Raw genomic sequence first — 57,671 nt, 5'->3', positions numbered from 1 at the left:
GGTGGTGATAAACCCCCCGGAAAGGAGCGACTGGAAGGATTGGCGGTCATAGGTACCGTTACCGGTGAGCGAGGCATGCATGAGCTGACCGGCCTTTTGCGCCAAGTTAAGGCGGCCCGCGAGGTCTTCGGCCCGCTTGGCCGGGCTGAGGCGCCAGTCCTCGTACGGAGTCAGGTCCCCACTGCCATCAAGGTCGCGAAACTCCAGGCCGTCCACTTGGATGATCTGGGCACTGCGCGCAGCCACTGGGGGAGATTGACCATCAGGTGATTTGTCATTTTCGGCACCCTGGGAGGACATCGCCGGCAGGGCCGAACCCACCACAAGCATCGAAGCTGCAAGCCCGGCCGTCATAACCCTGGCGGTCAACCGCTTTTCGGTCCGAGGAACCGTGCGGGGACGTTTGGTTCCGGGCTTTCTTGGTTCATCTGCCATATTGCTCCCCTTTGAGTATGTTCGAAACCGAATAAACAAGCACACTCTATGAGCGGTGTCACATGCGGTCAACTCGTAAGACGCGGCCTGTCAGCGACGTGACGGGAAGAGGCTGGCTCCTTCCCTCCGGGATAAAGTGCACTTATCGCGACCTCTCGACTGACAGTGAAAGTGCAGGCACCTTGAAGCAGCTCACGGATGACAAGTCCGCGGGGCGGGCGGAAATCCTGAGGACCCTCAGTACCCGGGGCCCGATGTCTCAGGCAGAATTGGCCCGCAACGCAGCCCTGGCACCCTCCACCGTTTCGGGAATAGTCGCCTCGCTCCGGGCTGAAGGAATCCTCGGCGAAGCCCCGCGGACCGCCGCCGCGGCATCGGGACCGAAAGGCGGACGCCCCGGGACCGTACTGGCTTTGCAGCCTTCCCTCGGCACTGTGGCCGGCATCGATTTCGGGAAAAAGCACGTTCGCGTCGCTATTGCTGACTTGGGACACAACATCCTGGTGGAAAAGGTCAGCCTTTTCGTACCCGATGCCCCTGCAGCCCAACACATTGAGTTGGCGGGCGCACTGCTGGACGAGGCGTTGCAGGAACTCAACCTGGACAAAACCTCGGTCATCAACGTAGGGGTTGGCATTCCGGGACCTGTCCACAAGGCCGCGGGGGATCCCGTTGACTCCGCCATCCTCCCCGGATGGCGCGGTGTGAACGTTTCCAAGGCACTGAACGTTGCCCTTGACCTTCCGATACGCATAGCCAACGACGCCAACTTGGGCGCCCTAAGCGAGTGGATGTGGGGAGCAGCACGGGGATGCAGCGACGTTGCCTACCTCAAAATCTCCACAGGCATCGGCGGAGGGCTCATCCTCGGCGGCAACCCCTACTGGGGGTCCGGGGGCACAGCCGGAGAGATCGGCCACACCATCATCGATCCCCTTGGACGGTTCTGCCGGTGCGGCAACCGCGGATGCCTTGAAACAATCGCAGGGGCAGAAACCATCCTCCGAACCGGGGAAAAAATAGCACCAGGGCTCACTGTCACCCAGCTCATCCAGCTGGCCCGCCAAGGTGAAACCACATGCATTAAGGCACTCAGCGATGCGGGGCACGCCATTGGCATCGCCCTGGCCATGCTCTGCAACCTCATCAACCCTGAGTGCGTCGTCGTGGGAGGCGAGATGGCATCAGCCGGAGAGTTGCTGCTGGACCCTATCAACGCATCCTTCCGCCAGGCAGCGCTGACTTCTGTCGCCGGGGATCTCACGGTGATAAGGGGAAGCCTGGGTGAGCAGGCGGAAGTGCTCGGCGCAGTCGCCATTGCCCTGCGCAATGCCGTTTCCCCGCGACCTCACCCGGGCAACTGACGCGCCCGAAGCCTACGGCGCTAAAATCCCAACTCCGGTCGATTCAACGGTTGCCGGCACAGCTACCCGTGCACGTGCCTATTCGATTTCGAACTATTCGCGCCTTCTGAACTACCCTGCGGGGGCGCGGCCTGCTCACAGCAGAGAAGACTTCAGTGGCGGGTCCGAGAATCGGCTACACGAGGGTCAGCAGTCTGGCCCGAACAACAAGCCCACCTTGACGGCGAGATAACTGATCGAACCATAAGCCACGCGGCATCGGCCAGCACATTGCCAGGCGACACCGCGCGAACTGCTCCGCTCTACCCGCGATGGCGACGGGGTTGTGGTTCACAGCATGAACCCGCTCGCCCGCAGCCTGGGCGATCTTTGGCTAATTGTCCAGACTCTGCCCAGTAAAGGTGTGTGCGTGGAATTCGTCTAAAAACAGCTCGTCCATCCCACCTTCGGGCACCCTCGTGGAGCTACTTGTAATACAAGTATGTAGCTTATATCCTAAGAGGGCGGGCGAAGGAGCCCTGCGCCGCCCAAAGGAGAACCATGAGTACCGTCGATCTGATCCGGCACGTCAAACTGTCCACCGCCCGTCTCCCCCTCGCCGTTCCCATCAGCGACGCCAAGGTCTTCACGGGCCGGCAGAAGCCCATGACTGAGGTGGTGTTCCTCTTTGCCGAGGTCACCACCGAACTCGGGCACACCGGCGTCGGCTTCAGCTACTCCAAGCGCGCGGGCGGCCCCGCCCAGTACGCGCATGCCAAGGAAGTGGCCGAGGGCATCATCGGCGAGGACCCTAACGACATCGCCAAGATCTACACCAAGCTGCTCTGGGCAGGCGCCTCGGTGGGCCGGTCGGGCGTCGCCACCCAAGCACTGGCCGCCATCGACATCGCCCTCTACGACCTCAAGGCCAAGCGCGCCGGCCTGCCGCTGGCCAAGTTCCTCGGCTCCTACCGCGACTCCGTCCAGACCTACAACACCTCCGGCGGCTTCCTCAACGCCAGCCTTGAGGAAGTTAAGGCACGCGCCACGCAGTCCGTCGAAGAAGGCATCGGCGGCATCAAGATCAAGGTGGGCCTCCCGGACAGCAAGGAAGACCTCCGCCGCGTCGCCGGCATCCGCGAGCACATCGGCTGGGACGTCCCGCTCATGGTGGACGCCAACCAGCAGTGGGACCGCGCCACCGCGCTCCGGATGGGCCGCCAGCTTGAGGAATTCAACCTCATCTGGATCGAGGAACCCCTGGACGCCTACGACCTCGAGGGCCACGCGCACCTGGCAAACGTCCTGGACACGCCCATTGCCACCGGCGAAATGCTCGCCTCCGTGGCCGAACACAAGGGCCTCATCAATGCCAACGGCTGCGACATCATCCAGCCCGACGCGCCCCGCGTCGGCGGCATCACCCAGTTCCTCCGCCTCGCCGCCCTCGCGGACGAGCGCGGGCTGGGCCTGGCCCCGCACTTCGCCATGGAGATCCACCTGCACCTGGCCGCGGCCTACCCGCGCGAGCCTTGGGTGGAACACTTCGACTGGCTCGATCCCCTGTTCAACGAGCTCCTCGAAACCAAGAACGGCCGGATGATCGTCCCGGACCGCCCCGGCCTCGGCGTCACCCTCAGCGACCAGGCACGCGCCTGGACCACCGAGTCCGTGGAGTTCGGCGCGTAACCTTGTTGCCATGAGCCGGAACCTCACCGCGGACCTCGCCGCCGACCTTCGCACCCGCATCGTCGACGGCGTCATACAACCGGGCGACAAGCTCCCCAGCGAGAACACCCTCATCAGCGACTTCGGCGTGAGCCGGACCGTTGTCCGCGCAGCGCTGACCCGGCTCCAGGCTGAGGGACTGGTTGAAACCGAACGGGGGCGCGGCAGCTTCGCCCTCACCCCGCCGTCGGACGGGCCCCAGGTAGCACCCGGGGCCCGTCCGGTAGCCAGCATGGAGGACCGCCTCCACCTGCTCGAGTTCCGGATGGGCGTGGAGACCGAGGCGGCCGCGCTGGCCGCCCGCAACCACACCGAGCGGCAGCTGCGGGCCGTCACCGCGGCACTCGAGGAGTTCACCGACAGCGCCGGCCACCCGGCGCATGCGATGAAGTCCGATTTCGAGTTCCACCGCGCCATTGCCGCCGCCTCCGGCAACCCCTATTACTCAGACTGTCTGGCCGCCCTCGGCCAGACGATGATCGCGATGCCGCGCACCCGGCTGATGACCGGCGTCGAACATTACGCCCGCGACCACTTCGACCAGGTGGTCCAGGAGCACCGCTCCATCTCGGACGCCATTGCTGACGGCGACGAGGCTGCCGCAGCGGCTGCCATGCGCAGCCACCTGGCCAATTCACGACGGCGGTTCAAGGCTTCCGCGCGCCCCTAACCTGGGCACGTCCCGGCCATGTGCGCCGCATCCTAAACTCAGCGGTTAAACAGAAGAGCCCCGGTCTACTGACCGGGGCTCTTCATTTGCGTGCGCGAGGGGGGATTTGAACCCCCACACCCTTTCGGATACTGGCACCTGAAGCCAGCGCGTCTGCCGTTCCGCCACTCGCGCGCAACTTCCTTCACCGAATTCCGGCCGGTTTCCCGGATCCGCAACCCTGTAAAAGCAGCGAGATCAAGCATAACGGACATTGGCGGGAAAACACCAATTGGGCCTTCGAGCCGTTCCTTGATGCCGGCAGGAACGGAGCAAGCGGGCTCGGCAAAACAGCAGACACCAGGGCCAACACCGCCCCCAAGACGGCAAGAAACTGAACTTTTGGCGGCGCCCGGGCGTTGTGGATTAAGGTCATTCACAGGCCTGCCCAGTAGTATCGGATGTAGGAGTGGCTGCTGCATGCGGGCACACTGTAAGCCTGGGAACAGCACTGCAAGTGAACTTACGGAACGAAAACTGCCCCGCAGCCGGGGGGAAAGGAGAAGAACCATGGGTCTGCTGGACAAGGTGGAGCGCGGCATCGAAAAGGCCGTCCGGGGCGTCTTCTCCACCGGCTCGCGCGCGCAGGTGGAACCTGTGGAGATCGCCAGCCGGCTCCGGCGGGAAGTGGACCACAAATCCCTCACGGTTGCCGCCGGACGTACCCTCGTGCCGAACGTTTTTGATGTCCAGCTCAGCGATGAGGACTTCAAGCGGGCCCAGGAGTGGGGCACCGCACTGGCAGAAGAATTGTGCGACGTCGTCATCAACCACGTCCGCAGCCAGGGCTACATCCTGCAGGGCCCGGTGCGCATTTCCTTCCGCCGCGAGTCCGAACTCCGGTCCGGCGACTTCGAGATTGCTTCCTCAACAGAGAAGTCCCAGGGCGCTGCCGGTACTGCTCCGGCCCGTCCCAACGTGCCGGCCGCTCCCAGCCGCCAGCCCGTCCGGCTGCAGCCCGTTCTGGATATTGATGGGCAACGGTACTCACTGAATGCTCCGTCCATCGTGCTGGGCAGGTCCTCGGAAGCCGATATCCACGTCGAGGACACCGGGGTTTCACGCCGCCACCTCGAAATCCGGACCGTCAACGGCATCACCAGCGCAGTGGACATGGGCTCCACCAACGGCAGCTACGTCAACGGACACAAGGTTTCCGGAAGCACCGAACTCACCGACGGCTCCACCATCACGATGGGACGGACAAAGATCATCTTCCGCCTGCTCCCGGCCGGCCCTGGTGGCTCCGCATGAGCGAACTGACCATCACCGCCCTGCGGTTCGGCTTCCTTCTGCTGCTGTGGGTGCTGATCTTCAGCATCGTCTCGGCCATGCGCCGCGACCTCATGGTGGGCCGTAAAGCAGCTGCCGGCGCCCCCACCGCCCGCCAGGTCCGCAAAAACCCGGAACTGGCCGAAGCGCCGGCGCAACCGGTCAGGCAGCAAGCCAGGCAGCTCGTGGTGGTTGAAGGCCCGCTCAAGGGTTCAACGCTTCCGCTGGCCGCAAGCCCCATCCTCCTGGGCCGTGCCCAGGAGGCCACCCTCGTCCTGGAGGACGACTATGCGTCCGGCCGGCACGCCAGGCTTTTCCCCCAGGGCAGCCGCTGGTTCATTGAGGACCTCGGCTCCACCAACGGCACCTATCTGGGCGACCAGCAGCTGACCCGTGCCCTGCCCGTTGAACCTGGCGTTCCCGTGAGAATCGGCAAGACGGTCATCGAATTGAGGCCATAGGCGTGGCCGAACCGCAAAGCCCCGCAACCGACCCCAAGCCGGTGGAGCGGCCGCTCATCATGCGCTTCGCCGCGCGGTCCGACGTCGGAAAAATCCGCTCTAAAAACGACGACTCCGCATATGCAGGACGTCATCTGGCTGTAGTCGCCGACGGCATGGGCGGCCACGCGGGCGGCGACGTCGCGTCTGCTGCCACCGTGCTGGACATGATCCACCTGGACCGCGGCGATTACGAGGGCGACGCCGGGACCACCCTGGCGGACGAGATCCAGACTGCGAACTCCCTGCTGTCAGAGCTGGTGCACATCAACCCCAAGCTGGCCGGTATGGGCACCACGGTCACCGCGCTCCTGCTCGCCGAAGGGAAGCTGCACTTCGCCCACATCGGCGATTCCCGCGCCTATCGCCTGCGGGACGGCAAGTTCGAGCAGGTCAGTATTGACCACACCTTTGTGCAGCGGCTCATCGACGAAGGACGGCTTCGTCCCGAGGAGGCCGAAACCCATCCGCACAAGAATGTCCTGATGCGCGTTTTGGGCGACGTGGATGCCAGCCCTGAACTGGACCTGGACACCCTCGAGGTTAAGCCCGGCGAACGCTGGCTCCTCTGCTCCGACGGGCTCAACTACGTGGCCGGGCATGCCGTTGAACGAACCGTGCGCGAGACCAAGGACCTCCGCGAATGCGTGGAAACCCTGGTGGACCTCACGCTCGACGCCGGCTCCCCGGACAACGTCACCGTGGTGATGGTGGACATCGTTGAGGAAACGCCCGACGACGTCAGTACCGCCGCGGTCCAAGTCATTCCTTCCCCGGGAGCCGCCAAAGCCTCTTCCGCAGCGGAGGGCGCACGTCCCCTTGCAGCCAAGGCGCCTGAGCCAGCGGACGCCGGCAAGGACCCAGCTGCGCCGGAAACCGGCAAAAACGGCGGGACGGCAGGCTCTGAAGCAGAGCCGCCCGAATCCGGTTCCGGGCAAACTTCCCCTGATAGCGGCTCCACGGACCCGCACCTCGGCGAACACCTGACCGCCGAAGTACTGCGGGAAGAACTCGCCTCCCGCCCGCACGAACTTGTGGGAGCGGCGGCAGCAGCCGCGGAGACCGGATCCATTCCCACCATTGCCGGCCGCACCGTAGCACGGCGCGCGGCTACCCTCCTCACGCACAAGGCGGAACCGCAGGCCGGCGACGCTGAAGACATCCTCCTGCCACTCAAGCCACGCCGGTGGGTCACCTGGTCCATCGCCGCCGCCGTGCTGGTGATCCTGACGGTGGGGCTGTGGCTCGGCTACGCGTGGACCCAGACCCGCTACTACATTGGCGAGTCCGACTCCCGGGTAGCCATCTTCAACGGCGTCTCCCAACGGCTCGGTCCCATCCAGCTTTCCACCCTCGAGACGGTCACCGAGATCCGGATGGACTCGCTTCCACCGTTCTCGCAGCAACGCGTCCGCCAGACAGTCCCCGCCAAGGACCTCTACGACGCCCAGCGCATCGTGAAGAACCTCGAACTCACCGGCACCACGTCGCCGGAAGAAGGTTGCGCCACGCCGTCGGCATCCCCTGCTGCCTCCACGCCCCCGGCCAGCCCCCCGGCCGCAGGTGAGCCCGCACCGGCACCTGACGCATCAGCCAGCCCCGCAGCCCCGTCGCCGGCAGCTGCGTCCCCCACACCCAGTCCCACGATCAGCTGTGAGGTGGGCCAATGAGCCAGCCCAGTACCGCGCCCAAGCCACGACGGAACGTGGAACTCGCGCTGCTCCTGCTTGCCCTGGCAGTAGGAATCGGCGCCAACATGCTGGTTGGGGTGGACCAGGAAAAGGCTTTCGATTCGGATTTCTGGTTCCAGTCGAGCCTCCTCGCCGTTGCTGCCCTGGTATTCCATGGGGTGCTCCGCCTCCGGGCGAAATATGCCGACCCGATAATACTTCCCCTGGTGGTGGCCCTCAACGGACTTGGCCTGGCCATGATCCACCGCCTGGATGCGCCCGGCGATGATACCGGCAACAACCAACTCCGGTGGACGCTCATCGCCATGGCCGTGGCCATCGCTGTGATCTGGTTCCTCAAGGACCACCGCATCCTGCGCAGGTTCACCTTCATCTCACTCGCTGCCAGCGCCGTGCTGCTGTTGCTGCCGCTGATCCCCGGAATCAGTGCCGGCGAGATTCTGGGCGCGCGGGTGTGGATCCGGCTGGGACCCATGACCTTCCAGCCCGGCGAAGTCGCAAAGATCACCCTCGCAATATTCTTTGCCGGGTATCTATCCTCAAACCGCGATCTCATCCTGCTGGCGGGACGGAAGATCGGGCCGCTGCAGTTCCCCCGCTTCAAGGACATGGGTCCCATGATCACCGCCTGGCTGGTCAGCATCGGCGTGCTCATCTTCCAGCGCGACCTGGGTTCCTCCGTCCTGTTCTTCGGCCTCTTCATCGTGATGATCTACGTCGCCACCAGCCGCATCAGCTGGGTGGTGATCGGACTGGCCCTCATCCTTGGAGGAGGGTTCGTGGCCGCGCAGGTGTTTTCCCACGTTCAGCAGCGGGTCTACGGATGGCTCAATGCCTTTTCCCCTGAGGTTTACGAGAATGGCAGCCGGCAGGTGATCCAAGGCCTGTTCGGCATGGCCAACGGCGGCCTGGTGGGAACCGGCCTGGGCCAGGGCCGCCCTGACCTGGTGCCCTTCGCCAACAGCGACATGATCATCGCCTCCCTGGGCGAGGAGCTGGGGCTGATCGGACTGTTTGCCCTCGTCCTGATGTACCTCCTGCTGTTTACCCGCGGTTTCCGCGCGGCCCTCGGAACGCGGGACGCCTTCGGAAAGCTGCTGGCCTGCGGCCTGTCCTTCGCCGTGGCGCTGCAGTGCTTCGTGGTGATCGGCGGCGTCACCCGGCTCATTCCGTTGACCGGCCTCACCACCCCGTTCCTGGCCGCCGGCGGATCCTCGCTGCTGGCCAACTGGATCATCGTGGGCCTGCTCCTGATGATTTCCCATACCGCCCGCGGACCGGTGGATACCACCCCGCTGCCAGCCGCAAAAGAAGCCGATTCCATGGGCATTGATACCCCTACCGAGGCGGTGAAGCACCCGTGAACCAGGCAATACGGCATTCATGGGTAGCGGCAGTCGCCATGTTCGCGTTGCTTTTCGGCGCCATCAGCTACGTCCAGGTAGTGGGTGCCGACGACCTCAAGGCAAACCCGCTGAACCAGCGCGCCATGCTGCAGAACTACTGCAATGACCGCGGCGCCATCATCGTGGGCGGCACCCCGGTCGCGGAATCGGTGGAGAGCGGTTCGGAAACGTGCAAGTTCCAGCGCACCTACCCGCAGCCTGAACTGTATGCCGGCATCACCGGTTACTTCTCCCAGAACTATGGCGCCACGGGCCTGGAACAGGCCATGAGCCAGCAGCTGGCAGGCAATTCGGACCAGCTCTTCCTGGACCGGGTGGGCCAGCTGTTCCTGGGAAACCAGCCCAAGGGGGCCTCGGTCGAACTCACCATCGACCCTGAAATCCAGAAGCTCGCCTACGACCTCATCCCGGACGGCCAGCGCGGCTCGATCATAGTGACCAACCCCAAGACCGGTGCCATCCTGGCCATGGTGTCCAAGCCGTCCTACAACCCGAACCTGGTGGCCACGCAGAACATGGACGAGGAATCGGCCAACATCAACGAACTCGTCAAGCTTCCCGGCATCAACCTGAATTCCAACGTCTCCGGACCCACCGGCGAGCTGCTGGCCCCGGGGTCGGTCTACAAACTGGTGGACACCGCCGCGGCCCTCGCCTCCGGCAAGTACAACAAGGACAGCGAGCTTCCCAATCCGGCTGAAATGCCGTTCGACGGCATCCAGTACAAGCTGCCCAACTACGCCGGCGGCAACTGCTACACACGCAACACCGCTGACTTCGCTTTCGCCCTGCAGCAGTCCTGCAACACCCCCTTCGCCAGCATCGCCCTCGATCTGGGACGCGACGCCATCGCCGAACAGGCGAAGAAGTTCGGCTTCGGCGAGGATATGGGCGACCAACTGAAGCTCGGCTACGCCCCGGGCAATGGTTTTCCCGACGACCTGGACGCCCCAGGGCTCGCGCAGTCCGCCATCGGGCAGCGGGACGTCCGCGCCACACCCCTGCAGGTGGCGATGATGACCGCAGCCATCGCCAATGACGGGGTGCAGATGAGGCCCACCCTGATCAAGGCCCTGCGCTCCCCGGACCTGCGGGTCATCGAGGAGCCGCAGCCGAAGCAGCTGCGGACCTCCACCACCCCCGAGATTGCCAACCAGATCACCGAATGGATGGTCAGCGCGGTCAGCCAGGGCATCGCCAACAGGGCGGCAGTCCCCGGAGTCCAGGTGGCCGGCAAGACAGGAACCGCGGAGTTGGGCAACGGGGTCAACAACTCGTGGTTCACCGGGTTCGCCCCGGCAAACAACCCGCAGGTGGGTGTCACCATCGTCATGGAAGGCGTGAACATCACCACCGGCGCACAGCTAACCAGTCCGAACGCGAAGAAGATTTTTGAGGCGGTGTTGAATAAGTGAGGCCTACAACCGGAATCACCCTCGGCGGCAGATTCCAGCTGACTACGCGCATAGCGATCGGCGGCATGGGCGAAGTCTGGAAAGCCAAAGACCTCGTCCTGGGCCGCATCGTCGCCATCAAGGTGCTGAAAGAGGAATACACGGGGGACCCCGGCTTCCTTCAGCGGTTCCGCGCTGAGGCCCGCCACACCGCCTTGCTCAACCACGTGGGCATCGCCAACGTCTTCGACTACGGCGAAGAGGAGGGCTCGGCCTACTTGGTGATGGAACTCGTTCCGGGCCAGCCGCTGAGCAGCATCATCGAGCATGAGCAGGTGCTGTCCCCGGACCGCACCCTTTCCATCATTGCCCAGACGGCCCGCGCGCTTGCCATTGCCCACGCCCAGGGCCTGGTGCACCGCGATGTTAAGCCCGGCAACCTCCTGATCACCCCGGACGGACGGGTGAAGGTCACCGACTTCGGCATCGCCCGCCTTGCCGACCAGGTCCCGCTCACGCAGACCGGCCAGGTGATGGGCACCGCGCAGTACCTGGCACCTGAGCAGGCTACCGGACAGACTGCCACGGGATCCTCGGACATCTACTCGCTGGGCGTCATCGGTTACGAATGCCTGTCCGGGCACCGGCCGTTCTCTGGGGAGTCCCAGATCGCCATCGCCCTGGCCCAGGTCAACGACGCTCCGCCGCCCCTTCCCGAATCGCTTCCCGCCCCGGTCCGTGCCCTCCTGATGTCCATGCTGGCGAAGGATCCGAAAAACCGTCCGGCGAATGCCATCAAGCTTGCCGAAGCAGCGGAGGCCATCCGGAACGGGGATATCAGTGCAGCCCGCGCCGCAGTCCCGGGCATGCTCCTCTTTGATGCCGACACAGGTCCCATCACCGCCCCCGTGGATACCGCCACCGCACCCACCGGCGTGATCAGCGCCCCTCGGGATTCGTCATCCGCAGCCACCTCCGCGTTGCCGGTGCTGGGTGCCGGCGCCGCGGGAGCGGCGGCCGGGATGGCCGCAGGTGCTGCTGGCTCCTCCACAGCGGATAGTGAACCGCAGGGAACGCTGGCCCGCGCAAATGCCCTGGCCGCCGAGCGGAATTGGACCCCCGAAGAAACAACGTACGACGACGAGCCCGCCGACGAGCCCCGGCGTAAGGGCCGCAGCCCCTGGACCTGGCCATTGATTGCCCTGATCCTGCTGCTCCTGTTTGCCCTGGCGGGGTTCCTCGTCAGCCAGCTCGGACTCTTCTCGCCGTCCGGCAATCCCTCATCCAGCCCTGCCTCCACCAGTTCGCCGGCCACATCAGCCACCCCCACCCGCACCACGACGTCGGCCACGCCCACCCAGACGCGTGACACGCCCACACCGACTCCCACTTCCACTCCCACCACGGAGACCGTGAACGTCATCCCTGAGGCCTACCTTGGGAAGGACTACCGGACCGTTCAGTCGCAGCTCTCGGCACTGAACCTGGAGGTCAGCGTCCAGCCGCAGGTTGACGCGAATTCGGCGCCCAACACGGTGATTGCTTTGTCGCCCTCAGGCAGGATGGAAGTGGGTTCAGCCGTAACGGTGACGTACGCGGTGGCGCCCTCGCCCGCGCCCACCACGAATGCTCCCACCTCTGCCCCCTCCACCCCCTCCGCAGCAGGACCGACGGTCCAGCCGTCCCTTCCGGCTTGTGGAAACAACCAATTGCCCGGCCTGCCTCCTACCTGCCAGCCGTAACCGCCAGGACAGCCAGTGAACGAGTCACCGCGCACACCGTTGCACCGGGAGGAGAACCTCCCGGTGGATAGCCAGCGTGTCCTGAACGGACGCTACGAGCTGGGCGGCCTCATCGGCCGCGGTGGGATGGCCGACGTCTACCGCGGCATGGATACGCGTCTCGGCCGCACCGTTGCCATCAAGCTGCTCCGGGCAGACATGGCCCGGGACCCCCAGTTCCAGGCGCGCTTCAAGCGGGAGGCGCAGGCGGTGGCCGCGCTGAACCATCCATCAATCGTGGCGATTTACGATACGGGCGAGCACATGGTCCATGACGGCTCGGATGACGACGTCCGGGTGCCCTACATCGTGATGGAATACGTCGAAGGCAGGACCATCCGGGACCTGATCCGGGCCCACGAGGTCAGCATCACCCATGCCATCGACTACTGCCTGGGCGTACTCGGCGCGCTGGAGTACAGCCACAAAGCCGGAATCGTGCACCGGGACATCAAGCCGGCCAACGTGATGTACTGCGAAGGCACGGACTCGGTGAAGGTCATGGACTTCGGCATCGCCCGGGCCATCGCCGATTCCTCCGCCACCATGACCCAGACGCAGGCCGTGGTGGGGACCGCCCAGTACCTCTCGCCCGAGCAGGCCCGCGGCGAAACGGTCGACGCGCGGAGCGACCTCTACTCCGCCGCCTGCCTCCTCTACGAAATGCTGACCTCCCGTCCGCCGTTCGTCGGCGACAGCCCCGTGTCTGTGGCCTACCAGCACGTTCGCGAGATTCCCGCACCGGCGAGCAGCCTGAACCCTGAAGTCTCGCAAGCACTGGACAGCGTGCTGGCCAAGGCGCTGCAGAAAAACCGCAACGACAGGTTCCAGGACGCCGCCGCCTTCCAGCGTGCCCTGCGCGCCGCGAGGGCAGGGGTACCGGTGCCCGCAGCTCCGGCCTCTGAGGCTTCCACCGACCCCACTGACCACGTCCCGGCCCCTTTTACTGCGCCCGCTACCGAAGCATCCGCGGCAACCGGCGCGGGCTTCCTTGATGACGCCCCCACGGGCCGCCTGACTGCCATGGGCTTGGCGGACGACGACGGCCGCCCCGTTCCCGCCGCCTACGAACCTTCCGCCCGCGATGACTTACCCCTCGGCTTCCCTCCCGAGCGCGAGCGGACCGGCCGGCAGAAGTCCCGCCGTCGTGCCTGGATAGCCACCCTGGTAATCTTCACACTCCTGGTCCTCGCCGGCGGCGGGCTGTGGGTGTACAACACCGTGAACCGTCCGGCGCCTCCGCCGCCCAAGGTGCAGATCCCGGCGGTGGCAACGATGACCGAATCGGCGGCGCTGCAGGAGCTCTATGGAGCGGAGCTCAAACCAAAAATCGTGCGCCTGCAGCACGACACGGTGCCCAAGGGCACGGCCATCGGAACGGATCCGGCGTCCGGCACCTCCATCGAGCCCGGATCCGATGTGGTCCTGAACATTTCCGAGGGGCCCAGCGCCGTGAAGATTCCGGACAGCCTGCCAGGCAAGACGGAGGCCGCGGCCAGGGATATCCTGCGTCAAAGCGGACTCGTTGGAGCGCCCTCCACCACCACAGCCAACAGCGCCACCGTCCCGGCCGGCGTTGTCATCACCACCGGCCCTGCCCCCGGGCAGATGGTGGGCGTCGGCACAACGGTTGAGCTGGTGGTGTCCACGGGCAAAGTGGCGGTCCCCGAACTGCGGGGGCGGACCCGGGAAGAAGCTGAGGCGGCGCTGAAGGAGCTCAGCCTGGTACCGGCGGTCACCGAGGCGGAGAACGCACAAGTGGAGGCAGGCAGGGTGACGGACCAGAGCGATCCGGTGAACTCCCTGGTGGAGCAGGGGAAGACGGTCGCCATCGTGGTGGCCAAGGCGCCGCCCCCGCCGCCGTCCCCGTCCGCTACCCCGACGCCCACTCCCTCGCCGACCTCCACCAGGAAGGGCTAGCTTCCAGGCAGCGCCAGTGCGGCCGGAATTTAGTGCTGGATGAGCGGGCTCAGCTTCGAGGCGCGGGCAGCCGCACCCTTCATGCCCAGGGACTCAAGCCAGTTCCCCAGCATCTGGTAACCGCCCTCCGTGAGTACGGATTCGGGGTGGAACTGCACCCCGCACAGTGGCGCGGTGCGGTGCTGAAGCCCCATCACCACGCCTGACGCGGTTTCGGCGGTGACTTCCAGAACGTCCGGAAGGGTTTCCCGGACGGCGGCCAGCGAATGGTATCGGGTGGCCGTGACGGGGGAGGGGAGCCCGGAAAAGACGCTGGTGCCGATGTGCTCCACGAGGGAGGTTTTGCCATGCATCAGTTCCGGTGCGTGGGTCACCTTGCCGCCGAACGCCTCCGCCAGCGCCTGGTGCCCCAGGCACACCCCGAACATGGGCACGCTGTTTTCGCCGCACCATCTGATCAGTTCTATGCACACGCCCGCCTCGGCAGGGTTGCCGGGGCCGGGGGAGATGAGGACGCCGTCGCGGGTGCTGGCCAGTTCGATGGCCTCGGCGAGCGTGACGTCGTCATTGCGGACCACAGTGGTCTCGGCACCGAGTTCCTGGAGGTAGCCCACCAGGGTGTAGACGAAGCTGTCGTAGTTATCCACCACGAGGATCTTGGTTGTGGTCATGGCTGGCTTGCGGAACCAATCGTTGAGTCGGTGAATTGGGTGTACTCGGACATCCACGGGAAAAGGAACTGAACCATCAATACCAGTGCGATGGCGATCAGCACCAGCGAGGTGACGATCCGCAGCCAGAGCGGCCCGGGGAGACGGCGGAAGATCCAGGCGTACATGCTCACCCTCTTCCAGTCGCTGCGGCTACCTGGCCTGCAATGTCCGCGGGCGGACCGGCTGATGCGGGACGCCAGCTCTCCAGCAGCGCGTAGGCGATGATGCGTTCTTCAGCCCCGAAGCGGGGATTGCAGCTGGTCATAGTGAGGAAGCTTTCCGTGGGGGCGGCGCCCGGCTGGGTGGGCACCGGCTCCAGGACGTCAGTGCGCGACGGCATCACGACCTGGTTGTTGCGGAAGACGTAGACGTAATAGCCGTCCTTCGTCTGCACGTAGATCTTGTCCCCGGGCACCAGGGTGTGGATATTGTCCAGGACCGCGCCGTGCGTCTGGCGGTGCCCGGCAACAGCGAAGTTCCCCACCGCTCCGGGCATGGCCGTGTTGCTGTAGTGCCCCAGGCCCAGCGTGTCCAGCACATCCTGGCTGGTCCCCTGGACAATGGGCCGGGTGTAGTTCTCGCCGAACCGGGGAATGTACATAATGCCGATGGTGCCGGCGTGGCCCGGCGCGGTCCCCACCACGGGCGGCCCGAATTCTTCGGGCACCGGGACTGTGGGGGCCTCCGGCGCGCCTGGTGCTGCAGTCCCGAAATCCTGCGCGAACTCCTTGATCACTTCGCTCTGCTTGGCATCCGATTCGACGTTGGTCCACCACAGCTGCCAGGCGACAAAGAGCAGCAGGATGATCCCGGCAGTGATCAGCAGCTCACCCAGTATCTGGATGGTTCCGCGCAGAAATACGACGCCGGCACGCGGCGCAGCGGCGGGCCTCGCCTTCTCCTGCAGTACCACGCGTTCTCCTCCGGGCGGTTGCGGCGGGCACTGGTGCCCCATGAACTACGACTAGAATTGGCTGCTAGTAAGAATCCAGATTTGACCAAGATCGCGCAGACCGCTGGCAACTTCCTTCTTGCAGGATATCAAGCCGGGAACGCCGAGCTTGCCTCAGCCCGCCAAGGAGAGCCAGTGCCCGAGTCAAAGCCACGCAAGAAGACCGCCAGCACCACCCAGCAGGCTTCGTCGCAGACCTACAAGCCCAACCCTGTCTGGTTCAAGCCAGTGATGTTCGGCCTCATGATCATCGGCCTCCTCTGGATCATCACCTTCTACATCAGCGAAGGCAGCCTCCCGGTCCAGGCCTGGGAATCCTGGAACATCGTGGCCGGTTTCGGCATCGCGATCGTCGGCTTCCTCATGACCACACGGTGGCGTTCATAGGCACTGGCATTCATGGCTCCTGACGGCAGCGTGGTCGTGGGCGGGGACGGACTGGCCCGGCCCCTGTGGGCCTCCGTCGATCCGCTCCTGCGCGAGTACTACGACACTGAGTGGGGCCTGCCGGTCACCGATGAACAGGGGCTCTACGAGCGCATCTGCCTGGAGGGCTTCCAGTCGGGACTCTCCTGGGCCACCATCCTCCGCAAGCGCCCCGCCTTCCGGAATGCCTTCGCCGGCTTTGACCCCGACGCTGTGGCGTTATTTACGGAAGCCGATGTGGACCGCCTGATGCAGGACCCCGGCATCGTGCGGAACCGACTGAAGATCCGCGCCGCCATCACCAATGCCCGGGCCACCCTCACACTGCGGCAGGAAGGCGGCCTGGTGGAGTTCGTGTGGCAGTTCAGGCCCGCTGTGACGCCCCGCCCCGCGATCCACTCCGATATCCCCACGCAGTCCCCTGAGTCGGCCGCCCTGTCCAAGGCCCTGCGGAAGAAGGGGTTCTCCTTCGTCGGGCCCACCACCATGTTTGCCCTGATGGAAGCCATCGGCATGGTGGATACCCATCTGTTGGACAGCCACCGGCGCGGATCTTCGGGGGTCTGGCCGGCTTCCCGCACCTAGCATCACGGTTTTCCCCAACTGTTGGGAAAGTTATCCACACTGTTGAAAACTTCGCTGCAGCACTCGGACGCGAGCGGCATCCCGCGCCCTGCCGTGCCGAAGCGCTAATCCAGCCGCCCGGCTGCGGTTATTAACACTGTGGAAGACCTGTGGATAAACCGGCCGCATATGTGCAACGGGAGTTTTTACCGGTCCCCGGTGACCGGATGGTGGCTGGTGATTGAGACGCGGTTGAACGCGTTCATGGCGATGGCCAGCCAGCTTACTGCCGAGAATTCCTCCTCCGAGAGGTGCTCCCTGGCGTAGGCCTCCTCGTGCCCCTGCACGCTGTGGCCGGGCAGCTCGGTGATGCTCTCGGCCAGTGCGAGTGCCGCCCGCTCCTTTTCCGTAAAAAGAGCTGTCTCGCGCCATGCCGGCAGTACGGCCAGGCGTTGCACGCTTTCGCCCGCCTCCATGGCTTCCCTCACGTGCAGGTCAAGGCAGTAAGCACATCCATTGAGTTGCGAAACGCGCACCCGGAGGAGCTCCACGATGGTTTCATCCAGGCCGGCCGCCCCGGCAGCCTCACGCACCTTGAGTCCCAGTCCGTTAAGGGCCCTCCACAGGGCAGGATGCTGCTTATCAAGGTAGATGTGCTGGGTAGTGGCGCTCAAAGGATTCTCCTGGTCGGAACACAACGGGGGCGGAACAAGTGGCAGGCGGATTTTCCCTGCGTAGGCGGCTGCCCGTTGTCACCCAGCTTTGCACACCAGGTGCTGTTGGTCTTTTCCACTTACCAACACTCGGATACCCACAAGTTATCCACAGTTGTGGAAAGTCTGGGGGAAATTCCGGCGCTCTTAGCCCCCTGCCGCCGTACTCCGGGCAATTTTCCACAGGGAACTACAGTGCTGTCAGTTATTAACACTGTGCAAAAGCCTGTTGAAAGGGGTTGGGGAAACCACCTCCCCGCGTCCAGCCCGCCCGCTTTCCACGCCTTTTTCCACAGATACCGCATTTCGGGCCAAGTTTGTCCACTTAAGCACAGCACTATCCCCAAGAGTTATCCACAGTTGTGGAAGAAGTGAAGGGTTTTGACGCACGCTTCCTGCCAGTTGGCGGGAAAGGCGCGCACCGCGTGTGAACTACACGCGTGTAAGTTACCAACATTGTGGATAACCCCTGTGGATAAAAAAGACCCCGACGTCCGGGCGGAGGTCGGGGCGTTTTTCGGGACGAGTGGCAAGTGGGCGGCAGCCCGGGGATCTACAGCGAGATTCGAATCCAACTGGCGGCAACCAGCAGGGCAAAGACCGCTGCCAGGCCGGCTGCCTGGACCAGGCCTTGCCTGGGTCCGCGGGGGGTATAGGCCAGGACCGCTGCACAGAGCCCACCGGTGACCAGGCCGCCGAGGTGCGCCTGCCAGGCGATTTGGGGGATCAGGAAGCCGATCACACCGTTGATGGCGATCAGCACCCAGAGCTGGCGGGTGTCTCCGCCGCGATGCCGCTGCACCAGCAGCATGGCGCCGAAGAGCCCGAAGATGGCACCTGAAGCGCCCACTACTCCCACCAGGCCTTGCCCGGGCACCAGCAACGGGTTCAGGAGCAGGTATCCAACCGAGCCGCCAACAGCGGAGATCAAATACAGGGCCAGGAAGCGGATGCGGCCAAGGAGCGGCTCGAGGGCCTGGCCGAAGATCCACAGCGTGTACATGTTAATGACAATGTGCAGGACGGAATCCGGCGAGTGCAGGAATGCTGCCGTGAGCATCCGCCACGGCTCGAAGGCCCCGTATTGAGGGGTGGCGAACAAGTTGTTGTAGGCGAGCTGTTCATAAACGGCCTGGCCGGGGATGATCCACTGCAGCACGTACATCACCACACACGCTGCGATGATGCCGTACGTCACCAAAGGTTTGCCGGCGGTTACGGCGCCGCCGTAGACCGTCCGTACTTCCGGCGTCGTACGCCTTGTTTCGTTGACGCAGTCAACGCATTGGAATCCGACGGCGGCCGCCCGCTGGCAGTCCGGGCACGCGGGGCGCCCGCACCGCTGGCAGCGCACATAGGATGGCCGGTCCGGGTGCCGGGGGCAGACCGGAACCTGCGCGGACGGCTCAGCCGTCGGAATTCCGTAACTCATGGAAGGGGATTACAGCTGTTCGATGTCGATGCTGTTAATGGTGACGTCCTCTACGGGACGGTCGCCCATGCCGGTGCGGACGCCCTCGATGGCGTCAACGACCTTCTTGGATTGGTCATCCGCCACTTCACCGAAGATGCTGTGCTTGCCCTGCAGCCAGTCGGTGGGGATGGTGGTGATGAAGAACTGTGACCCGTTGGTGCCCTTGCCCATGCGGATGCCGGCATTGGCCATAGCCAGCTTGTAGGGCTGGTTGAAGCTGAGTTCGGGGTGGATTTCGTCGTCGAACTGGTAGCCCGGTCCGCCCACGCCGCGGCCCAGGGGATCGCCGGCCTGGATCATGAAATCCTTGATGATCCGGTGGAAGATGGTGCCGTTGTACAGGGGCGTACCGGTCTTGTCCTCGCCCGTCTCCGGGTGGGTCCATGCCTGCTCGCCGGTGGCGAGGCCGACGAAGTTTTTGACCGTCTTGGGCGCGTGGTTGCCGAAGAGGTTGACGACGATGTCGCCGAGGCTTGTGTGGATGGTTGCTTTTGCAGTTGCGATGGCAGTCATACGGCCCATTCTTTCACGGGGTTCCGGGGTGGAGAGAGCTGCGGGGACAGTTCCGCGCTCGGTGAAATCCACCAAAAATCCGGGGAGAGAATAGCCGGTGAACACCAAGCCACGTAGGCTAACCACAGACCGTCACATTAATCGGGAGGTAGTTGTGAAGAAATCGGATCGTATTGCCCGTGACCTTGAGCTGTCAGTCGCCAGCGCCGTAGAGAATGCTCGGGATTGGGCAGCCCCCCGCGTGGAAGCAGCCGTTGACTGGGCCGTTCCCCGTCTCCAGCACAGCCTGGATACGGCATCTCCCAAGATCCAGGAAGGCCTGAAGTCTGCAGCGCACAACCTCGCTGACGGCGTGGCTGTAGTGACGCCGCGAATCCAGGACGGCCTGGCACAGCTGGCACCGCGCATCAATGACGCCGTGGAGGGCGCTTCCCCGCGGCTGCATGAGGCCCTGGACAAGGCCACGCCCGTCATCCTTAACGCCCGTGACCGCGTAGTGGTGGAATATCTTCCCCGCCTGTCCGACCAGATCGGCGTGGCATCAGGGGCGGTGCACCGGACACTCGAGAACACCCCGGCGCACGTCGACGCCGTGGCCCAGAAGCTGGGCGATGTGGGAATCATCCACGCCATCCAGCAGCAGGCCCAGGCCACCGGTACCCAGCTGAAGGCGGCCGCGACAGGGGCCGGCCGGACAGTGGGCATCCAGCTGGCCGAGCCGGAGAAGCCCAAGAAGCGCGGCTGGCTGGTGTTTGGCGTTATCGCCGCCGCCGTTGCCGCCGGTGTGGCCGCCTGGAAGGCCTCAAAGCCGGTCGAGGATCCGTGGAAGACGCCCTCGCCGGTCACGGCCACGCCGGAACCGGTCCCGGCAACTACGGTGAACGAGGTTACCGAGGCCACCAGCAGCACCGGGGCTGCTAAGGCTTCCGGCGCGGCAGAGGGTGCCAGCGATGCGGACGCCGACTCCGCGGACAAGGCCAAGCACGTGGCTGAGGACGTTGCCGGCGAAACAACCCCGGTTGCCACTGACGCCAAGACCGCCACCAGGAACATCGCGTCCAGCACCGGCAACGCCGACACGTCCACTGCTGCCAGGGACACCACGCAGTCCTAGCATTCCTGCCTTTTGAATAAGGGCTCCGCTGCCGTGACAAGTTCACTGCGGCGGGGCCCTTTATTCATCTCCGCCGGCTGCGGGCTCCCGGGACGGCAGCGGATCGATGCTAAATTTGAACTGATGTCAGCCGACCAATCCTCTGGGGATGCCTTGAACGACGCAGCACACCACGCCCGCGTGTCCATTGTCATCCCGGCATACAACGAGGAGAGCGTCATCCGGCAGTGCCTCATAGCTGCCATCTACCAGTCGGTGCCCGCCCACGAAATCATCGTGGTGGACAACCTCTCCAAGGACCGGACCGCCGACATCGTCCGCCACATGCAACTTGAGTATCCGGAAAGCCCCATCATCCTGCTGAGCCAGGACAAGGAACAGGGGCTCATTCCCACCCGCAACTTCGGCCTGGACAACGCCACCGGGGACATCCTGGGCCGCATCGACGCGGACTCCGTGGTGGAGCCGGACTGGGTGGAACAGGTGCAGCGCGCCTTCGTTGACCCGTCAGTCCAGGCCGCCACGGGCCCCGTGGTCTACTACGACATGCCCATGCGCCGCTTCGGCCTCAAAGCGGACGACAAGATGCGCCAGCTCATGCTGAAGCTGGCCAAGCACCAGTACCATTTCCTGTTTGGCTCCAACATGGCCCTGCGCTCTTCGGCCTGGGAGACCATCCGCCCGGAGACGTGCCGTGACGAGAAGGACGAGATGCATGAAGACATCGATCTTTCCCTGCACCTGGCCGACCACGACCTGAAGATCAGCTACTGCCCCCAGATGGTGTCCGGTATGTCCGCCCGCCGGCTGGAGGATTCACCCCGGGACTACCGCTACTATGTGACGCGGTTTGACCGCACCTACAAAGCTCACAACGTGAAGAAGATGGCCCTCAAGGCACCCATGGTGGTGTTCTTCTCGGTGTACTTCCCGGCCAAGCTCCTGCGGGCCATCCACACCGTTAATACTGCACAGCCGGCCCGCCGCGGCGGGCAGTAGGCCTTTCCCCCGCCCTTGGTAACCAGGGGTCAGTCAGTCCCGAGGTCCGCCAGCGGACGGTCCGGAGGTCCGTCCTGTTCCCTGGACCCTGCTGCGCGTCCCCGCCGCCCAGCCCTTCCGGGCTTTTGGCCGAGTAGGACGACGGCGAGCCCCACGAGGATCAGGGCCAGTCCGGCGTAGGTTCCTGCGGGAAGTGTCTCTTGCAGGAACAGGGCGGCCAGGAGCGCCGCGCCGGGGATTTCCAGCAGGATGATCATGGACACCAGCAGCGGACTCATCGTGGCGAGCAGGTGGTTGAACGCGGTATGGCCCACGAGTTGGGCGCACACGGTGATTGCCGCAATGCCCAGCCAGCCGGCGGCCTCAAAGCCTACCAGCGGTTGTCCGCCCAGCAGTGCGAGAACGGCCACCAGGGCTGCGCACATCCCGTAGCAGAGCGTGGTGTAGGTCCCGGTGGTCATGCTCTGCCGGGCCTTGCCGCCTGCCAGTGTGTACAGTCCTGCCAAGGCTCCGCCGGCCACTGCCAGCAGGTCACCGAGGAGGGCGTCCGGGGAAGATCCCATGTCGAAGCCGGTGATTGCCACAACTCCGCCAAAGGCGATGCCCAGCCCGGCCAGCACCTGCCAGCGGTGCCTGGTTCCCCTGAAGAGCTGGAAAACGGCGATCCATGCCGATTGGAGGCACACCAGGGCCGTGGCTGCAGCAACGCTCGTCAGCTGCAGTGACGTGATGAAGCAGGCAAAGTGCAGGGCAAGGGCGACGGCGGCGAGCAGCGACCAGCGGAACTCCCACCGTGTCACCCTGCCGAACTGGGCCGGCTCGCGGATGAGCGTGGGGGTCGCCATGACGACGGCGCCGATGGCGTTGCGCCAGAAGGCTATGGCCAGTGCACTGGCACTGGTGGCCCCAAGGGTGGCTGCTATCAGGGGGCCGGAGGAGGCAACGCCCAGCACGCCGAGGGCTGCAATAAAGAAGGCCATCATCCACCCCTACATGTCTTGGGCAAAACAAAAGTCCCGGCCAGCGTTTCCGCTGAACCGGGACTTCCTTATGGTGGAGGCACGGGGACTCGAACCCCGAACCCCCTGCTTGCAAAGCAGGTGCGCTACCAATTGCGCCATGCCCCCATAAGAAGCAACCCGTCCATCATACCCTAGAACCTTGGGGCTGCTGACCAGCTCCGGGACCGGGCGTCCGGCCTATTCAACCGAATCGGTTGACTTGCTCCAGACAGTTTTCCGGGCTTCGGATTCCTGTGCTTTCCGGTAGACCAGGACGCCTGCGATCGCAGCTGCCAATACCAGCAACTTCTTCACATGCTCCCCGTTCCGGTCCGGCCGCTGTGATGCGAACCAAACCTCCACTTGAACCTGCACAGGTTCCGTGGGCGTACCAGGACTTGAACCTGGGACCTCTTCGTTATCAGCGAAGCGCTCTAACCGCCTGAGCTATACGCCCCGATACCTCATCGGGCCGAGACATGACTTTACAGCACATCCCGGCCCGATCTCAAATCGGGCGCTTTCACGGCACTTCTGCCGGTGAAAGCAGGGACCTAATCGTCGGTGAGGGTAACCCCGATGCCGCCCACCAGGGTGGCTGCAATGTTGTACAGGACGGCAGAGAGCATGGAGAGCGCGGTCAGCAGGACCACGTTCACCACGGCGATGATGGTGGCGAATGAGGCCACCTGGCCGAGGGAGGCAACCTTCTTCAGCTCAAAGCCGCCGCCTTCGGAGCCGGCAAGGGTACCGAGGAGGCTGTCCACCTGGTCAAAGATCCCCGTGAGGTCCAGGACGGTCCACAGGACGATGGCAGCCACTACCGTGACGATTCCCAGCGCCACGGACAGCAGGAAGGCCATCTTCAGGACCGACCACGGGTCCACCTTGCTGACCAGCAGCCGCGCACGCCGAACCTTGGCCTTGGGCGCCGGTTTCACCAGCCCCGGTCCGCCTTGGGCCGGGCGCTGGCCCGGCTGGCCCTGTGCCCCGGACGGACGCTGGCCGGGAACGGACGGTCCTGCAGCCGTGCGCGGCCCGGCCTGTCCCGACGTCGGCCGTTCGCCCTGGAGGGGACGCTGGCCGGGAGCTGCCGGGCGCTGTCCGGGAGCTGCCGCGGGAGCAGCAGGCCGCTGCTGCGGACGAACAGGAGCGTTCACGCGGGGTGCAGCCGAGGGCCGGCTTCCCTCGGGACCTGAAGTGTTCGGCCTGGGAAATGAGTCCGGATTACTCACTCGTTACCTCCGTGTTGTCTTCGTTCGGCTCAGCGTCGCCCGAGGCGTCCTCTGACTCAACGGCCGGTGATTCATCTGCCACTGCTGACTCTGCGGCATCCTCAGGGGATCCGCCATCTTCAGCCAACGTTACGTCATCCTCCAGCAATTCCTCGCCCTCGAGGCCGCGTTCGCTGTTGCGTGCCACCTCGATGATCCGGTCATTTTTGTCCGGCTTGGCGAAGATGACGCCCATGGTGTCGCGGCCCTTGGCGGGGACGCCGGCAACGGAGGAACGGACAACCTTGCCGCCCTCCATCACCACCAGCACCTCATCCTCTTCCTGGACAATAAGCGCGCCCACCAGGTCACCGCGTTCTTCCGCGAGCTTGGCAACCTTGATGCCCAGCCCGCCGCGGCCCTGGAGACGGTACTCCTCGACGGCGGTGCGCTTGGCGTAGCCGCCCTCGGTCACGATGAACACGAAGGAGCCGTCGGTCACCACGTTGGCGGCGAGCAGCTCGTCCTCCTCGCGGAACTTCATGCCGGTAACGCCGGAGGTGGCCCGGCCCATCGGGCGGAGGGCGTCCTCGGTGGCGGTGAAGCGGATGGACTGGCCCTTCCGGGACACGAGGAGCAGGTCGTCGGTTTCGGAGACCAGCTGTGCGGAGACCAGTTCGTCGCCGTCGCGGAGGTTGATGGCGATCACTCCGGCGGAGCGGTTGGTGTCGTAATCCTCCAGCCGCGTCTTCTTGACGAGCCCGCGCTTGGTGGCGAGCACCAGGTAGGGCGCCTGCTGGTAGTCCCTCAGGTCCAGTACCTGGGCGATGTGCTCATCCGGCTGGAACGCCATCAGGTTGGCCACATGCTGGCCCTTGGCGTCACGGCCGGCTTCCATCAGCTCGTAGGCCTTCGCGCGGTAGACCCGGCCAAGGTTGGTGAAGAACAGCAGCCAGTGGTGGGTGGTGGTGACAAAGAAGTGCTCCACCACGTCGTCGCCGCGCAGCTGGGCACCCTTGATGCCCTTGCCGCCGCGCTGCTGCGAACGGTAGTTGTCGCTCCGGGTCCGCTTGACGTAGCCGCCGCGGGTGATCGTGACCACCATCTCCTCTTCGGGGATGAGGTCCTCCATGGACATGTCGCCGTCGAAGCCCATCAGGATCTTCGTGCGGCGGTCATCGCCATGCTTGTCCACGATTTCACCGAGCTCGGTGCTGATGATTTCGCGCTGGCGCTGCTCGGAGCCGAGGATCTGGTTGTACTCGGCAATGAGCGCCTCGAGCTCTGAATGCCGGTCCTGGATCTTCTGGCGCTCCAGGGCTGCAAGGCGGCGCAGCTGCATGTCCAGGATGGCCCGGGCCTGCAGTTCGTCGATGTCCAGCAGTTCCATCAGGCCGTCGCGGGCTGCCTCGGTGGTGTTGGACGCACGGATAAGGGCGATGACCTCGTCCAGCATGTCCAGCGCCTTGAGGAGTGCCCGCAGGATGTGGGCTTCTTCTTCGGCCTTGCGCAGCCGATACCGGGTACGGCGGGCAATAACGTCCATCTGGTGCGTCACCCAGTGCCGGATGAAGGCATCCAGGCTCAGGGTGCGGGGCACGCCGTCAACGATTGCCAGCATGTTGGCAGAGAAGTTGCTTTGCAGTTCGGTGTGCTTGTAGAGGTTGTTCAGCACCACCTTGGCCACAGCATCGCGCTTCAGCACGATGACGAGCCGCTGGCCGGTGCGGCCCGAGGTTTCATCGCGCAGGTCGGCGATGCCCTGGATCTTGCCGTCCTTGACCAGTTCAGCAATCTTGATGGCAAGGTTGTCCGGGTTGGCCTGGTACGGCAGTTCCGTGACCACCAGGCACGTGCGGCCCTGCAGTTCCTCCACGTTCACCACGGCGCGCATGGTGACGGAACCGCGGCCGGTGCGGTAGGCGTCCTCGATGCCCTTGTGCCCAAGGATGGTGGCGCCGGTGGGGAAATCGGGTCCCTTGACACGCCGCAGCAATTCTTCGAGCAGTTCCTCGCGGGTGGCCTGCGGGTTGGCCAGGTACCACTGCACGCCGTCGGCCACTTCACGAAGGTTGTGCGGCGGGATGTTGGTGGCCATACCCACGGCGATGCCCGAGGATCCGTTGACCAGCAGGTTGGGGAACCGGGCCGGCAGGATGGTGGGTTCCTGGTTTTTGCCGTCGTAGTTGTCCTGGAAGTCGACGGTTTCCTCGTCGATGTCGCGGACCATCTCCATGGCCAGCGGGGCCATCTTCGTTTCGGTGTAACGGGGGGCAGCCGCGCCATCGTTGCCCGGCGAACCGAAGTTGCCTTGGCCCAGGGCCAGCGGGTAGCGCATGGTCCAGTCCTGGATCAGGCGCACCAGCGCATCGTAGATCGCGGTGTCGCCGTGGGGGTGGTACTGGCCCATGACCTCGCCCACCACGCGGGCGCACTTGTTGAAGGAACGCTCCGGGCGGTAGCCGCCGTCGAACATGGCGTACAGCACCCGGCGGTGCACGGGCTTGAGGCCGTCGCGGACGTCCGGGAGGGCGCGGCCCACGATGACCGCCATGGCGTAGTCCAGGTAGGACCGCTGCATTTCCGTCTGCAGGTCCACCTGCTCCACGCGGTCTACCAGCACGTCGCCTTCAAGAACGGTGTCCGGGTTCCCGGCTTCAGGGGCCGGGTTCTCGGGTGTTTCGTCGCTCATTTTCTATTTCCGTTTCAGGTATATGTCAGCTCTGGAATATGGAGGGGAAAACTACCTCTAGATATCCAGGAACCTGACGTCCTTGGCGTTCTGCTGAATGAAGTTGCGGCGTGATTCCACGTCCTCGCCCATCAGGACGGAGAAGATCTGGTCTGCAGCGAGGGCGTCGTCCATGGTGACCTGCAGCAGCGTGCGGTTGTCCGGATCCATGGTGGTGTCCCACAGTTCGGTGTAGTCCATCTCGCCGAGGCCCTTGTAGCGCTGGATGCCGTTGTCCTTGGGGATGCGGCGCCCGGCTGCCTGCCCGGCGAGGAGCTTGGCATCGCGTTCCTTGTCGCTGTACACGTAATCGTGGGCAGCATTGGACCACTTGATGCGGTACAGCGGCGGCTGGGCCAGGTAGACGTAGCCGTTTTCGATCAATGGCCGCATGTAGCGGAACAGCAGCGTCATCAGCAGGGTGGTGATGTGCTGGCCGTCCACATCGGCGTCGGCCATCAGGACGATCTTGTGGTACCGAAGCTTGGAGAGATCGAAGTCTTCACCGATGCCGGTTCCGAAGGCCGTGATCATTGACTGGACTTCCGTGTTGCCCAGGGCCTTGTCCAGCCGGGCACGCTCCACGTTCAGGATCTTGCCGCGGAGGGGCAGGATGGCCTGGGTCTCCGGGTTGCGGCCGCGCTTGGCGGAGCCGCCTGCGGAGTCACCCTCCACGATGTAGACCTCGCACTTCTCCGGGTTCTTGGAGGAGCAGTCGGACAGCTTGCCCGGCATCCCGAAGGATTCCAGCGGGCTCTTGCGCCGGGCGTTGTCCCGGGCTTTGCGTGCAGCCATGCGGGCCTGCGCTGCAGAGATGGCCTTGCGGATGACGTCGCGGGCGGGGCCGGGGTTGCGTTCGAGCCAGTCGCCAAGCCCGTCGGTCACCACGCGCTGGACGAAGCCCTTGACCTCGGAGTTGCCCAGCTTGGTCTTGGTCTGGCCCTCGAACTGCGGCTCTGCGAGCTTGACGGAAATGACGGCGGTGAGGCCCTCACGGATGTCATCGCCAGTGAGGTTGTCGTCCTTTTCCTTGATGATGCCCTTTTCGCGCGCATAGCGGTTGATCAGGGACGTCATGGCAGCGCGGAAACCCTCTTCGTGGGTGCCGCCCTCATGGGTGTTGATGGTGTTGGCGTAGGTGTGGACGCTCTCTGAGTAGGCATTGGTCCACTGCATCGCCATTTCCAGGGCAATCTTGCGTTCCGTGTCCTCGGTTTCGAAGGCGATGACGTCCTCGTGGACTACTTCCACCTTCTTGCCTGAATTCAGGTGCTTGACGTAGTCCAGCAGGCCCTCGTTGTACTGGTAGACCACGGTCCGGTGCTCCGCGCTGACTTCGCCTTCTGTGACAACGCCGTCCAGGTCCAGGTCGGCATCGGCTTCGTTGTCGCTGGCGGAGGTGCGTTCGTCGGTCAGCGTGATGCGCAGGCCCTTGTTGAGGAAGGCCATCTGCTGGAAGCGGGCACGGAGGGTCTCGAAATCGAACTCGGTGGTCTCAAAGATCGCCGGGTCCGGATAGAACGTCTGGGTGGTCCCGGTGAGGTCCGTTTCTTCACCCTGCACCAGGCTGCCCTGGGGCTTGCCGCCGTCGGCGAAGGACATCCGCCAGACGTGGCCCTGGCGGCGGACCTCGGTGTCCACCCTGCTGGAGAGTGCGTTGACAACGGAGATGCCCACACCGTGCAGGCCGCCGGACACGGCGTAGCCGCCGCCGCCGAACTTGCCGCCCGCGTGCAGGATGGTCATCACCACTTCAACCGTGGGTTTGTGCTCGGTGGGGTGCATGTCCACAGGGATACCGCGGCCGTCGTCAACAACCTTCACGCCGCCGTCGGCCTGCAGCACAACCTCGATATGCGTGCAGTAGCCGGCCAGGGCCTCATCGACGGAGTTGTCCACCACTTCGTAGACCAGGTGGTGGAGTCCGCGGGGTCCGGTGGAGCCGATGTACATACCCGGGCGCTTCCGGACAGCTTCCAGGCCCTCAAGGACAGTAATGTCGCTGGCGCCGTACTCGCGCGGTGTGGCTGCTTCCGCCGGGGTGTCAGGCGTGCGGGCATCCTCGACTGCGGGTTCAACTGCCAGAATATCTGTATTGTCGTTAGCCACAGGCGCTGTCGACTCCTCTGTTCTCGATGATGGCCGGCTGGAAAGCTCCTCCACGCACGGAAAAGCCATCCGCCAACAGGCGCAAACTTATGGCGTCGGCTCTTAGCTGATGGTGGGATCCGTAATCCGCATGCTGGTAGCGTGCGGAGAACGGACTCAGTCAACGTTTCACCGGCGCCCAGTTATCTACAACGATTCTACCGCGAAACACCCCGGATCCCCGCATTCCGGGGCCGTGGATGCCGGTCAGTATGCCTGTTGCAGGCCGTAGACCACGCCTAGGGCGCTCCAAAACTCCGGTCTGCGGGTGCCTATACGCCCTCGGGCCCTTCCAGGGCGCTACACGGCGATCAGAGGATTTTCAAGAGTCCGGCGGCGGGCTATCCGTAAGTGTCCCGGGGTCCCCGGCCGTTAACTGTCCGGCCGCCCTTGCGCCAGCTCGGTGCGGAGGGGCCCAGGACCTGGATGCTCGTGACCACCCCGTCGCCCAGCTCCACCCGGAATTTCTCGAGCAGGCTCATGCTGAGGAGCCGGAGCTGCGTGGCCCAGGCCGTTGAATCACACCTGACGTGCAGCGTGGTGTCCGTGAAGCTTTCGGGCGTGCAGTGTGCCGAGATTTCAGGACCCACCAGCGTGGCCCACTCAGCCATAACCGAACCAACGGCAACCGGCGACGTCCAGCCGCGTTCTGCCACCAGGCGGCCCACTACTTTGCCCAGTCCGAGGGGATCGCGGCCGGTGGCGTGGAACTGGCTGAAACCGTGGGTGTCCCGGATACCGCGTTTGGCTTTTTGGGATCCGGGGCGCGACGCGGCCCTGCGGATCTCGCCACGGGCGGCGGCGGCCTCGCGCATTCTGTTCAGGGCGGCCTGCGGCGCATCAATGTTGTCGGGGTCGCGGCCGGGCTGCCGGGCGGCGTCTTTTTCGTCCCTACCCATCGATTCCTCCCGCGATGACCTTCACCCGCCGTCCGGACAGCTCTTCCGGGATATCGGCGTCGACGGCGGCGGTCACCAGGACCTGTTCCGCACCCGAGACTATTGCCGCCAGTTTACGCCTGCGCTGCACGTCCAGCTCGGCAAAAACGTCATCGAGGATCAGGATGGGAGCGGAACCGCCGGTCCGGGCATCGTCCAGCATCACGTAGTACGAAGCGAGCCGCAGTGCAAGGCACATGGACCACGTTTCACCGTGGGAGGCATACCCCTTGGCGGGAGCCTGGCCAAGGATCAGTTCCAGTTCGTCGCGGTGGGGACCCACCAGCGAGATGCCGCGCTCCCGTTCCTTCCGTCGCGCGTCGGCGAAGGCTCGCACATAGCGCTCCGTCAGTTCCTCCACGGTGAGCCGGCGCAGGTCCTCGACGTCCGCCGAACTACCTCCGGCTCCGTTGCCGGCAGCTCGCAACTCCGGGGCGCCGTCGTCGTCCATCTGGTTCTGGAGCGTGGACCGGTAGACGGCGTCAGCGGGCTTGGAGGCGTCGGTGAGCTCGGCATAGGCCCGGGCCAGGTGCGGGCGGAGGCGCTCCACGAGCTCAAGCCTGGCGTGCAGCAGTTCAGCGCCGGCTTTGGCCATGTGCTGATCCCACACATCCAGTGTTGCTTCATGGGCTGACGTGAATTTGCCCGCCCGGGCAGACTTCAGCAGCGCGTTGCGCTGTTTCAGTACCCGGTCGTAATCACTGCGGGTGGCGGCGTGGTGAGGGATCAGGCTGGCGAGGAGTTCATCCAGGAACCGGCGGCGGTTCGACGGATCGCCTTTGACCAGGGCCAGGTCCTCCGGTGCAAAGAGCACCGTCTGGCAGATGCCCAGCAGGTCGCGGGCCCGGACCGGGTTGCTGCGGTTGATCCGGCCGCGGTTGGCCCGCCCCGCATTGATTTCCAATTCGAGGACCGTGACCTGCCCGCCGCGGACCAGCCGGGCCCGGACCAGTGCACGGTCGGCGCCGAACCGCAGCAGCGGCCCGTCAGAGCTGACCCGGTGGGAACTGAGGGTGGCCAGATAGCCGATGGCCTCCATCAGGTTGGTTTTGCCGATGCCGTTGTATCCCACCAGGACGGTGACGCCCGGGCCCAGGGCAAGGTCAACCTGGGCGTAGCTGCGGAAATCAGTCAGCGAGAGGTGTTCTATGTACACGCGGTTTTCGGCAATTCTGGGGACCTCGCGGGTCCCCGCTGGCTGCTACTTGGCAGGACGGGTTGCGTGCCCGCCGAACTGGTGGCGCAGGGCGGACACCATCTTCATGGCCGGGGAGCTGTCCTCGCGGGACTCGAAGCGGGCAAACAGGGCGGCGGTGATGGCCGGCGCGGGAATGGCGTTGGCGATGGCTTCTTCCACAGTCCACCTGCCTTCGCCCGAGTCCTCGACGTAGTCGTCAATGTTCTGCAGTCCCGGGTCCTCGTCCAGCGCTTTGACCAGGAGGTCCAGCAGCCAGGACCTGACCACGGTGCCCTTTTGCCAGGCGCGGAACGTTCCGTGCAGGTCGTTGATGATGTCCTTGGACGCGAGAAGTTGGTATCCCTCGGCGTACGCCTGCATCAGGCCGTACTCGATGCCGTTGTGGACCATCTTCGCGTAGTGGCCTGCGCCGATCCCGCCCACATGGACAAAACTGTCAGCCCGTTCACCCTCAGGGCGCAGGGCGTCAAAGACCGGAAGCGCACGTTCAATGTCTGCGGCGTCTCCGCCTGCCATCAGGCCGTAACCGTTCTGCAGTCCCCACACGCCGCCGGACACACCGCAGTCCGCGAAGTGGATGCCCTTGGTGGCAAGGACTTCGCCGTGTTTCTGGTCCTCGGTGAAGCGGGAGTTGCCGCCGTCGATCACCAGGTCGCCCTCGTCCAGTTTTTCGCTGAGTTCCTTGACGACGGCGTCGGTGATGTCGCCGGCCGGCACCATCACCCAGATGAGCCGCGGGGTGGGGACGGTTGCGATGAGCTCATCAAGGGAGTCGGTGTCCGTGACATCCGGGTTCCGGTCGTAGCCGGTGACCTCAATGCCGCCCCTGCGCAGGCGTTCGCGCATGTTGAATCCCATTTTGCCAAGGCCGATCAGTCCAATGTGCACGGTGGAACCTCTTTCTGCATTGGGTGTCGGTTGTCGTTTTGGGGCCCAGAACGACAACAACTGTTTGGGCCCACGCCGCCAGGGTTCCCTGGCCGTGGGGCCCCATCGGCGAGGGGCCCTGCCTGAGCTTGCGAAGGCTGGGAGCCGATGGGGACTTGCGAGGCGAGGGTGGCGGTGGGGACTAGTTGGGGAGGCGTACCGGCATCACGAGGTAACGGTAGTCATCCTGGTCTTCGCCGTCCGCGTCTGCCTGGGCCGTGATCATGGCCGGCTTCGGTGCCGTGGTGAACGAGAACCGGACAAACTTGGTTTCAATCACGCTCAGTCCCTCCACCAGGTAGTGGGGGTTGAAGGCTACCGTGATGTCGTCACCTGAAAGCTGGGCTTCCAGTTCCTCGGAGGCTTGGGCGTCCTCCCCGGTGCCGGCGTCCAGGTTGAGCAGGCCCTGGGTGAAGGCAAGGCGGACCGGGGTGTTGCGTTCCGCCACGAGCGAGACGCGACGTACGGCTTCCACGAGTTCCTGGGTCTGGACGGTGGCGTGGATTGGCGTGGAATCCGGAAAAAGCGACCGGATCTTGGGATAGTCGCCGTCCACGAGCAGGGATGTGGTGGTGCGGCCGCCGCTTTCGAAACCGATAAGCCGGCTGTCATCGTCCGAGAGCGCAAGCTGGATGTCTCCGCTGTTGCCCAAGGTCTTGGCCACTTCGTTCAGGGTTTTTGCCTTGACCAGGGCGCTGGTGGAGATGCCCGGATTGACTGGCTTCCACGGCACCTCACGCATGGCGAGGCGGTAACGGTCAGTGGCGAGCAGGGTGATCAGGTCATCCTCAATCTCCATCCGCACGCCAGTGAGGATGGGGAGGGTGTCGTCCTTGCTGGCAGCAATGATTACCTGGGAAACGGCCTGGGCAAAAGAGTCGCCCGGGACCGTTCCGCTGACGGTCGGCAGGGCCGGAAGCGGAGGGTATTCCGCCTCGGGCATGGTGGCCAGGTGGAAGCTGCTTCGGCGGCAGGTGAGGGTGACCTTGTTGCCGTCCGTTTCGACGTCGACCGGTGCCGAAGGCAGGCTGCGGCAGATGTCTGCGAGAAGGCGGCCGGAAACCAGGATGGTTCCTTCGTCCCGGATGTCAGCGGCGATCTCCAGGCGTGCGGAGGTTTCGTAGTCGAAGCTCGAGAGGCTGACCGTGCCTGCTTCCGCCTTCAACAGGAGGCCGGAAAGGACGGGGACGGGCGGCCGCGGAGACAACGAGCGGGCTGTCCAGGTGACGGCTTCTGCCAGGACGTCCCGATCGACTCTGAACTTCACGGAAGGGTGCCGCCTTTCATAGCTGCTGCTGCGTTGGTGTTCTTTGAAACTTCCCGCAGGAAGCTTCTCAAGGAGTTGCCCGCCCCCTGAACCTGCATGGTCCGTGCTGCCTGAACCACACAGAAACCCAAGGATGGGAGCGCTGCTGACAGCTTAGCCGGAAGATCCGGGATTAACCCATCCCCCCGTTGCGCCGCTGGCCCCCTGGGGCCGGCGGCCCCTCCGTGCGGCGCGGACGAATCGATCTTGTTGTTTGAGGGACTTCAAATTTTTGGGATTAGTAGTGTTAATAACTGCTGTGGAAACTGTGGATAACTGTCTCTCACCGCGGGATCCGGCGGTTAAGCCCTGTTCATGGGTTGTGGGCGGAGCAGGTTTTAAACAGGGTGTGGATGGGGATAAGAATTTTGGCCTTTTTCGCGATCCACAGGCGGCTTAAGGGTTTTAAGCCCATTAACCGCGGTTGTCCCCTTAACTATCCACAGGCTTATCCACATGCACCTGTTAATAAGGTATGGATGCTTCGTCAGGAATCGCGCTGCTGCTGCTTGATCCGGTTGGTCAGCTCGGTTACCTGGTTGTAGATCACACGACGCTCGGCCATCAGTTCACGGATCTTGCGGTCGGCGTGGATCACGGTGGTGTGGTCGCGGCCGCCGAGCTCCTGGCCGATCTTGGGAAGTGACATGTCCGTCAGTTCCCGGCACAGGTACATGGCGATCTGGCGTGCGGTGACCAGCGTCCTGGTGCGGGACTTGCTGCAGAGCTCTTCCATGCTGAGCTTGAAGTACTCGGCCGTCTGCTGCAGGATCTGGCCGGACGTGATCTCCTGTGCGCCGTCGTCGGTGATGAGATCCTTGAGCACCATCTCCGCCAGGGCAACGTCCACGGGCTGTCGGTTGAGGCTGGCGAATGCTGTGACCCTGATGAGGGCGCCTTCAAGTTCACGGATGTTGCTGGAAATCTTGGAGGCGATGTACTCAAGGGCGTCGTCCGGAGCGGAGAGGCCTTCGCTCAGGGCCTTCTTGCGGAGAATGGCGATGCGGGTTTCCAGTTCCGGCGGCTGGATGTCCGTCAGCAGGCCCCACTCGAAGCGGGACTTCATGCGGTCCTCGAACCCGGCGAGCAGCTTGGGCGGCTGGTCTGAGGTGATGACCACCTGCTTGTTGTTGTTATGCAGCGAGTTGAACGTGTGGAAGAACTCCTCCAGCGTCCGGTCCTTGCCGGCCAGGAACTGGATGTCATCGATCAGCAGGACGTCCACGTTGCGGTAGGTGGTTTTGAAGCTGGCGCCTTCATCGTCACGGATGGAGTTGATGAAGTCGTTGGTGAATTCTTCCGAGTTGACGTAGCGGACGCGGATGCCGCTGTAGAGCCGCCGGGCATAGTGCCCGATCGCATGCAGCAGGTGCGTCTTTCCCAGGCCGGAGTCGCCATAGATGAACAGCGGGTTGTAGGCCTTGGCCGGCGCTTCGGCCACCGCCACGGCGGCGGCGTGCGCAAAGCGGTTGGACGAGCCGATCACGAAGGTATCGAAGACGTATTTGGGGTTCAGCCGGCCGAACTCGTGGGAGGTGCTCGGCAGCATTGGCTGCGGCTTCTGCTCGATCAACTGGTCCGGCGAGAAGGAGGGCTCGACGACGGGTTCGGGCTCTTCGTGGATGGGCACCAGGTCTGTGTCCACGTCAATGGCACAGCGGATGTCCTCGGAGAAGACGCTGTGCAGTGCATCATCCAGCGCGTCCTTGACCTGGGTCTGCAGCACTTCGCGGGTGAGCTCGTTGGGTACTGCCACCAGCAGGGTGGAACCGATCAGGCCCTGGGCCTGGGCGAGGATGACAAAGCCACGCTGCCGCGGTGAAACGCGGTGGTCCTGCTCCAGCAGGCTGACAACGCGCCGCCAGGAACTTCCGACAGTATTGGCGTGGTTGGCTTCGTCTACTGTCATCAATTGGTTCCCTCAAAACTTGCTTTGCCTGCATTGCCTGCAGCCGCCAGCACGGAACCAGGATGAGGTTCAGCTTCATCCACAGGGTTATACACAGCACGTGGATAATCGGCTACTGGGCAACTCTAGGGGATGAAAAGCCTAGAAGATAGCTGGCAAGTAGCTTGTGGATAATTACACCGTTGTGGTTCTAAAACACGGCCTGTGAGCCACTTCATCCACAGGCTCGAAGGGCACGTTTGCCACAGCTGGGGATAGCGCCTTCGGCCTCCCCCGGTTTGACTAGGGCCCCTGAATTGCCCTAACGTTGTGAAGTCCTTTGTGTCCGCTTTTTGGCCCCATCTGAATCTCTCAGACGCAGTGCGTGTGAGCAGCCGGGGGAAGCGTGCATATACAAAACTTAGCGTCGGCCAGTTCTTCCCCATACTGATCGGGTGGGCGCACCTTTGATCCACTGGAGTAACTAACGTGAGCAAGCGGACTTTTCAGCCGAATAACCGCCGTCGAGCCAAGAAGCACGGCTTCCGCCTTCGTATGCGTACCCGTGCCGGCCGCGCCATCCTGGCAGCCCGTCGTGGCAAGGGCCGTACCGAGCTGTCGGCGTAAATAACTGACTTGTCGGTAGACGTTTCTTTGCGAGTTTAAGGTGCTGGCCACCCGCAACCGTTTGAGGACTGCAACCGATTTTTCAACAACTGTACGTTCCGGTGTCCGCAATGGACGCCGGAACGTAGTGTTATATGCGGCAGCTATTGCTGCTGACGAACCCAGCCGGATCGGGTTCATTGTTTCCAAGGGTGTAGGGAACGCTGTGGTCAGGAACCTCGTTAAGAGGAGACTGAGGGAAGCCGGTGCTGCCTCGCTGCGCGAGTACGGTACCGGGTTCGCCATAGTGGTTAGGGCGCTGCCTGCGTCCGCGTCGGCAAGCTGGGATCAGTTGCTGGCGGATTACAACGCTGCACTGGAGTCGACAATGGCCCGCCTGGCCGGCCGCCCACGGGCTGCCGCCAACGGTTCGGCCGGTACAACACAGGAGGGGACACCGCGTGCGTAACGCCACCGCCGTCGTCGTCACCCATCTCCATCCTGTTGTGGCCGCTGTGGCGCTGTTCCTTTGGAACCTGCCCCGCAACATCCTCATTCTTCTGCTGAAGGCCTACCGCAAGCTGGTTTCTCCCTTGTACGGCCAGGTCTGCCGATTCTTTCCTTCATGCTCGGCCTATGCCCTTGAAGCGATTACCGTCCATGGTGCCGTCAAGGGGAGCTGGCTCGCTGTGCGCCGCCTTGTCCGCTGCCACCCATGGAATGCCGGCGGCGTGGACCACGTCCCCGCCGGCCACCGGGAATGGCCTGCCAGCCAGACCCCCACAATTGTTGTGCTGAACAACCCGGACAAGTACCTGGCTGCTCGGACTGATGGAGAAGGCCGCACGGCGGCCTGACGAATAGGGATAAGTATGGACTTCTTTGAAACAATCATGTTTCCGTTCAAGTGGCTTGTGTCCGTCATCATGGTGGGCTTCCATGAGGGCCTGAGCGCCATCGGCCTGCCGGAAGCATCGGGCTGGACGTGGACGTTGTCCATCATCGGCCTGGTGCTGGTGATCCGTGCCGCCCTGATTCCCGTGTTCGTCAAGCAGATCAAGGCGCAGCGCGGCATGCAGCTGCTCCAGCCTGACCTGAAGAAGCTTCAGGATAAGTACAAGGGCAAAACCGACCAGCTGTCCCGCCAGGCCATGGCGCAGGAACAGATGGCCATGTACAAGAAGCACGGGACCAACCCGTTTTCGGCCTGCCTGCCGATGCTGATCCAGATGCCCTTCTTCTTCGCGTTGTTCCAGGTGCTCTCGGGCATCAGCACGGCCCGCGACAAGGGCCAGGGCATCGGTGCCATGAGCCACGACCAGGTGGCGCAGTTTGACGAGTCCACCATCTTTGGCGCCCCGCTCTCCGCAACGCTGCTTCACAACCCCGAAGGCAACGCGGTGGCTGTCTGGATCCTCTCGATTGTCATGATTCTGGCCATGACGGCCTCGCAGTTCATCACGCAGAAGCAGATCATGGCCAAGAACATGTCTGAAGAAGCCATGGCGAGCCCTTTCATGCGCCAGCAGAAGATGATGCTCTACATCCTGCCCATCGTCTTCGGTGTGGGCGGTATCAACTTCCCCATTGGTGTCCTTATCTACTGGACCACCACCAACCTCTGGACCATGGGCCAGCAGTTCTTTGTCATCCGCCGCATGCCGACGCCGGGATCCCCCGCAGCGAAGGCCCTCGCCGAGCGCCGTGCCGCCAAGGGCCTTCCGGCCCTTTCGATCCTGACCGGTAAGAAGGACGACGATGCCGACGCCGCTGCTGCCGCCGCTGCCGTGGCGCAGGCCAAGGGACAGCGCATTCAGCCACAACGCAAGAACAGGAAGAAGAAGTAATGTCAGCCGAGAGTACTGAACAGGCCCTTTCTGAAGAGATTATCGACGAGCAGGACGAGTCCGTGGACAACGACGTTTCCTCCCCCAAGGCTTCTTCAGCGAGCCGCCTGGAGGAAGAAGGGGACGTCGCAGCCGATTACCTCGAGGAGTTGCTGGACATTGCGGACATCGATGGTGACATCGACATCGAGGTCCGGAACGGCCGCACCTACATCTCCATCGTCACGGAGGAGGAGTCGGACAGCCTGGACAGCCTGGTGGGTGAGGACGGCGAAGTCCTTGAGGCCCTGCAGGAGCTGACCCGCCTTGCGGTGCTCTCCGCCACGGAAAACCGCTCACGCCTGGTACTGGACATCAACGGCTACCGGCAGGAGCGCACCGGCCACCTGCAGAAGATCGCCGAAGATGCGGCAGCCGCTGTAAAGAAAACCGGCGAGGCTGTGGTGTTGGAACCGATGAGCGCCTACGAACGCAAGATCGTCCACGACGCCGTTGCGGACCTGGGCCTGGTGAGCGAGTCCGAGGGCGAAGGCGCCGGGCGCCACATTGTTGTTTCCGCGGACTAGAGAATTGCTGATTCGCTAATCATGGTTGACATCACGCCAGCTGAGCTTCTGGCAGCTGAGAAGATTTTCGGTGACCGCCTGGACCTCGCTAAGCGTTATGTGGAGCACCTCGCCACGTCGGGAACTGAACGTGGGCTGATTGGCCCCCGCGAGATCCCGAGGCTCTGGAGCCGGCATGTGCTGAACTGTGCCGTCATCGAAAGTGAGATAGCGCAGGGAAGCAAGGTTGCCGACGTCGGAAGCGGGGCTGGACTTCCGGGCCTGTGCCTCGCCATCGCCCGCCCGGACCTGGAACTGACCCTGATCGAGCCGCTGGAACGGCGGGTGATCTGGCTCCAGGAAGTGGTGGACGATCTGGGCCTGGACAATGTCACAGTGATGCGCACCCGCGCCGAGCTGGCGGTGGGGCATGTGGATGCCGATGTTGTGACCGCACGTGCTGTCTCCGCGCTGAGCAACCTTGCCGGCCTCACCATCCCCCTGCTCGCAGGCAAGGGTGAAGTGGTTGCCATCAAGGGTCGCAGCGCAGCCGAGGAAATCGAGAAGGCGGCCAAGGTCATCCGGAAGCTGGGCGGTGTTGAGACATCCGTCGTAACGGTTGGCGACAACCTGCTGGAAGAGCCCACCACCGTAGTACGCATCGTTGTAAACAAGTCCCAAAAGAAGTCCTAGTGTTGGCCCGGCAGCCGCAGTCTGCCGGGGTAAGCAGTTAGGCTAGTCAACGGCAGCAAAAATAGCTGAACGAGAGTGAGTGTGCCCCAGTGACCAGTAGCGAAGCCTCCACACAACGGATACCCCCGTTTGTGTCTCTGGGGTCAGCACGTTCTTTCGCTGGGACTGTCTCGGGCGCCTCCGGTGTCCTTGCAAGTCAACCGGGATTGGTAGCGAATTCCTCTCCGTTGTTCGTTTCACGTGAAACAACCTCCACGGGTAGGGGGAACATTATTGACGCCATTGATGACTCCAGCCCCATTGCCCGCGAGCTGGCGCATGAAACCCGCCGGCGTGAGCGGCTCGTGGGCCGTCAGCTGCCGCGTCCGGAGAAGACGCGCATCTTCACCGTTTCCAACCAAAAGGGCGGGGTTGGCAAGACCACCACCACCGTTAATATCGCTGCCGCCTTGGCTGCGGCCGGACTCAACGTCCTGGTCATCGATATTGATCCCCAAGGCAACGCGTCCACCGCGTTGGGTATCGAACACCATGCCGATGTAGACAGCATCTATGACGTCCTGATCAACGACGTTCCCCTGGCCGACGTTGTGGCCCAGTGCCCGGATATCGAAAATCTGATCTGTGCACCGGCCACCATCCATCTGGCCGGTGCGGAGATTGAACTGGTGTCCCTGGTGGCACGCGAGCAGCGGCTTCGCCGGGCCATAGACGTCTATGCGAAAGTCCGTGAGAAAAACGGCGAACAGCGCCTGGACTACATCTTCATCGACTGCCCGCCGAGCCTTGGCCTGCTGACGGTCAACGCGTTCTGTGCAGCCAACGAAGTCCTCATTCCAATCCAGTGCGAGTACTACGCTCTGGAAGGACTGAGCCAGCTCCTCAAGAACATCGAGATGATCCAGAAGCATCTCAACGCGGACCTGGTGGTTTCCACCATCCTGCTCACTATGTACGACGGCCGCACCAACCTTGCCGCGCAGGTTGCCGCCGAGGTCCGCCAGCACTTCCCTGAACAAGTCCTCTCTGCAGTGGTCCCCCGTTCGGTGCGGATCTCCGAGGCTCCGAGCTACCAGCAGACGGTGATGACTTACGACCCCTCATCCAGTGGAGCCCTGTCCTACCTGGAAGCCGCTGCTGAAATAGCAGAACGCTAAAATCTTCAAGAACTGCAACAACTGGAGCCCGGCTGGTCCTGGCTCTTCCACTGGAGGGATTTACCCATGAGCGAGAAGCGACGGGGCTTAGGCCGCGGTCTTGGCGCACTGATTCCGAGTTCCGCCGGTGCTAATGGGGCGGGAACCGGCACAGCGGTAGCGCGCCCTGTCGATCTCTTCTTCCCCGAGGGACGCAGGAAGACCGATTCCTCCGAAACCGTACTGGGTTCATCCACTGCCGAAGACTCCGCCGCCGGCACACCAGCGGACTCCTCGGCAGCTGACCCGGCGGATGCAATTACGGCGGAATCTTCCGTGTCGGCAAGCAACGGCTCCGGCGATCCCTCTGCCGCAAAGTCCGCCGCGGCAAAGCGTGCTCCCGCTTCCGGGACATCCAACTCCAACGGGTCAGGTACGAAGACCAACGCCAGCGCCAATGGTGGGGGCAAGCCGAAGACCGAAGCCAAGAAAGTTGCCACGTCAGCTGAGGTCCGCAGTGCTGAGCCCGCACCGGTCCCGGCTGCCCTGCCCGCTGAATCTGGCGGAGCCTCCGCAGCGGACAATGGCGTGGACCTGGTAGAGGTTCCGGGCGTCCGGTTTGCCGAGATCTCCGTGATGGATATCCATCCGAACCGCAAACAGCCCCGTTCTGTCTTCGATGAAGATGACATGGCCGAGCTTGTTCACTCTGTTCGTGAAATAGGCGTCCTCCAGCCAATTGTGGTCCGGAACTCAACCGAGCCGGGTGGAGAACCCTACGAGCTGGTGATGGGCGAACGCCGCTGGCGTGCAGTACAGGCTGCGGGGCTGGAAACTATTCCCGCGATCGTCAGGGACACCACCGATGACGATCTCCTGCGCGACGCACTGCTCGAAAACCTGCACCGAAGCCAGCTCAACCCCCTGGAAGAAGCCGCAGCGTATCAGCAGCTTCTTGAGGATTTCGGTACTACGCACGAGCAGCTGGCGGACCGCATCGGCAGGTCACGCCCGCAGGTTTCGAATACCCTGCGCCTGTTGAAGCTGCCTCCGCTGGTTCAGCGCAGGGTGGCTGCCAGCGTGCTCTCCGCAGGCCACGCCCGCGCCCTCCTGGGCCTGCCTGACGCCGCTGCAATGGAACGCCTGGCCCAGCGCATCGTGGCTGAGGGAATGTCCGTACGTGCCACTGAAGAAGCCGTTACGCTGTACCAGGATCCCGCGAAGCCTGCCAAGAACAACATCCCCCGTCCTGGTGCGCGTCACGAGCGGCTCGATTATTTGGCTTCTTCGCTCTCCGACCGTTTGGATACCAACGTCAAGATCTCACTTGGGGTTCGGAAGGGGCGGGTCAGCATCGAATTCGCCAGCGTCGAGGACCTCAACCGGATCATGGACGTTATTGCACCGGGCGCAGATAACTAACAACGCCCAGGACTGCGGCTGGTCTGCCTATCACCCGGTCTTCGACCACCGCTAGGAGATGTTGCTGACGCTGGCGTTTAGCCAGACGAGTAATGCAGCCAGCTGGACGGCGTCCGAATAGTTGTGCGGTCTAATCGGATCTCACGGCGAGGCCGCCAGTTTTTGCCGGTTGATTCCCGCTCGACGACGATGCTCCCTTTGTAGGGCTCGTTGTCATACGCTGGCGGGCGACCGCTAGGGAATCCCTATCTCTTCCAGTCGGCGGCCTGGTCTGACTTCTCGGGGATGGCCAGCTTGATGCCCTGGTCCCCCAGTCATATGCGGTTGGCTTTGGAGGTGTTAGTCCTCGTCCCCGGGACGCGGTCCGGAGGACGGGGGCGGCGCTTTCCTTCGGCGTTTGGGGAACCGTCATCTGTTCCAATAAGGCGGCCATCAGGGGCGTGTAGTTGATGATGCCGGCTGTACGGACCCCTGAGAGCATCCGCCTTGCCGTATGGACGTTCTCGAGTACCTTCGTCCACCTGCGGTCTTTGGCGCAGCGCTGAAAGTTCCTAAACCGGTGCACCAGTTCCCGAAGCGCTTGGAAAGGTCCCGACGAGGTGTCCCGGTCCTGAACTTCGAACGTGTCCCCTCCACGGTAATGTAGCCGCCGCGACCGGTCGTCCGATTCCCGTCCATGCAGGAAACAGGGACCGACCACGGCGCACACTTCGTCAAATACCCAAATGTCCCTGCGCATGCCCCCAGCCAACCTATCCAAGCGGCGACGAGGCTTAGCAACACAACCTAGTGCGCTGCTCCCGGGAAGCATGCCTTTTGCCAGCACCCGTGAGTAAATATTTACCTGGACACTCGTGCCGATCGGGTCGTTGTCTCTTTTCCTGCACCTCCGCGTTCTTGTCGCTTTCAGTGACTGACGGCCTGCTAGCTATCCGCCACGCGTGCGGATTTGCGGCTGTTTCACGTGGAACATTGATCGCTGGCTGTTGCAGGGGCCGAGCTGCGACACGCAAGGGCGAAATGCGTTCGGGCAGGACTATGAGTGAACGCAGCCAGGCGCGCTTTCGGCTGGGGCCACCGAAACGGTGGTTGCACGGTTATCGGCGCGTCCCTCACCCGGCGTCCCTTGGTATGGGACCTAGTTCTTCTGCTCAACAGCTAGGTTCTACCGACTGATACGGGGTCAACCGGTGCGGTCGGAGACATGAGCGGGCCGCGGACAGATGGCAAGCTCTCGTCCGTTTCACGTGAAACAAAGCAAAGCTATGTGCCCAGATACACGGGAGGGTTGGCTTGATCCGAGGGGTTCTTATGCCGGAAGGCTGACCGGCTAGGACGGAAGTAATGCGCGTGTTGGGTGATTTCACGCGTGCGGACAACTAAGCCAGCGTTGCGGATGTGGTCCCGCAGGACTTTTCAGCAGACCGGAAATGCGCCGCAGATAGTGGTTCGCATCGAACAGCCTGGAACTTCTTTCACGGCTGGGCACGCCCCTAGGCGAACAGCCCAGGGTAAGGTGACGCACGTGGTTACGGCTGTGGGGATGAATCTCTGGTGACCAGCGGAAGGCCACCACCTCGATCGCTTGTACTCATCCTGTGCGGGCCGCCCGAAACGCCGGGTTGTCGTAGTCCGGTCGACATCATGCTCAGTAATCAGTAGGGCGCCGCTGTGCTGTTGCGGCTGCCGATAGAGGCATTCTCGACTGTTGTCACACGTGAGTGCCGACCGCCTGCGGAAACCGCGGGTATGAAGGAGCGTGGCCACGCATACTGTCCGTGAATCTGCAACCAGCTGAAACCCAAGCTCCGATACGAACCGCTCAGCTTCGATGCATGCTGGCCGAGGACCGCTCGATGTCCATGTCCGTTCTGGGGGAGGCTGCCGGAGGATGGGATCGCGCCGTTTCACGTGAAACAGAATCGCTTGGGACTCCAGGATCTTTGCCATGAGTGATGCCCGCAGAACAGAATTCTGCGCCGAGCTATAGTGAGATCGCGTCTCACCAGATGTTTGGTCTCACCAGATGTTTGAAGGCTCAGGGTTTGAACCGACTTGGTAAGCGGGAGAACACGAAATGGCGGTCCAGCTGCTCGATCGCCCTTTGCTTTGACTATGCAAGCCTGCCATCCCCTGCTGGCGGGAAGAGGCAGGAATCCGACTTACGCGTGCCTCGCCAGCGTTCGAGGTGGCAATCTCCCGGGCCATCGCGCGCTAGGACGGAATGGGAAGGAAAGTCGTCGCGAGAGAATCTTGAAGCACCCTGTCGTGTTGAATACAGAGGCCTATGTCTCGGGCTCTTGCTGAGGGTCATTGTTTTGATTATGACCAAAGGATCAGACGTACATTGGTCGCCTTGCGGCGGCGGGTGCTGCTCCTTACGTTGACCTAGGGGCGGCACCATCAAGGTAGTTACTCGTGCACCCGGACGGTGGATAACACTGTGGATAACTCTGTGGATACTCGGAGGGCCACCTGTGGATGTGACGGTCCTCCCATATAGACACTTGGTGCGAGACCTGAGGCAAAGCGAGTGCCAGGGTGGTACGTGCTCCCAGCATGTCACGTGAAACGGACGGCCTGCTGACGCACATCACGGGAGTCCGGGTAACGGGAGCGATTTAAAGGTGGCAGCCGCCTAATCCGGTTTATTTTCGCGCGTTTTACGGCTGCGGAGATGTGCTCGCTGAGCCAACTGGTGATTCCCCTTCGGCTAACGGCTTGGCCCTTGAGTGTCAGGGCTAACCGCAGTCCTTGCTCGTGGCAGCGGTGACGTCGGCCATGGCGCGACAGCTTGTGGATAACTATGTGGATAAGCTTCAAGCTATGGTGTGGATAACGTGGGGATAACTGGCGGACCTGGAGTGGCTAGGCGACTTGAACAGGGACTACTCCCGGGGACTTAAAGGTCCTCCTGGACTAGCCCAGCGGACCGCGCGAGCCGCTGATCCCCTTCAGGCGTTCCCTTACCGACGAGTGGTTCCATCGGCGGCATCGCGACAGATCGTCCAGCTTAGCTGCCGACATTGACATGCCTGCCAGGGCGGCACCTTACCCACGCACTGCACCTAGACAAGATGTCCCCCAAACAACGCGTTAGGTAGACAAGTTAGCGACTCGGCACCGGCCTCGGCTAACTCCTTCTTTGTCTCGTGGCGCACGGGTGCCGATGCTCTCGTTGGATCGAATACGGCACGGCTCCCCATCGGACTCGTGGAATCGGATTGACATGGGAATTGGTGGCTCGAGTGCTGAGAGCACCGTGTCTTATTCCCCGCCCATCGCGTCATGGCCCACAATGCCGAGCAGCAGTATCCGGGCGCCTCATGAACGCTGCCTCCTACGTCGGCTGGTGTGATCGGCCAGGTAGGTGTTCACTCACGGGGAACAGCTGCGTCCCACGGGTCCAGAAGATGCTACGCCGCTCTTGTCTGATTTGCCTTGCTAATGGCGATTTGAAGTCAGGAGCGCGTAGTGCCATCAGCCTGTGTGTTTCCGTCTGCACCAGCTGAAGCGGGAGCGGCCCCGTCCCACCGACGGGTGCGGCCGTTGCCTTCGGCAACAGACCGTCTTGCCACGTGCCGCCCCGACGGCCCAGTAGGCAAACGGTTGTTCCTGTTTCACGTGAAACAGGAACGAGACCGGGGCAGCCCGGACGTTGGAAGGTCAGGAGCGGGGAGGTCGAGTTCGATTCTCGTGCTAGGAGGATTGGAGTAGGAGTTGTGACTTTCGCCCATCACGGGAAGCGTTAGTACTGACCGAGCCGCAACGTTCCTCTGCTACGACCGCTGCGCGGCCAAAAGGTGCACGTTCCTATCTTGATACCTATAACAAGCCGCCCGAGGCTTTCTGCTTCCTGCTCTGAGGCCTTCGTCTCCTGCCACTGCTCGCATTGTTATCCGCTGCTCCGGTCAGTGTATGAGCAGTGTATGAGCATCGGGATCTTTGCCGGTAGATGCTACCTGACTGTCCTATTGCAGGGAGTCATTTTCTTTCCATGGCGAGCCTCGTACTTGATAGCTGCCGCCAGGCTCGGGCGGTGAACTAAGGATGCAAGGCCGCGACACGTGCCAGGTTTCGGTGGCTGGCTTCATTCTCTATCTCGGCTAGGGATCCGATCCCCGCAGATCTGATGTCTCCTGTTCGGGGCGCAGCCCAGTACCGGACCTTGGCCTTGGCCGGAAACGCCTACTTTTGGAGACACCCAAGATGTCGGGGAACCTGTCAGTTCGACCTCCGGTCTGAGAGTTAGTAGTTATACGCGGCCTTGCGGGCTAGGGGCCGGTTTAGAGCTAAGCCCTAGGGATGAAACTGTTTCACGTGAAACAAGTCGGCAACTACGCTGATTCCTTCGCTACTCCTCCTGTCACGACAGTTAGTCCGCGCGGAAGTAGTCAGCACGAAAGTAGTCAGCGCTAAAGTAGACGCGCTAAAGAATTACGGGTGCCACCAGGCGGTTTGTACCTCCAGAATTCCCCCGGCTCTCGCTTGCCAAGGCACGTCAGCCATGAGTGGGGCTTGCGATGCCTCGCCGCCGTGTCCAAGGGCTGCCTCCGCCACACATTTCGCTGCTCCTTCTCTGCAAACCAGGGTGGCCAAGTAGAGGATGGAAAGGCAGGCGTCCGGCTCATGCTGGCTGCTATTGAGTTTTGAGCGAGCGGATTAAGGGGAAACCAGGTCCTGCTATCCATGGCCTCCGTGCGCCTGCTCCGGACCTTCGAAGTGCTGGTAGCTTAAGCAGCTCCGAACGCAGTGGCGATGGGTATCCTCGAAGGTTAGGAAGTGGTCGCTGTCCCGAAAGAGAGGAAGGAGTAGGGGGCTCGAAGCGTGGATTCCGTTGAGAGTTCGACTGAAGATGTGCGTTCGTGCTTCCTGCAGGCACCACTGCGAAACGCAGGCGGGAGACGGCTGGCAGAAGGTCTCTCTTGAATACGCCAAAACCTCCCCCTGTTTCACGTGAAACGTCCATCCTCTACGGCCGAAGGAGGCGCACGAACTGCCGGCCGGCGCACGCGGGTAGCGGCGCTCGGGTGAACACAAAAGGGTGGCCACCGCTTACGAAAGCAGTGGCCACCCTTTTATTGTTGCTGGACCTCCAACAACAGAGGCTCTCAAGAGAGAACGTCAGCAAATTCCTTCTCGAAGAACTGCTTCGGCTTCGCTCCAATGACGGTGCTCTTCACTTCGCCACCCTGGAACAGGTAAACGGCAGGAATAGATGTGATCCCGTATTCGGCTGCAATAGCAGGGTTGTCGTCAACATTCAGTTTCACGACATCAACCTTCTCGCTGTACTCAACGGAGATCTCGTCGAGGATAGGACCAAGCTTGCGGCAGGGACCGCACCATTCTGCCCAGAAATCAACGATAACCGGCTTGTCAGAGGACAGTACGTCCGTGCCGAAACTTGCGTCTGTTACATCTTTTGCGTTGCTCATAACCTTGTCTCTCTCTTCGAATCGTTAAAGGGCTTGTGCGGGCAGGTCTGCGAGGTAGTGCTCAACATCGATGGCTGCTACACAACCCGAACCCGACGCGGTGATGGCTTGGCGGTAAGTCGGATCCACGACGTCGCCGGCAGCAAAGACACCGGGCAGGCTCGTCTTGGAGCTCCTCCCCTGGACGGCAATGGTGCCCTCGGGGGTCAACTCCAGGACGTCCTTGACCAGGTCGGTCCGGGGGTCGTTACCGATAGCCACGAAAACACCCGTGACCGCGAGATCTGAAACTGAACCGTCAATGAGGTTCTTCAACTTCAAGCCGGTGACTTTGTTTTCACCGATGACGTCATCAACCGTGCTGTTCCAGATAAAGTTGATCTTCTCGTGCGCCAGTGCCCGATCGGCCATAATCTTGGATGCCTTCAGGGAATCGCGGCGATGAACAACCGTTACCGATTTCGCAAACTTGGTCAGGAACAACGCCTCTTCCATGGCGGAGTCTCCCCCACCGATTACTGCAATGTCCTGGTCCTTGAAGAAGAAACCGTCACAGGTTGCACACCAGCTGACGCCGTGTCCTGAGAGCCGTTTCTCATTGGGCAGGCCAAGCTCACGGTAGGCAGAGCCGGTGGAGAGAATCACAGCCTTTGCCTGGAAAGTTTCACCCGTGGCGATGGTGACCTTCTTGACAGGTCCTTCCAGCTGGAGCGACGTGACGTCTTCGAACTGGATCTCCGTGCCGAAGCGTGCTGCCTGCTTCTCGAAGTTCTCCATCAGGTCCGGTCCCATGATGCCTTCCGGGAATCCCGGGAAGTTCTCCACGTCAGTGGTGTTCATCAGTTCACCGCCGGCGGTGACGGAACCTGCCAGCATAAGGGGCTTCAGGTTGGCGCGGGCAGTGTAGACAGCTGCCGTGTAACCGGCCGGGCCGGAGCCGACGATGATGACATCACGTACGTCCGACGCGGTGTTTTCTGCGATGGTCACTGGACGGTGAACCTCTTCCTTATTAGACGCGCCCGCCTTGGAGGCCGGCCACATGGCACAACTGATACTGCTGGCTGAATATTCCGGCGCCCAAACACGGACGAATACCGGCAGTCAGCACTATGCCCACTCCGTTAGGCGCTCTTTCCAGACTACCGTCCCGCGGCGAAGGCAAAGTGCGGCCGTCCATTCAGCCCGGCCGCCGTGCCTTCACCGGACCGACTCGAGGAGGCCAGCCGGGGAGCAGCCGAAGTTACTGGACCTTGATCTCTGCCAGCCGAAGGCCGTAACCATAACGCGTCTTGGGAGCGGCGAGCCGCGGAAGCGCGTTGATCGAAACGATCACGTACTGTGCCTGCACAGGCTCCGCCAGCGGGATGTTCAGGTCCGTGGAGGTGAAGCTGTTCGTTCCCACTGCCTTGGCCCCGTCAGTGGAGGGCCGATCGTTCGTGTACACGGTGATGTTTCCACCGGAGCCGCCAAGCTGTGAAAGCGTGATGGACGAGACCTTGGCAGGGGCCTTCAGCTTCACCACGAGAGGCACACCCTGAGGCGCGAGCCCACCCCAGTTTTCGGTGGCAAATTCCATGTCCGACCAGTAGCTCGCAGCGTTACCGTCGTAGGCCTTCACCAAGTCACCGTCGAACGTGGCGGCAAAGTCGAAGTCACCTTGGCGGCTGACTGCCTCTATGGCGGGCAGGACAGCAGCCGGCGCGGAGGTAGGCGCCTGGGTCGCTGCAGAGGACCCTTCGGGGGCACTGCTGTTCGTGGCAGCAGCAGTCGGGTTGGCCTGCGGCGAAGGCAACAGGCTGCCAAGATTGGTCACGGCGAAAACAAGGCCGGCAATCAGGACCACGGCCAGGAGCCCGCCCACCAGCCAGCGCATGGAGCGGGGTTCACGCTCAGGGGCAGCCTCGTCGTCGTCATCGTAGCCGCCCTGACCGGCGTAGGAGGCCCCAGAAACAGGGCCTGAAGCAGCGGCGGGGGCTGCTGACCGCGCTAAGACGGAAGATTTTTTCTTGGCGGGCCGAGGTTCTTCTTCTGCCAAAGTGTCTTCATACAGGTCCTGGTCACCGGTATTGGCGTAGTCGTCCTCGGACCACAGGGAAACCTTCGGCTTACCGGACCCGGGCGCATTCTCCTGGCTCTTCGGGCTGGAATCGGAGCTGGCAGTAGCAGGCTCCCCGGACTGCAGTGACGACCCATTGGGACGCGCCGAACCGCTCAAAGCGGCGGCGCCCGCACCGGCACCACCGGCTGCCCCATCCAAAGCGGAGCCACCCAAAGCGGAGGAACCGGAGGGCTTGCGTCCGACGGCGGGCGTCCCCGCAGGACGTGCCGGCGGCTTGGGCGGCGCAACGGGCGCGCTACGGTAAGGATCAACCTGGCTGGGATGCGTAGCCGAGTAACTGATGTAGCCGGCGTCAACATTCTCGTCGTCGTCATCGTAGGGCTCGGGTTCATGGGACCGGGGCTGCCCGAAAATTTCGCTGCCCAGGGTGTCCGTGAAGAATGGCTCCACATACGGAGGGTTGGAGGCCACCACGAGATCCAGCAGGTCCGCCGCAGACGTGTGGTTGGTGATGAGGTATGTTGCCGCCGCGGTGACGCCAAGGTCCAAGACCTGGACAGTGCCGGGACGCTCCCCGGTGGCAACCTCGCGGGCACTCTGGGCAACCTGCTCTGTGTTGTCGGGTCCGGCAACCAGGATGCTGACCGGACGGTTAAGTACCTGGTCCACACCATCCAGCACCAGATCGTGGTCGTGCGAGGCCAATACGGTGGCTGTGACCTTGTAACGGCCGCCCAGTACTGATCCGACATCGATCGGGTTGGACACGTGTTCCTCCTAGACTGTCCGGTATTGCCGGCTTGGATGACGCAACCACCGTTCAGAGGCCGGCGCGAGGCCGACCCTTGAATGCAACTACCCCTGTTCCCTTTCGATCCTAGCCGATTGAGCCCAGCGGACCGTGGACGAAGGCAGCGCCAGACCGCCGCAGCATCACTTTTTTCGTGGCCGCCTCGGCTTGAAGTGTGGGTTCTCCCCGGCCTTTCCTTGGAAGGTCCGGCGGCCGGGGAGCGGGATCTGCTCACGCAGCAAGCCGCCCCTTGCGGTACTGGGCTGGTCCTCACCGGGGAGGTACCCGCCGTCGGACTGGCCTGCGCCGCCGTCGTCTGGCTTCTGCGGAGCGGGCTGTTGAGCGGGGCCGGCACGGAAGGAAGCGGCATCGAATTCGCCCGAAATCCGGGGAATGAGGCCGGTGTCCACAGAGGTGGTGGCGCGTTCGGGCGCAGGTGGTTGGCGGTCGCCGGTGGGCCCACCAGCTGAAGAGTCCGACGGCGGCTCCCCGCCTTCAGCGGAAGGTGCGGCCGGTCCTCCGCGCCCCAGCCGTCCCATCAGGGGCCCGAGCAGGTCCCGCAGTTCAGACACCCGGAACAACTTGAGCAGGAAGAAGTAGGCCACCAGCATGACGGGGCCCGCTACGATCACCGTGATCAGCGCCGTGATCCGGTCCTGCCAGGCGAAACCGGCCGGGCTGTAGCTGCCCATGAGCCAGAGCGCGCCCGCGCCCGCAATGGCGGAACCCAACGCTGCGTAGCCCATGCGGATGTAGGAGTTGGCGATCCGTGGCCCGTCCAGGTGGCCCAGGAGGCGCCGCAGGAAGAACGCGCTGATGACCACCGAAAGGATGTTGCCCACCATGTACAGGACAGCGATGGCGTAAATGATCTGGGTGACGGGCAGGAACTGGATGGCAAACGCCCCGGCCACGTAAACAACGGCGAGCAGCAGCTGGACGTAGAACGGTGTGCGCGCGTCCTCGTTGGCGTAGAACACCCGGGACATCATGAAGTTGGCGCTCATGAACGGGGTGCTGAGCGCGAGGATGGTCAAGGTCTGGGCCAGCATGACGCCGTCCTGGCGAAGTCCTCCCGAGAAGAACATGCCCAGCGGGCCGGCCAGGGCAAACAGGGCCAGGGCACCAAAAACGGTGGCAACGGCCATGGTGCGCAGCCCGTGTGAGAGCGCATCCCGCAGCTCGTCCCGGTTGCCGTCCTGCGATGCCCTGGTCATCCGGTTGAACAGCACCGTGGCGAGGGACAGCGCAATGATGGAGTGCGGCAGCAGGTACAGCTGGCTGGCCACTTCCAGCACCGCGTTGCCCGGCAGCATCTCCGCCGCCGGGTCGCCCGCCTGCTTCAGCCGGAGGCGTTCGGCACCGGGGATGGTGGCGATGCGCATGACGTACAGGAAGGCGAGCTGCCCGACGGCGGCCGTCAGCAGGGTCCAGACGCTCAGCTTGGCTGCCCGGCCCAGTCCCACGCCGCGCCAGCCGAACCGCGGCCGGAGCCCCAGCTTCAACCGGATCACCGGGATCATCAGGATGGCGGTCTGCGAGACAACCCCAATGGTGGAGAACCCTGCAACGAACAGGGTTTGCGTCTCGCCCCAATTGTCCAGGGTATGTGGACTGAACTCGTTGGTGCCGAAGATCCAGATGAACATGCCCAGCCCGGCGATGGCCACCACGTTGTTGAGGATGGGCGCCCACATGGCAGGACCAAACGCGCCGTTGGCGTTCAGGACCTGGGTGAGGAGGGCGTACAGGCCGTAGAAGAAGATCTGGGGCAGGCACCAGAAGGCGAACGTTACGGCCAGTGCTTTCTGCTGCGGCGAGTACCCCTGCGTGGTGAGTTCGATGACCCACGGCGCAGCCAGCGTCACCAGCGCAGTCAGCCCCAGCAGGAGCAGGACCGCCAGCGTCAGGAGCCGGCTGATGTAGTCCGCTCCCCTGTCCGGAGCCTTGCTTGCCTTGATGATCTGGGGCACCAGCACGGCGTTGAACACGCCGCCGGCCACCAGCAGGAAAATCAGGTTGGGCAGGTTGTTGGCGTTGATGAACGTGTCATTGACGGTGGAGCCGAGGCCCAGGGCCGTGCCAAGCATCCAGGTCTTTCCGAAACCCAGGAAACGCGACACCAGTGTCCCCGCGGCCATGATGGCGCTGGAGCGGGTTTCACTCGCGCCTGGAGGGGCGGGCTGGGCAACGTCCGGCGCGGCCGGTTCCGGTGGAACGCCGTCGGGCGCGGCGTCGTCGGGCCGGCTGGACCTGTCGGAAGGGAAGTTGGAAGCTGACATCGAGTTCATCGTCTCACCCGCAGCAGCCAATTACGGCACTGCAGGGGCCGGCGGTGCGGCCCTAAAGGTGTTCGGGAAGGACTTCCCGGGCGAGGTCGGCGATCCGGCGCTCATTGGGAAAGGACAGTTTGCGGGCGAGTTCCTGGATGGGAACCCATGCCACATCCACCGCTTCCTGGTCCGGATCGTTCTCGATGGTGAGCTCGCCGCCTGTGGCCCGGAGGAGGTAGTGGTGAACCGTCTTGTGGACCCGGTGGCCGCTGACGGTAAACCAGTAGTCAATGCTTCCCAGCGGCGCCAGGATGTCTCCTTCGATGCCCGTTTCCTCGGCAATCTCGCGGACCGCGGCCTGCTCGTTGTTTTCCTTGCCCTCCGGATGCCCCTTGGGCAGGCACCATTCCAAACGCCCGCCGCGATTAAGGCGGGCGATGATCGCCACCCTCAGTCCGGCGTCGGACGTGTCCACCACGACGCCGCCGGCGGAGACTTCCTCGACGGTAGGCAGCGAGGCCGGTGCCGAATGCTGGGCAGGCGCGACGTGCGCACCGATTGCCGACGGCAACGGTGCGTTTGTCCTCCTGCCTGGAGCGCTCGGTACGGGATGGGCCATGGAGTCCACTCTAACGACTGTTGCCCGTTCGTGATGACCGGAACATGACATCAACATGGACGGCATATGACGCGCTTTGCCGGGGGCGGACGGAATCAACAGGATCTTGACAGTATTTTGGCCTGCGGTGCCGCTGGTTTCTGACAAGCTTAAGTAACTATGGCGCACGCACATCACAAGACTGAATCCCACACCGTCGATTTCCAGGTGGACCCGGTGGTCCTGGAGCTCGGCCAGCGCTTTGTGGACGCCGGCCATGAACTGTCGCTGGTGGGCGGTCCGGTGCGTGACCTTTTCCTGGGCAGGACCTCCCCCGATCTGGACTTCACCACCGACGCCACCCCCGACCAGACGGTGGCCCTTATTAAGAGGTGGGCGGACAACTACTGGGAGATCGGCCGCGCCTTCGGCACCATCGGCATGCGCAAGGCCGGATTCCAGATCGAGATCACCACTTACCGGGCCGAGGCGTACGATCCTGAGTCCCGCAAACCTGTGGTGGCCTTCGGCTCCTCCTTGACTGACGACCTGCTCCGGCGCGACTTCACCATCAACGCCATGGCCCTCAAGCTGCCGGCCCTGGAACTGGTGGACCCGTTCGGCGGCGTGAAGCACCTGCACGCCTCCGTCCTGGCCACGCCCGGCGCCCCGGAAGCGTCCTTCTCCGACGATCCCCTGCGGATGATGCGCGCGGCACGGTTCGCGGCGCAGCTGGGCGTCTCCGTCCACGACGACGTGCGGCAGGCCATGACGCAGATGGCTGAGCGGATCACCATCATCTCCGCGGAGCGGGTGCGCGACGAACTGGTCAAGCTCATCTGCGGGGACCGGCCCCGGGCGGGCATCGACCTGCTGGTGGAAACAGGCCTGGCGGAATTCGTGCTGCCCGAAGTCTCCGCCCTGCGGCTCGAAGCGGACGAACACCACCGCCACAAGGACGTCTACCAGCACTCGCTCCAGGTGCTGGAGCAGGCGGCGGAGCTCGAAACGGACGCCGAGGGGCCTGTGCCCGGGCCGGACTTTGTGCTGCGCTTCGCAGCATTGATGCACGACGTCGGCAAGCCGGCTACGCGGCGCTTCGAGCCGGGCGGCGCGGTGAGCTTCCGCCATCACGACATGGTGGGTGCCAAGCTCACCACGAAGAGGATGAAGAAGCTGCGGTTCGACAACGACTCCATCAAGGCCGTAGCCCGGCTGGTCGAACTCCACATGCGCTTCTACGGCTACGGAGAGGCAGGCTGGAGCGATTCGGCAGTCCGCCGCTACGTCACCGATGCCGGGCCGCTGCTGGAACGGCTGCACCGGCTGACCCGCTCCGACGTCACCACCCGCAACCAGCGGAAGGCCGAACGACTGGCCTTCGCCTACGACGACCTCGAGGCCCGGATCGCCGCCCTCCGGGAACAGGAATCGCTGGATGCAGTCCGCCCCGACCTGGACGGCGCCCGCATCATGGCCCTGCTGGACCTTAAGCCGGGTCCGGTGGTGGGCCGGGCCTACAAGTTCCTGCTCAACGAGCGGATGGAGCACGGACCGCTGCCCGTGGAGGAAGCGGAGGCCAGGCTCCTTCGCTGGTGGGCCGGACAGCCTGAAGCAGCACCTGCCGGAACCGGGGCTGGAACCTCTCCTGACGCCGTCGACCTTTCCCCTAAGGAGTCCAAGTGACCAATCCTGCCCTTGCCCCCCGCCCCCAGCTCTGGATCCTGCGCCACGGCGAGACCGAGTGGTCCAAGAGCGGGCAGTACACCGGACTCACTGACCTCCCCCTGACCGTGGAAGGCGAACAGCAGGCGGTGGAGGCCCGGAAGGTGCTGGATCCTGTCGACTTCGACCTGGTGCTGACATCTCCTTTGCGGCGGGCCCGGCGTACTGCCGAACTGGCAGGCTTCCCCGACGCCCAGCACGAGCCGCTCGCCGTCGAATGGAACTACGGTGACTATGAAGGCATCAGCTCGGACCTGATCCGCAAAGACAACCCGGATTACCTGATCTGGACGCATGGCGTGCCCAATGGTGAGACGCTCGACGAGGTAGCGGCCAGGGCGGACAAAATCATCGGCCGCGTGCTCGAATCGGGAATGGATAACGTGCTTATTGTTGCCCACGGGCACTTCTCGCGGATCCTGACGGCCCGCTGGCTTGAACTTCCACCCGCCGAAGGGCGGCACTTTATTCTCGGCACTGCCAAAGTGTGCACCCTGGGCTGGGATAAGAGGACTCCGGCAATTGTCCGTTGGGGCCTTTAGGAAGCATTTCTGAATGTTTTTGAAAAGTATTGCGAATAGGTAGCCACGCGCCGTAATGGTGGTGTAGTTTTATTCCTGACCCCAGAGCCTCTTGCCGGGGTCACGGCGCACGTTCGCTCAGCGGTCAGCTTGAGTAACGGCAGAGCAGAAAAGGAGGTTGGGAAAATGATTACTTTGACTGGCGGATGGAAGACGACCATCACCGCACCCCCGGCCCCTGATGCTTTTGCGCGCCCGTTTAGGGGTCATGCAGGCTCCTAGCCTTCGCCTTTCCTGCCGGCACTGAAACCGGCGGCGGCGCGGCGGCAGTTGTGGGCCCAGGTGCCAGTACCTTTTGCCTCCACTGCATCCATCACGGGATAAGTCTCTTTAGCCCGGATAATTGCTTTTCGGCACCCTTCGGCTTTTGGGCTTTAGGGGTATTTCCCTGCGCATAACTCGTCGCGCATAAACTATCTTGCCTATTGCGGTATATTCCTGCGCCCAAATTTGCCACACCTGCGGTACGAGGAGGGCTCAATTGTCGCGCCCATTGCGTGGGCCAATCAATCCGAAAGGAGGTGACCACAATGATAAAGAAACTTCAACAGCTCCTGATTCCCCAACGAGGAAGGCGCAGGAGCCGCCGCCAATTCAACAGTCCACTGCTGGAGAAGCAGCGGGAAGACGTATTCGTCCTGATGCACCAGCAAATGGGCGGCCTGCGCTGACCCGCCGGCCGGTCCCGGGGAGAAACCGATGCAGCACTTCCATGCGGTACAGGAGCCCCCGCGGCGGCGCGTGGGCTCCTTGTCCCCGCTCTCCCAGAGCTGCTGCGGGCGACGGTAAGCTCGATGGCATGCAGGAGAACCAGCCGCCGGAGCATCGAGGGCGTTCCCGCCTGGTAGTCCCCAGCCGCAGCGATGTCCTCCTGCGCAACTTCACCGAAGTCATCGGCGGCCCCCTTGGATCACGTTCCGCGCCGGGCATTGTCTCGCCCGGGAGCTTCACCGTTGAACGCGTCCTGATCCTTCTGACGGTCATGGCTGCCCTCGCGGGGATCCTGGTCAAGGGTTATTGCCGGGTCAATGGCTGGGAATCCCCCACGCAGTTCTATGCCACCTGTTATTCGGACTTCCCCGATGTGTTCCGGAACCGGGGGCTGGCAGCGGGAACATTCCCCGTCCTCGGCTCCGGAAGCCAGTTCGAATACCCTGTCCTGACCGCCCTGATTGCCGGGGTAACGGCCTGGCTGGTCCCGGGGAGCGGAATATCGGAGGGGCGGGTGCTCGCCTACTTCGACATAAATGTCGCGCTCCTGGCGGCGGTCACCGTGGTAACGGTCCTGGCTACAGCCCGGATGACCAGCCGGCGGCCGTGGGATGCCGCCATGGTTGCCCTGGCCCCGGGCATCGTGCTGGCCGGCACCATCAACTGGGACATGTGGGCCGTAGCCATGCTCGCCCTGGGCATGTACTTCTTCTCGCGGCAACAGCCTGTGCTTGCCGGCGTCTTCATTGGACTGGGCGCGGCCATGAAGTTCTATCCGCTGCTGGTGCTGGGCGCCGTGCTGCTCCTTGCCCTCCGCACCGGACGGTTCCGTCCCTTCCTGGTCACGGCGGGGACAGCCGCCGCGTCCTGGCTGGCCGCCAATCTCCCCTTCGCCGCCGCCAACCCCGCCGGCTGGATCTACTTTTTCCAATTCAGCGCCGCCCGCGATGCCGGTTACGGCTCGCCCTGGTTCGCCTACAACCTCGTTGCAGCCCGGCTGCGGTGGACGGAGCTCAGCCCGGCCGCCGTCGACCTTTTGTCCCCTGGCCTCTTTGTGCTCTCCTGCGCGGCGATAGCCGCAGTCGCCCTCACTGCCCCGCGCCGGCCCCGCCTGGCCCAGCTTGCCTTCCTGATCGTGGCGGCGTTCATCCTCACCGGCAAGGTCTACTCACCGCAGTTTGTGGTGTGGCTGATCCCCCTGCTCGCGCTGGCACGGCCGCGATGGCGGGAATTTCTGGTCTGGCAGGGCATTGAAGGCCTGCATTGGGCAGCCGTGTGGATGTACCTTGGACAGGTGACCAGCGCAGGCTCTTCCCAGCACAACCTGGATATGCCCTACTACGTCCTGGCCGTGGCGGCGCACATGGCTGCGGTGGGCTACCTTATGCTGCGCGTGACACGGGACATCTACAACCCCGATTACGATCCCATCCGGCGGCATCACCTGGACGACCCCCATGGGGGCCCTTTCGCCGGCGCGCCTGACTGGTTCCGGTTGAGCCCCTGGAGCTCCTCCAGTTCGGTCCTTCCGTGGAAAGCAGGGGTCAATGCCTGACGTCGTGGTGGTGGGCGCGGGACCTAACGGACTCGCAGCCGCAGTTGTGATGGCACGGGCCGGCCTGTCGGTGGAAGTCTTCGAGGCTGGCTCCACGATCGGCGGAGGCACCCGCACCAGCGAACTGATGCAGCCCGGACACTTCCACGACGTCTGCTCGGCCGTGCATCCCATGGCAGTAGCGTCCCCGTTCTTCAAGGCCTTCGAACTTTTCCGCCGGGTCAACCTCATCACCCCCGACCTGTCCTACGCCACGCCCCTGGACGGTGGAAGGGCCGCCCTCGCCTACCGGTCGCTAGACAGGACGGCTGAGGGACTGGGCCGCGACGGCGATGCCTACCGGCGGTTGATGGCACCTATCGTCCAGCGCATCGACGACGTCATGGACTTCACCCAGAACCAGCTCCTCCGCCTCCCCCGCAACCCCTTGGCGGCGGGGATCTTCGGGCTCAGGACCCTGGAACAGGGGTCAGGACTGTGGAACGCCCGGTTCAAGGAAGAACTGGCACCCGCCTTGCTGTCCGGTGTTGCGGCCCATGCCATCTCCCATCAGCCGTCCCTCGCAGCTTCCGGCGGCGGGTTGATGCTGGGGGCGCTGGGACATGCCGGAGGCTGGCCAATTCCCGAAGGCGGATCAGCTTCCATTGCAGCAGCCATGGCCCAGGATCTCACTGCCCATGGAGGTGTCATC

At 63.4% G+C, this 57,671-nt stretch carries 50 protein-coding genes and 3 tRNA genes (2 of these 53 cut by a window edge); 28 read left to right on the top strand and 25 right to left on the bottom strand.

All coding sequences use genetic code 11. The annotated features are described in order from the left end of the window. Positions 1–246: the 5' portion of a glycoside hydrolase family 3 N-terminal domain-containing protein gene (locus FBY31_RS13720; protein WP_200833372.1), read on the bottom strand. 1,605 nt of this gene lie to the left of the window's left edge; 246 of the gene's 1,851 nt are visible here — the first part of the coding sequence; it begins with the start codon at positions 244–246; the stop codon falls past the left edge of the window. Between the two features lie 371 nt (positions 247–617). On the opposite strand from FBY31_RS13720, the gene FBY31_RS13715 reads away from it, so the two are divergent. The 4 genes from FBY31_RS13715 (at position 618) to FBY31_RS13705 (ending at position 4,176) form a co-directional block, all read left to right on the top strand. Then, on the top strand, positions 618–1,799 hold the full coding sequence (locus tag FBY31_RS13715) for an ROK family transcriptional regulator (protein WP_160142469.1): 1,182 nt from the start codon (positions 618–620) through the stop codon (positions 1,797–1,799). 292 nt (positions 1,800–2,091) lie between these two features. Then, positions 2,092–2,223: a recombinase family protein gene (locus tag FBY31_RS22830; protein ID WP_160142494.1), complete on the top strand. Its 132-nt coding sequence runs from the start codon at positions 2,092–2,094 to the stop codon at positions 2,221–2,223. A gap of 116 nt (positions 2,224–2,339) precedes the next feature. Further along, positions 2,340–3,467 carry an L-talarate/galactarate dehydratase gene (locus FBY31_RS13710; protein WP_142041891.1) on the top strand — a complete coding sequence of 376 codons (1,128 nt, stop codon included), beginning with the start codon at positions 2,340–2,342 and terminating at the stop codon, positions 3,465–3,467. Positions 3,468–3,477: 10 nt separating this feature from the next. Next, entirely contained in the window at positions 3,478–4,176 is a 699-nt protein-coding gene (locus FBY31_RS13705) for a FadR/GntR family transcriptional regulator (RefSeq protein ID WP_142041888.1), read from the top strand. A 91-nt stretch (positions 4,177–4,267) separates the two neighbouring features. Here FBY31_RS13705 and FBY31_RS13700 read toward each other — a convergent pair. Further along, positions 4,268–4,350, bottom strand: a tRNA-Leu gene (locus tag FBY31_RS13700). Positions 4,351–4,725: 375 nt separating this feature from the next. Here FBY31_RS13700 and FBY31_RS13695 point away from each other — a divergent pair. From FBY31_RS13695 to pknB, 7 genes are read left to right on the top strand one after another with little or no spacing between them, the layout of a single operon-like run. Then, a complete protein-coding gene (locus FBY31_RS13695; protein ID WP_160142468.1) occupies positions 4,726–5,469 on the top strand; it encodes an FhaA domain-containing protein in 744 nt (247 codons plus the stop codon). Further along, on the top strand, positions 5,466–5,948 hold the full coding sequence (locus FBY31_RS13690) for an FHA domain-containing protein FhaB/FipA (RefSeq protein WP_142041882.1): 483 nt from the start codon (positions 5,466–5,468) through the stop codon (positions 5,946–5,948). Before FBY31_RS13695 ends, FBY31_RS13690 begins: the two co-directional genes overlap by 4 nt. 59 nt (positions 5,949–6,007) lie before the next feature. Beyond that, positions 6,008–7,657 carry a PP2C family protein-serine/threonine phosphatase gene (locus FBY31_RS13685; RefSeq protein ID WP_142045378.1) on the top strand — a complete coding sequence of 550 codons (1,650 nt, stop codon included), beginning with the start codon at positions 6,008–6,010 and terminating at the stop codon, positions 7,655–7,657. Continuing rightward, positions 7,654–9,042 (top strand): FtsW/RodA/SpoVE family cell cycle protein, encoded by a 1,389-nt coding sequence (locus tag FBY31_RS13680; protein ID WP_142041879.1) that lies wholly within the window; start codon positions 7,654–7,656, stop codon positions 9,040–9,042. The genes FBY31_RS13685 and FBY31_RS13680 overlap by 4 nt, the downstream gene beginning before the upstream one ends. Beyond that, positions 9,039–10,499 carry a peptidoglycan D,D-transpeptidase FtsI family protein gene (locus FBY31_RS13675; RefSeq protein WP_142041876.1) on the top strand — a complete coding sequence of 487 codons (1,461 nt, stop codon included), beginning with the start codon at positions 9,039–9,041 and terminating at the stop codon, positions 10,497–10,499. Before FBY31_RS13680 ends, FBY31_RS13675 begins: the two co-directional genes overlap by 4 nt. Further along, positions 10,496–12,220 (top strand): serine/threonine-protein kinase, encoded by a 1,725-nt coding sequence (locus FBY31_RS13670; RefSeq protein ID WP_142041873.1) that lies wholly within the window; start codon positions 10,496–10,498, stop codon positions 12,218–12,220. The genes FBY31_RS13675 and FBY31_RS13670 overlap by 4 nt, the downstream gene beginning before the upstream one ends. Positions 12,221–12,235: 15 nt before the next feature. Next, positions 12,236–14,179 (top strand): Stk1 family PASTA domain-containing Ser/Thr kinase, encoded by a 1,944-nt coding sequence (pknB, locus tag FBY31_RS13665; RefSeq protein WP_142041870.1) that lies wholly within the window; start codon positions 12,236–12,238, stop codon positions 14,177–14,179. A gap of 29 nt (positions 14,180–14,208) precedes the next feature. Here the strand turns inward: pknB and FBY31_RS13660 are convergent, their stop codons facing one another. Genes FBY31_RS13660 through FBY31_RS13655 form a run of 3 tightly spaced genes read right to left on the bottom strand, consistent with a single transcriptional unit; the run spans position 14,209 to position 15,805 of the window. Next, entirely contained in the window at positions 14,209–14,850 is a 642-nt protein-coding gene (locus FBY31_RS13660) for an aminodeoxychorismate/anthranilate synthase component II (RefSeq protein ID WP_142041866.1), read from the bottom strand. Continuing rightward, positions 14,847–15,017, bottom strand: coding sequence for a hypothetical protein (locus FBY31_RS23050; protein WP_200833371.1), 171 nt, complete (start codon positions 15,015–15,017; stop codon positions 14,847–14,849). Before FBY31_RS23050 ends, FBY31_RS13660 begins: the two co-directional genes overlap by 4 nt. Positions 15,018–15,019: 2 nt before the next feature. Then, positions 15,020–15,805, bottom strand: coding sequence for a class E sortase (locus FBY31_RS13655; protein ID WP_200833370.1), 786 nt, complete (start codon positions 15,803–15,805; stop codon positions 15,020–15,022). A gap of 174 nt (positions 15,806–15,979) precedes the next feature. On the opposite strand from FBY31_RS13655, the gene FBY31_RS13650 reads away from it, so the two are divergent. Further along, entirely contained in the window at positions 15,980–16,231 is a 252-nt protein-coding gene (locus FBY31_RS13650; protein WP_142041860.1) for a cell division protein CrgA, read from the top strand. A 12-nt stretch (positions 16,232–16,243) separates the two neighbouring features. Beyond that, positions 16,244–16,855, top strand: a complete 612-nt coding sequence (locus FBY31_RS13645; protein ID WP_142041857.1) for a DNA-3-methyladenine glycosylase I — start codon at positions 16,244–16,246, stop codon at positions 16,853–16,855. Between the two features lie 185 nt (positions 16,856–17,040). Here the strand turns inward: FBY31_RS13645 and FBY31_RS13640 are convergent, their stop codons facing one another. From FBY31_RS13640 to FBY31_RS13630, 3 genes are all read right to left on the bottom strand, one after another. Further along, on the bottom strand, positions 17,041–17,508 hold the full coding sequence (locus FBY31_RS13640) for a carboxymuconolactone decarboxylase family protein (protein ID WP_142041854.1): 468 nt from the start codon (positions 17,506–17,508) through the stop codon (positions 17,041–17,043). 592 nt (positions 17,509–18,100) lie between these two features. Beyond that, positions 18,101–18,979: a rhomboid family intramembrane serine protease gene (locus FBY31_RS13635; protein WP_142041851.1), complete on the bottom strand. Its 879-nt coding sequence runs from the start codon at positions 18,977–18,979 to the stop codon at positions 18,101–18,103. A gap of 9 nt (positions 18,980–18,988) precedes the next feature. After that, entirely contained in the window at positions 18,989–19,534 is a 546-nt protein-coding gene (locus tag FBY31_RS13630) for a peptidylprolyl isomerase (protein ID WP_142041848.1), read from the bottom strand. A gap of 154 nt (positions 19,535–19,688) precedes the next feature. Here FBY31_RS13630 and FBY31_RS13625 point away from each other — a divergent pair, with 154 nt between their 5' ends. After that, a complete protein-coding gene (locus FBY31_RS13625; RefSeq protein WP_142041845.1) occupies positions 19,689–20,648 on the top strand; it encodes a hypothetical protein in 960 nt (319 codons plus the stop codon). A 123-nt stretch (positions 20,649–20,771) separates the two neighbouring features. Then, complete coding sequence (locus tag FBY31_RS13620) at positions 20,772–21,647, top strand: glycosyltransferase (RefSeq protein WP_142041842.1); 876 nt, start codon at positions 20,772–20,774, stop codon at positions 21,645–21,647. Between the two features lie 29 nt (positions 21,648–21,676). Here FBY31_RS13620 and FBY31_RS13615 read toward each other — a convergent pair whose 3' ends face one another. From FBY31_RS13615 to dnaA, 12 genes are all read right to left on the bottom strand, one after another. Next, the gene (locus FBY31_RS13615; protein WP_142041839.1) at positions 21,677–22,627 is read right to left on the bottom strand and encodes a DMT family transporter; all 951 of its coding nucleotides are present in this window, start codon (positions 22,625–22,627) and stop codon (positions 21,677–21,679) included. Positions 22,628–22,698: 71 nt separating this feature from the next. After that, positions 22,699–22,774 (bottom strand) — tRNA-Ala (locus FBY31_RS13610). A 72-nt stretch (positions 22,775–22,846) separates the two neighbouring features. Further along, positions 22,847–22,963 carry a DLW-39 family protein gene (locus FBY31_RS23375; protein WP_235013209.1) on the bottom strand — a complete coding sequence of 39 codons (117 nt, stop codon included), beginning with the start codon at positions 22,961–22,963 and terminating at the stop codon, positions 22,847–22,849. A gap of 68 nt (positions 22,964–23,031) precedes the next feature. Next, positions 23,032–23,105, bottom strand: a tRNA-Ile gene (locus FBY31_RS13605). A gap of 97 nt (positions 23,106–23,202) precedes the next feature. Beyond that, positions 23,203–23,883: a DUF3566 domain-containing protein gene (locus FBY31_RS13600; RefSeq protein ID WP_142041836.1), complete on the bottom strand. Its 681-nt coding sequence runs from the start codon at positions 23,881–23,883 to the stop codon at positions 23,203–23,205. Next, positions 23,876–26,554, bottom strand: coding sequence for a DNA gyrase subunit A (gene gyrA / locus FBY31_RS13595; protein WP_142041832.1), 2,679 nt, complete (start codon positions 26,552–26,554; stop codon positions 23,876–23,878). The genes FBY31_RS13600 and gyrA overlap by 8 nt, the downstream gene beginning before the upstream one ends. 57 nt (positions 26,555–26,611) lie before the next feature. Then, positions 26,612–28,702, bottom strand: coding sequence for a DNA topoisomerase (ATP-hydrolyzing) subunit B (gyrB, locus tag FBY31_RS13590; RefSeq protein ID WP_142041829.1), 2,091 nt, complete (start codon positions 28,700–28,702; stop codon positions 26,612–26,614). A 380-nt stretch (positions 28,703–29,082) separates the two neighbouring features. Further along, on the bottom strand, positions 29,083–29,640 hold the full coding sequence (locus FBY31_RS13585; protein WP_142041826.1) for a DUF721 domain-containing protein: 558 nt from the start codon (positions 29,638–29,640) through the stop codon (positions 29,083–29,085). After that, a complete protein-coding gene (gene recF / locus FBY31_RS13580) occupies positions 29,633–30,835 on the bottom strand; it encodes a DNA replication/repair protein RecF (RefSeq protein ID WP_142041823.1) in 1,203 nt (400 codons plus the stop codon). The genes FBY31_RS13585 and recF overlap by 8 nt, the downstream gene beginning before the upstream one ends. Before the next feature lie 45 nt (positions 30,836–30,880). Then, positions 30,881–31,765 (bottom strand): phosphogluconate dehydrogenase (NAD(+)-dependent, decarboxylating), encoded by an 885-nt coding sequence (gene gnd, locus FBY31_RS13575; protein WP_142041820.1) that lies wholly within the window; start codon positions 31,763–31,765, stop codon positions 30,881–30,883. A gap of 181 nt (positions 31,766–31,946) precedes the next feature. Continuing rightward, positions 31,947–33,071, bottom strand: coding sequence for a DNA polymerase III subunit beta (gene dnaN / locus FBY31_RS13570; RefSeq protein ID WP_142041817.1), 1,125 nt, complete (start codon positions 33,069–33,071; stop codon positions 31,947–31,949). A 526-nt stretch (positions 33,072–33,597) separates the two neighbouring features. Next, positions 33,598–35,019 carry a chromosomal replication initiator protein DnaA gene (gene dnaA, locus FBY31_RS13565; RefSeq protein WP_142041814.1) on the bottom strand — a complete coding sequence of 474 codons (1,422 nt, stop codon included), beginning with the start codon at positions 35,017–35,019 and terminating at the stop codon, positions 33,598–33,600. Between the two features lie 468 nt (positions 35,020–35,487). On the opposite strand from dnaA, the gene rpmH reads away from it, so the two are divergent. The 8 genes from rpmH (at position 35,488) to FBY31_RS13525 (ending at position 41,247) form a co-directional block, all read left to right on the top strand. Beyond that, positions 35,488–35,625: a 50S ribosomal protein L34 gene (gene rpmH, locus FBY31_RS13560; RefSeq protein ID WP_003800212.1), complete on the top strand. Its 138-nt coding sequence runs from the start codon at positions 35,488–35,490 to the stop codon at positions 35,623–35,625. 40 nt (positions 35,626–35,665) lie between these two features. Beyond that, positions 35,666–36,073: a ribonuclease P protein component gene (gene rnpA / locus FBY31_RS13555; RefSeq protein WP_142041811.1), complete on the top strand. Its 408-nt coding sequence runs from the start codon at positions 35,666–35,668 to the stop codon at positions 36,071–36,073. Continuing rightward, positions 36,066–36,461 carry a membrane protein insertion efficiency factor YidD gene (gene yidD / locus FBY31_RS13550; protein WP_200833369.1) on the top strand — a complete coding sequence of 132 codons (396 nt, stop codon included), beginning with the start codon at positions 36,066–36,068 and terminating at the stop codon, positions 36,459–36,461. The genes rnpA and yidD overlap by 8 nt, the downstream gene beginning before the upstream one ends. Before the next feature lie 15 nt (positions 36,462–36,476). Next, complete coding sequence (gene yidC, locus FBY31_RS13545; RefSeq protein WP_142041804.1) at positions 36,477–37,451, top strand: membrane protein insertase YidC; 975 nt, start codon at positions 36,477–36,479, stop codon at positions 37,449–37,451. Further along, positions 37,451–38,017: a Jag family protein gene (locus FBY31_RS13540; RefSeq protein ID WP_142041802.1), complete on the top strand. Its 567-nt coding sequence runs from the start codon at positions 37,451–37,453 to the stop codon at positions 38,015–38,017. Before yidC ends, FBY31_RS13540 begins: the two co-directional genes overlap by 1 nt. 21 nt (positions 38,018–38,038) lie before the next feature. Continuing rightward, positions 38,039–38,689 carry a 16S rRNA (guanine(527)-N(7))-methyltransferase RsmG gene (gene rsmG / locus FBY31_RS13535; protein ID WP_142041798.1) on the top strand — a complete coding sequence of 217 codons (651 nt, stop codon included), beginning with the start codon at positions 38,039–38,041 and terminating at the stop codon, positions 38,687–38,689. 89 nt (positions 38,690–38,778) lie between these two features. Further along, positions 38,779–39,846 carry a ParA family protein gene (locus tag FBY31_RS13530; protein ID WP_327436929.1) on the top strand — a complete coding sequence of 356 codons (1,068 nt, stop codon included), beginning with the start codon at positions 38,779–38,781 and terminating at the stop codon, positions 39,844–39,846. Positions 39,847–39,912: 66 nt separating this feature from the next. Continuing rightward, entirely contained in the window at positions 39,913–41,247 is a 1,335-nt protein-coding gene (locus FBY31_RS13525; protein ID WP_142041795.1) for a ParB/RepB/Spo0J family partition protein, read from the top strand. 5,111 nt (positions 41,248–46,358) lie between these two features. On the opposite strand, the gene trxA is transcribed toward FBY31_RS13525, so the two are convergent. The 5 genes from trxA to FBY31_RS13500 all read right to left on the bottom strand — a co-directional run bounded on the left by trxA (position 46,359) and on the right by FBY31_RS13500 (position 52,381). Next, on the bottom strand, positions 46,359–46,685 hold the full coding sequence (gene trxA / locus FBY31_RS13520; protein WP_091419383.1) for a thioredoxin: 327 nt from the start codon (positions 46,683–46,685) through the stop codon (positions 46,359–46,361). A gap of 24 nt (positions 46,686–46,709) precedes the next feature. After that, positions 46,710–47,675, bottom strand: coding sequence for a thioredoxin-disulfide reductase (trxB, locus tag FBY31_RS13515; protein ID WP_142041792.1), 966 nt, complete (start codon positions 47,673–47,675; stop codon positions 46,710–46,712). A 253-nt stretch (positions 47,676–47,928) separates the two neighbouring features. After that, entirely contained in the window at positions 47,929–49,515 is a 1,587-nt protein-coding gene (locus tag FBY31_RS13510) for an ABC transporter substrate-binding protein (protein WP_142041789.1), read from the bottom strand. Positions 49,516–49,680: 165 nt separating this feature from the next. Then, positions 49,681–51,819, bottom strand: a complete 2,139-nt coding sequence (gene murJ / locus FBY31_RS13505) for a murein biosynthesis integral membrane protein MurJ (protein ID WP_142041786.1) — start codon at positions 51,817–51,819, stop codon at positions 49,681–49,683. A gap of 61 nt (positions 51,820–51,880) precedes the next feature. Beyond that, positions 51,881–52,381 (bottom strand): NUDIX hydrolase, encoded by a 501-nt coding sequence (locus FBY31_RS13500; RefSeq protein ID WP_142045374.1) that lies wholly within the window; start codon positions 52,379–52,381, stop codon positions 51,881–51,883. A 207-nt stretch (positions 52,382–52,588) separates the two neighbouring features. Between FBY31_RS13500 and FBY31_RS13495 the strand changes: the two genes are divergently transcribed. The 5 genes from FBY31_RS13495 to FBY31_RS13480 all read left to right on the top strand — a co-directional run. After that, positions 52,589–54,094 carry a CCA tRNA nucleotidyltransferase gene (locus FBY31_RS13495; RefSeq protein ID WP_142041783.1) on the top strand — a complete coding sequence of 502 codons (1,506 nt, stop codon included), beginning with the start codon at positions 52,589–52,591 and terminating at the stop codon, positions 54,092–54,094. Then, positions 54,091–54,675 (top strand): histidine phosphatase family protein, encoded by a 585-nt coding sequence (locus FBY31_RS13490; RefSeq protein WP_050057129.1) that lies wholly within the window; start codon positions 54,091–54,093, stop codon positions 54,673–54,675. Before FBY31_RS13495 ends, FBY31_RS13490 begins: the two co-directional genes overlap by 4 nt. Positions 54,676–55,244: 569 nt before the next feature. Further along, on the top strand, positions 55,245–55,385 hold the full coding sequence (locus FBY31_RS22820; protein ID WP_160142466.1) for a hypothetical protein: 141 nt from the start codon (positions 55,245–55,247) through the stop codon (positions 55,383–55,385). A 128-nt stretch (positions 55,386–55,513) separates the two neighbouring features. Then, positions 55,514–56,980, top strand: a complete 1,467-nt coding sequence (locus FBY31_RS13485) for a glycosyltransferase family 87 protein (protein ID WP_142041780.1) — start codon at positions 55,514–55,516, stop codon at positions 56,978–56,980. After that, a protein-coding gene (locus FBY31_RS13480; RefSeq protein WP_142041777.1) for a phytoene desaturase family protein crosses the window boundary here: on the top strand, positions 56,973–57,671 show its start. The gene runs 750 nt beyond the window's last position; 699 of the gene's 1,449 nt are visible here — the first part of the coding sequence; the start codon lies at positions 56,973–56,975; its stop codon lies beyond the right edge, outside the window. The genes FBY31_RS13485 and FBY31_RS13480 overlap by 8 nt, the downstream gene beginning before the upstream one ends.

Source organism: Arthrobacter sp. SLBN-100, from assembly GCF_006715305.1.
Taxonomy (GTDB): Bacteria; Actinomycetota; Actinomycetes; order Actinomycetales; family Micrococcaceae; genus Arthrobacter.
Note: the sequence above shows the minus strand (reverse complement) of the source record. Positions and strands in the feature narration are given on the sequence as shown.

Excerpts from the sequence above, each read along its gene's own strand:
- FBY31_RS13710 (WP_142041891.1), top strand. The coding sequence starts at position 2,340 with ATGAGTACCGTCGATCTGATCCGGCACGTCAAACTGTCCACCGCCCGT.
- FBY31_RS13705 (WP_142041888.1), top strand. The coding sequence starts at position 3,478 with ATGAGCCGGAACCTCACCGCGGACCTCGCCGCCGACCTTCGCACCCGC.
- FBY31_RS13695 (WP_160142468.1), top strand. The coding sequence starts at position 4,726 with ATGGGTCTGCTGGACAAGGTGGAGCGCGGCATCGAAAAGGCCGTCCGG.
- FBY31_RS13690 (WP_142041882.1), top strand. The coding sequence starts at position 5,466 with ATGAGCGAACTGACCATCACCGCCCTGCGGTTCGGCTTCCTTCTGCTG.
- FBY31_RS13685 (WP_142045378.1), top strand. The coding sequence starts at position 6,008 with ATGCGCTTCGCCGCGCGGTCCGACGTCGGAAAAATCCGCTCTAAAAAC.
- FBY31_RS13680 (WP_142041879.1), top strand. The coding sequence starts at position 7,654 with ATGAGCCAGCCCAGTACCGCGCCCAAGCCACGACGGAACGTGGAACTC.
- FBY31_RS13660 (WP_142041866.1), bottom strand. The coding sequence starts at position 14,850 with ATGACCACAACCAAGATCCTCGTGGTGGATAACTACGACAGCTTCGTC.
- FBY31_RS23050 (WP_200833371.1), bottom strand. The coding sequence starts at position 15,017 with ATGTACGCCTGGATCTTCCGCCGTCTCCCCGGGCCGCTCTGGCTGCGG.
- FBY31_RS13645 (WP_142041857.1), top strand. The coding sequence starts at position 16,244 with ATGGCTCCTGACGGCAGCGTGGTCGTGGGCGGGGACGGACTGGCCCGG.
- FBY31_RS13635 (WP_142041851.1), bottom strand. The coding sequence starts at position 18,979 with ATGAGTTACGGAATTCCGACGGCTGAGCCGTCCGCGCAGGTTCCGGTC.
- FBY31_RS13630 (WP_142041848.1), bottom strand. The coding sequence starts at position 19,534 with ATGACTGCCATCGCAACTGCAAAAGCAACCATCCACACAAGCCTCGGC.
- FBY31_RS13620 (WP_142041842.1), top strand. The coding sequence starts at position 20,772 with ATGTCAGCCGACCAATCCTCTGGGGATGCCTTGAACGACGCAGCACAC.
- FBY31_RS13615 (WP_142041839.1), bottom strand. The coding sequence starts at position 22,627 with ATGGCCTTCTTTATTGCAGCCCTCGGCGTGCTGGGCGTTGCCTCCTCC.
- gyrA (WP_142041832.1), bottom strand. The coding sequence starts at position 26,554 with ATGAGCGACGAAACACCCGAGAACCCGGCCCCTGAAGCCGGGAACCCG.
- FBY31_RS13585 (WP_142041826.1), bottom strand. The coding sequence starts at position 29,640 with ATGGGTAGGGACGAAAAAGACGCCGCCCGGCAGCCCGGCCGCGACCCC.
- dnaA (WP_142041814.1), bottom strand. The coding sequence starts at position 35,019 with ATGACAGTAGACGAAGCCAACCACGCCAATACTGTCGGAAGTTCCTGG.
- yidC (WP_142041804.1), top strand. The coding sequence starts at position 36,477 with ATGGACTTCTTTGAAACAATCATGTTTCCGTTCAAGTGGCTTGTGTCC.
- FBY31_RS13540 (WP_142041802.1), top strand. The coding sequence starts at position 37,451 with ATGTCAGCCGAGAGTACTGAACAGGCCCTTTCTGAAGAGATTATCGAC.
- rsmG (WP_142041798.1), top strand. The coding sequence starts at position 38,039 with ATGGTTGACATCACGCCAGCTGAGCTTCTGGCAGCTGAGAAGATTTTC.
- FBY31_RS13525 (WP_142041795.1), top strand. The coding sequence starts at position 39,913 with ATGAGCGAGAAGCGACGGGGCTTAGGCCGCGGTCTTGGCGCACTGATT.
- trxA (WP_091419383.1), bottom strand. The coding sequence starts at position 46,685 with ATGAGCAACGCAAAAGATGTAACAGACGCAAGTTTCGGCACGGACGTA.
- murJ (WP_142041786.1), bottom strand. The coding sequence starts at position 51,819 with ATGTCAGCTTCCAACTTCCCTTCCGACAGGTCCAGCCGGCCCGACGAC.
- FBY31_RS13495 (WP_142041783.1), top strand. The coding sequence starts at position 52,589 with ATGGCGCACGCACATCACAAGACTGAATCCCACACCGTCGATTTCCAG.
- FBY31_RS22820 (WP_160142466.1), top strand. The coding sequence starts at position 55,245 with ATGATAAAGAAACTTCAACAGCTCCTGATTCCCCAACGAGGAAGGCGC.
- FBY31_RS13485 (WP_142041780.1), top strand. The coding sequence starts at position 55,514 with ATGCAGGAGAACCAGCCGCCGGAGCATCGAGGGCGTTCCCGCCTGGTA.